Here is a 55,102-nt window from a genome sequence, read left to right as displayed (position 1 = left end):
GCAGGTCACGCCGACACGCTCGATGATCTCCACCAGCTCGAGCTGCATCTGCGAGCGCAGTTTCTTGTCCAGCGCACCCATGGGCTCGTCGAGTAGCAGCAGCTTGGGCCGCTTGGCCAGCGAGCGGGCCAGGGCCACGCGCTGACGCTGACCGCCGGAGAGCTGGTGCGGCTTGCGCTTGGCGTACTGGGTCATGTGCACCAGCTTGAGCATCTCGGCCACGCGCTCGTCGATCTCGGCCTTGGGCAGACCGTCCTGCTTGAGGCCGAAGGCGATGTTCTGCGCCACGGTCATGTGCGGGAACAGGGCGTAGGACTGGAACATCATGTTGATCGGCCGCTGGTAGGGCGGCATGTCAGTGATGTCCACACCATCGAGGATGATGCGCCCTTCGGTGGGCCGCTCGAAGCCGGCGAGCATGCGCAGCAAGGTGGACTTGCCCGAGCCCGAACCACCAAGCAGGGCGAAGATCTCCCCCTTGTGGATGGTCAGGGAGACATCGTCGACTGCCACTGTCTCGTCGAATTTCTTGGTTACCCGATCGATCTTGACCAGCACCTCTTTCGGTGTCTGGCTTCCCTCGAGGGCTTTTTTGTAGGCGCTGGAAGCGACAGCCATTATTGGAAAACTCCCGGAAGATTGTGCCCGGCCCCTGCGGCCAGGCAGGAACTGTTACTGACCCGACTTGACCTTGGTCCAGGTGCGAGTCATCAAACGCTGCACACGCGGCGGCAACTCGGCCGACACGTAGAGTTTGTCCAGTACCGCTTGTGGCGGGTATACAGACGGGTCGTTGCGCACGTCCTGATCCATCAGCTCGGCTGCCTTGGTATTGGGGTTGGCATAACCGACGTAGTCGCTGACCTGGGCGATCACCTCGGGATCGAGGAGGTAATTGATGAAAGCGTGAGCCGGCTCGACGTTCGGTGCGTCGGCCGGGATGGCCAGCATGTCGAACCAGAGGTTGGCGCCTTCCTTGGGAATGGCGTAGGCGATATCGATGCCCTTGCCGGCCTCTTCGGCACGGTCGGCGGCCTGCAGCACGTCGCCGGAGAAACCCGCCGCAACGCAGATATTGCCGTTGGCCAGATCGCTGATGTACTTGGAGCTGTTGAAGTAGGTGACGTAGGGACGCACGGCCATGAGCTTGGCTTCGGCCTTGGCGTAATCTTCCGGCTTGGTGCTGTTGGGATCCAGGCCGAGGTAATTGAGCATGGCCGGGATCATCTCGTCGCCTGAATCAAGGAAGGCGACGCCACACTGGCTGAGCTTCTCGATGTTCTCCGGCTCGAACAGCACGGCCCAGGAATCGATCTTGTCGACACCCAGCACGGCCTTGACCTTCTCGACGTTGTAGCCGATGCCGTTGGTGCCCCAAAGGTAAGGCACGGCGTACTGGTTGCCGGGATCGTTCTTCTCCAGTTGCTTGAGCAGCGCCGGGTCGAGGTTGTTCCAGTTCGGCAGCTTGCTACGGTCGAGCTTCTGGAAGGCCCCAGCCTTGATCTGCTTGCCGAGGAAATGGTTGGAAGGCACCACCACGTCATAGCCGGTGTTGCCGGCCAGCAGCTTGCCTTCGAGGGTTTCATTGGAGTCGAACACGTCGTAGACCGGCTTGATGCCTGTCTTGGCCTCGAAATCGGCCAAGGTCTGCTCGCCGATGTAGTCGCTCCAGTTGTAGATATGCACCGTCTGTTGGGCCAGCGCGGCGCCACTCAGGCTGGCAGCAGCCAAGGCGATCAGGGTCTTGGGCAGAGTCACTCGCACAGTTTCATCCTCGCGTTGCTGCGCCGCCAAAAAAGCGCGGCACTTTATAGGAAATCGCGTCGTGAAGCAGCGACTACCTGGCGGCGCTTGCCGCCAGGTGTCGCGAGGTCCGATCAGCGACCGGATTTGATCTTGGTCCAGCTACGGGTCATGTTGCGCTGCACCGCAGGCGCCAGATCCGGGAAGGTGTAGATCTTCTTCAGTACTTCCGGGCTCGGGTACACGCCCGGGTCGGTACGCAGGGCTTCATCCACCAGCGGCGTGGCAGCAGCGTTACCGTTGGGGAACTGCACGTAGTTGGTGATGCTGGCCATCACTTCCGGCTTCATCAGGTAGTTGAGGAAGACGTGAGCGGCCTCGACGTTCTTGGCATCGGCCGGCACGGCGAGCATGTCGAAGAAGGCACCAGCGCCCTCTTTCGGGATGTTGTATTTGACCTGAACGCCGTTCTTGGCCTCTTCGGCACGCGCCTTGGCCTGGTAGATGTCGCCGGAGTAGCCGATGGCGACGCAGATGTTGCCGTTGGCCAGGTCGGAGATGTACTTGGAGCTGTGGAAGTAGGTCACCGACGGACGAATCTTCATGAACAGCTCTTCGGCCTTCTTCAGCTCACCCTTGTCGCTGCTGTCCGGGGCATAGCCCAGGTAGTGCAGCGCGGCCGGCAGAATCTCGGTCGGCGAATCGAGGAAGGACACGCCGCAGGACTTCAGCTTCTCCATGTTTTCCGGCTTGAACACCAGATCCCAGGAGTCCACCGGGGCGTTGTCACCCAGCGCAGCCTTGACCTTCTCGACGTTGTAGCCGATGCCAATGGTGCCCCACATGTAGGGGATCGAGTACTGGTTGCCCGGATCGCTCGGCTCCAGCGCCTTGAGCAGATCCTTGTCGAGGTTCGACCAGTTGGGCAGCTTGGACTTGTCCAGCTTCTGGAACACGCCGGCCTTGATCTGCTTGGCCAGGAAGGGGTTGGACGGCACCACGATGTCGTAGCCGGAGCTGCCGGCAAGCAGCTTGGCTTCCAGCACTTCGTTGCTGTCGAAAACGTCGTAGACGACCTTGATGCCGGTTTCCTTCTCGAAGTTGGCCAGGGTGTCTTCGGCGATGTAGTCGCTCCAGTTGTAGACATGCAGCACTTTGTCTTCAGCCTGGGCAACGCCTGCCAGGGTCGCGCTCAGGGACAACGCGAGAAGGGTCTTGCCGATTGTTTTCATGCGTACAGCTCCTGTTGTTGTGTCGGTAATCCAGAGGTCGCGCAAGCCGATCAAATCAGGCCGGCCCGCACACTCTGGCGCAGTCTGGCAAGGTCATGGCACCGCTGACAACTTTCCGTGACTGCGGACGTTCAGACCGACAGGTCACCCAAGGTCAGGTCCAGACACTTGCGTGCTTTTTCCACCAGCTCGTCAATCTCGGCAAAGCTGATCACCAGCGGCGGGGCGATGATCATGGTGTCGCCCACGGCGCGCATGATCAGACCGTTGTCGAAGCAATGGCCACGGCACACCATGCCGGCAGCCATTTCATCCGGATAACGCTTGCGCGCGGCCTTGTCCTGCACCAGTTCGATGGCACCGAGCATGCCCAGGCCGCGCACTTCACCCACCAGCGGGTGATCGGCCAGCTCACGCAGACGACGCTGCAAATAGGGTGCCGTTTCTGCCTTGACCCGTTCGACGATGCCCTCTTCCTTGAGGATGCGCAGGTTTTCCAGGCCCACCGCCGCCGCCACCGGGTGGCCGGAATAGGTGAAGCCGTGGTTGAAGTCGCCGTGCGCCTCGACCACCTCGAACACCTTGTCGCTGACGATCAGCCCACCCATGGGCACGTAGCCACTGGTCAGGCCCTTGGCAATGGTCATCAGGTCGGGTTTCAGCTCGTAGTACTGGCTGCCGAACCACTCGCCGGTACGGCCGAAACCGCAGATCACCTCGTCGGCGACGAACAGGATGTCGTACTTGGCGAGGATTTCCTTGATGCGCGGCCAGTAGCTCTCCGGCGGGATGATCACGCCGCCGGCACCCTGCACCGGCTCGGCGATAAAAGCCGCCACATTGTCCACGCCCAGTTCGAGAATCTTCTGCTCCAACTGGTCAGCCGCCCAGATGCCGAACTCTTCCGGCGACTTGTCGCCACCTTCACCGAACCAGTACGGCTGCGGGATATGGGCGATGCCCGGGATCGGCAGGTCGCCCTGCTCGTGCATGAACTTCATGCCGCCGAGGCTGGCACCGGCCACGGTGGAGCCGTGGTAGCCGTTGTCACGGCCGATGATGATCTTCTTGCTCGGCTGGCCCTTGCATGCCCAGTAGTGGCGCACCAGGCGCAGCATGGTGTCGTTGCCTTCCGAGCCCGAACCGGTGAAGAACACATGGTTCATGCCCGCCGGTGCCAGTTGCGAGATGGCATGGGCTAGCTCCAGCACCGGCGGGTGGGCGGTCTGGAAGAAGGTGTTGTAGAAGGGCAATTGGAGCATCTGCTTCGCAGCAGCTTCGACCAGTTCCTCGCGGCCATAGCCGACGGCCACGCACCACAGCCCGGCCATGCCATCGAGGATCTTGTGACCCTCGCTGTCCCACAGGTGCACGCCCTTGGCCTCAGTGATGATGCGCGGGCCCTTCTCGGCCAGTTGCTTGTAATCACTGAACGGCGCCAGGTGGTGGGCCTGGCTCAGGGCCTGCCAATGGGCGGTCTTGGGGTTGTTCGCTTGCTTGTTCATTAGCAACACCTTGCTGACACGCAGCGCCATCGGCGCCACGCAGAAATTCGTGGTAGCGGCCGCGCTGGGCGCGGCCGGTAGCCGTTACACCGACAGCAACAGGAACTCACGCTCCCAGGAGCTGATCACGCGCTTGAAGTTCTCGTGCTCGGCGCGCTTGACCGCGACGTAGCCCCGCATGAACTTCTCGCCGAGGTACTTCTCGGCGGTCTTGCACGCCTCCATGCGCTCCAGCGCCGCTTCGATGGTCAGCGGCAGGCGCAGATTGCGGCGTTCGTAGCCACGGCCCTTGACCGGAGCGCTGGGATTGATGCCCTCGACCATGCCGATGTAGCCACACAGCAGCGACGCCGCCAGCACCAGATAGGGGTTGGCGTCGGCGCCCGCCAGGCGGTTTTCCACGCGGCGGTTCTGCGGGCTGGCCTCCGGCACGCGCAGGCCCACGGTACGATTCTCTTCGCCCCATTCGACGTTCACCGGCGCCGAGGTATCGGGCAGGAAACGGCGGAACGAGTTGACGTTGGGCGCGAACAGCGGCAGCAGCTCGGGGATGTACTTCTGCAGGCCACCGATGTGGTGCAGGAACAGTTCGCTCATGGTGCCGTCCTCGTTGGAGAACAGGCTCTTGCCGGTCTTGATGTCCACCACGCTCTGGTGAATGTGCATGGCACTGCCCGGCTCGTCGGTGATCGGCTTGGCCATGAAGGTGGCCGCCACGTCATGCTTGAGCGCCGCCTCACGCATGGTGCGCTTGAACACGGTGATCTGGTCGGCCAGGTGCAGCGCCTCGCCATGGCGGAAGTTGATCTCCATCTGCGCTGGGCCGTCTTCGTGGATCAGCGTGTCGAGATCCAGGTGCTGCAGTTCGCACCAGTCGTAAACGTCCTCGAACAGCGGGTCGAATTCGTTGGCGGCATCGATGGAGAATGACTGCCGACCTACTTCCGGGCGACCAGAGCGGCCCATGGGCGCCACCAGGGGGAAGTCCGGGTCGCTGTTGCGCTTGGTCAGGTAGAACTCCATCTCCGGCGCGACGATGGGCTTCCAGCCCTTGTCGGCGTACATCTGCAGCACGCGCTTGAGGATGTTGCGCGGCGACAGTTCGATGGGGTTGCCCTGCTTGTCGAAGGTGTCGTGGATCACCATGGCGGTGGGCTCGATAGCCCAGGGCACGAGGAATACGGCATCGGAGTCGGGGCGGCAGAACATGTCGATGTCCGCCTCGTCCAGCAACTCGTAATAGATGTCGTCTTCGACATAGTCGCCGGTCACGGTCTGCAGCAGCACACTTTCGGGCAGGCGCATGCCCTTTTCATCGAGGAACTTGTTGGTCGGCGATATCTTGCCGCGGGCAATGCCGGTCATGTCACTGATCAGGCATTCGACTTCGGTGATTTTGCGTTCTTTCAGCCAGCTGGTGAGCTGGTCTAACTTGGTACTCATAGAGACCTCGGGGTTGTAGAACCGGCTGGAGTTATAGCCGTTTCAGCGTTGCTCCGTCCTCCCCCTGCAAGCCTCACCAAAGGCCTGGAAGAGCACGGCAAACTCAAGATGCTAACTGCTAGCGATGAAAGATAGTGCACTCCGAGCACGACGCTTTTGCTGCAATCACTCCCACATGCGGCACGGCGACGCGGGCCTGGAGCACTGCACAAGATGCGCCAGCAGCGGAGGCCGACAGAGGCGAACTCGACGCACTATCTTGAACATCCAGGCAGAAACGGGTGACGCCAGCAGGAGAAAGGGTTAAGCAGAAGCCGGATGGCGCATCGACAGGCCATTGGCACAAGATCGCAGCGCGCTCGACTGGTATTCCCCTGGAGACCGAAGCCAAGCCCCTGGAACGAGCGCTGAAGCCGATGATCGGCAAGCGAGACATGAGACACCCGTGTTATTGCTGTTAGTGGGTTTGACCGGAGCTTAGCCTTGTTCATTTTTTTACACAATAGGTCTGTAAAAAATCGAACACACCCCATTGAGCACCGCGAACGGCTAAGGCTGGAGCCCACCTGCAACGCCCTGAAACGCCCCAAAAATGGCCGCAATGCCCCACTTGAGGGCACTATGGCGCCTGCTTGACAGCAATGTGCGTTTCGGATTGACTCACACCCATGCAGTCGCATGATTGATATATTTAACAAAAAGGTGTTGCATCATGTCGGTACCCCCGCGTGCCGTTCAGCTTAACGAAGCGAACGCGTTCCTCAAGGAACATCCCGAGGTCCAGTTCGTCGACCTTCTTATTGCAGATATGAACGGTGTGGTGCGCGGCAAGCGCATCGACCGTAATGCCCTGCACAAGGTGTACGAGAAAGGCATCAACCTGCCCGCCTCGCTCTTTGCTCTGGACATCAACGGTTCCACCGTCGAAAGCACCGGCCTCGGCCTGGACATCGGCGACGCCGACCGTATCTGCTTCCCCATCCCCAATACCCTGTGCAACGAGCCCTGGCAGAAGCGCCCCACCGCACAACTGCTGATGACCATGCACGAGCTGGACGGCACGCCTTTCTTCGCCGACCCGCGCGAGGTATTGCGCCAGGTGGTGCAGAAGTTCGACGAACTGGGCCTGCGTATCTGTGCAGCCTTCGAGCTGGAGTTCTACCTGATCGACCAGGAGAACGTGAACGGCCGTCCGCAGCCGCCACGCTCGCCCATTTCCGGCAAGCGCCCGCAATCCACTCAGGTGTACCTGATCGACGATCTCGACGAATACGTCGACTGCCTGCAGGACATGCTCGAAGCCGCCAAGGAACAGGATCTACCAGCCGACGCCATCGTCAAGGAAAGTGCCCCGGCGCAGTTCGAGGTCAACCTTCATCACGTCGAGGATGCCATCAAGGCCTGCGACTACGCCCTGCTGCTCAAGCGCCTGATCAAGAACATCGCCTACGACCATGAGATGGATTCCACCTTCATGGCCAAGCCCTACCCAGGGCAGGCAGGCAATGGCCTGCACGTGCACATCTCGCTGCTGGACAAGAAGACCGGGCAGAACATCTTCGCCTCCGAAGACCCGCTGCAGAACAGCTCGCTGCGCCATGCCGTCGGCGGCATCCTTGACACCCTGGCCTCGTCGATGGCCTTCCTCTGCCCCAACGTCAACTCCTACCGCCGCTTCGGTGCCAACTTCTACGTGCCCAACGCACCGAGCTGGGCACTGGACAATCGCACCGTGGCCGTTCGCGTGCCCACCGGCAGCCCCGATGCCGTGCGCATCGAGCACCGCGTGGCGGGCGCCGATGCCAACCCCTACCTGATGCTGGCCTCAATCCTCGCCGGCATTCACCACGGCCTGACCAATCAGATCGAGCCCGGTGAGCCGGTGGAAGGCAACGCCTACGAACAGCTCGAACCCAGCCTGCCGAACAACCTGCGCGATGCCCTGCGCCAGTTGGACGACAGTGAAGTGCTGAACAAATACATCGATCCGAAGTACATCGACATCTTCGTCGCGTGCAAGGAAGCCGAGTTGCAGGAGTTCGAGACCACCATCTCCGACCTCGAGTACAACTGGTACCTGCACACGGTGTAATCCCCCGAGAAAGCCGGCCACAGCGCCGGCTTCTTCTTGCCTGAATGCGCCAGCACCTGGTCGCAGCGCTGACGTGAATCAACCTCCGCCAGCCCTGGCTGCGGATACTGTTGCCTTCATCCTTCAGGGAGCTTCATATGCATCGTACGCTTGCCGCCATCCTGCTTGGCCTGACGCCATGGCTGGCCGAGGCCGCCGACAGCATCAGGGTCTACAACTGGAACGACTATATCGCCCCGCAGGTACTGGAAGATTTCACCCGCGACACCGGCATCACAGTCGAGTACCACACCTTCACCAGTGCCGAGGAGCTGAACAAGACGCTCGACAGCGGCGAGGCCATCGACATCGCCGTGCCTTCGCACAATCAGTTGCCCGCGCTGATCGCCTCCGCTCGCATTCGCCCGCTGGACTACAGCCAACTGCCCAATGCCAGCCATCTGGACAAACAGTTGCTGAGCAAGCTGGCCGCCGTCGACCCGCAGAACCGCCATGCCGTGCCCTACCTCTGGGGCGCCGTGGGCCTGGCGATCAACACGCCCAAGGCCGAGGCGGCCTATGGCGGCCCGCTGCCGGATAGCTGGAGCCTGCTGTTCAATGCACAGCAGAGCGCGCGCCTGGCCAGTTGTGGCATCAGTGTGCTGGATGCACCCGACGAGGCGTTGTCGATACTGCTCAATTACCAGGGACGCAGCCTTGCACGCAGCTCGCCGAGCCGCATCCAGCGTGCCGGCAAGGTGCTCGACGGCCTGCGCCCCAACCTGCGCTACGTCGACAGCGAGCGCTACATCGACGACCTGGCCCAGGGCAAGCTGTGCCTGGCCATGGCCTGGATCGGCGATGCCCTGGCCGCGGCCCAGGCCGGTCAGCCGGTGCGTTTCGTGGTGCCTGAAGAAGGTTCGGTGCTGTTCATCGACAACCTGGTGATTCCCGCCACTGCCAGCCAACCGGAGCTGGCCCACCGCTTCATCGACTACCTGATGCAACCCCAGGTGATCGCCCGGATCACTGCCGAAACCCTCTACCCCAATGGCAATGCCGACTCGGCGCAGTTCCTCGATAGCACCCTGCAGAAACAGCCAGGCCTGTATCCGGATCAGGACACCAAACGCCGCCTGTTCCCGCTGGATGTGCTGCCGCAGAAGCAAGCCGAGGTGCGCGAGCAGGTCTGGCAGTACTTCCGTGACGGAGCCTGAGCGGCAGGCGAGGCTTGCCTCGCCGCCAGCGCCTGACGTCCAATAGCGCCTCACACCCAGAGGAGCTTCGCCATGTCGCGTACTGCCAGCCCGCGCAAGCCACGCGCCAGCAGCCAGGCGAGGATCGCCCAGATCCTCGCCGCCGCGCGTGAACTGCTGGCCGAACAGGGCATGGCCAACCTGTCGATCTACTCGGTGGCCGAACGCGCCGGCATCCCCCCCTCCTCGATCTACCATTTCTTTGCCAGCGTACCGGCCCTGCTCGAAGGCCTGACCAGTGACGTACACGCGGCCTTTCGCGCCAGCCTGCAGGAGCCGGTCGAGCATGCCGCCCTGCGCACCTGGCACGACCTCTCACGCCTGGTGGAACAGCGCATGCTGGCCATCTACGGCGCTGACGCCGCTGCCCGGCAACTGATCCTGGCGCAACATGGTCTGGCCGAAGTGACCCAGGCCGATCACCAGTACGACCAGGAGCTGGGCCGGCTGATGCGCGCGCTGTTCGACCGCCACTTTCCCCTGCCGCAATTGCCGGAGGATATCGACGTCTTCAACCTGGCCATGTCCCTGGGCGATCGCGTCTATGCCCGCTCCGTGCAACTGCACGGCAGCATCACCCCACGCCTGGCCGAAGAGGGCATGCGCGTGTTCGATGCCTACCTCGGCCTGTATCTGCCCGCCGCCCTGCCCAAGCGCCCCGCTCCGCTGGACTGAGCCAGCCGTTTGACCGGCGAAGGCATTTGCCAGGTCCACAGGCTCGGTGCCAGCCCCGTTCGCGGATGAATCCGCCTGCAGGCAACTTGGTCGCAAACGCATTCGTTCGCGACCCTAAGCGCTCTCGCTTCGCCCCTGAAACCCGTATGCCGGGTACGTGAACCAGATATTTATTCGACAAAAATCGGAAATATTTTTATATATGACGCTAAAAACCCTTTATTAATCGATTTTTATCGAATATAAATCGAGCATTCCGCCATGCTCGAAGCTGTCATGGCCCCCATGCATGCCTCGCCGCAGGCCTGCACACGAACCAAGAGGTGCCTTATGTCCCGTATCGTCACCGTTGCCGCAACCCAGATGGCCTGCTCCTGGGATAGCGCCGCCAATATCGCCAACGCCGAGAAGCTGGTGCGCCAGGCGGCCGCTCAGGGCGCGCAGATCATCCTGATTCAGGAACTGTTCGAGACCCCTTACTTCTGCCAGAAGCCCAATGCCGACTACACCCAGTTGGCGACCACTGTGGACGAGAACCCGGCCATCGCGCACTTCAGCAAGGTGGCGGCGGAGTTGAAGGTGGTATTGCCGATCAGCTTCTTCGAGCGCGCCGGCCGTGCCCGCTTCAACAGCATCGCCATCATCGATGCCGACGGCAGCAACCTCGGGATTTATCGGAAAAGCCATATCCCGGACGGCCCTGGCTACCACGAGAAGTACTACTTCAACCCCGGTGATACCGGCTTCAAGGTCTGGGACACTGCCTACGCCCGTATCGGCGTGGGTATCTGCTGGGATCAGTGGTTCCCCGAATGCGCGCGCAGCATGGCGCTGATGGGCGCGGAAATCCTCTTCTACCCCACCGCCATCGGCAGCGAACCGCACGATGCCGGCATCGACTCGCGCGAGCACTGGCAGCGCGTGCAACAGGGCCATGCCGGCGCCAACCTGATGCCGCTGGTGGCCAGCAACCGCATCGGCCGCGAGGAACAGGATGGCTACGACATCACCTTCTACGGCAGCTCGTTCATCGCCGACCAGTACGGTGCCAAGGTCAAGGAACTGAACCAGAGCGAGGAAGGCATCCTGGTGCACAGCTTCGACCTCACTGCCCTGGAGAAGACCCGCACCGCCTGGGGTGTATTCCGCGACCGCCGGCCGAACCTATACTGGCCACTTTCCACGCTCGACGGCGAAAGCCTCTCCGAGTGAACCCGTTTTTCTCACGACTCCCCGGTATGCATCCGGGCCACAGGTGAACCATGACCACCCTGAGCACCACCCCTCGCGCCGATGCTTTCCACATGCCCGCCGAGTGGGCACCGCACAGCCAGACCTGGATGGTCTGGCCCGAACGCCCGGACAACTGGCGCAATGGCGGCAAGCCGGCGCAGGCTGCCTACGCCGCCGTCGCCCGGGCCATCGCCCAGTTCGAGCCGGTGACCCTGTGCGTCAGCGCTGCGCAGTACGAGAATGCCCGTGCGCGCCTGGACATGAGCAATATCCGCGTGGTGGAAATCACCACCGACGACGCCTGGGTGCGCGACACCGGCCCCACCTTCGTGATCAATGACAGCGGCGAAGTGCGTGGCGTGGACTGGGCGTTCAATGCCTGGGGCGGCTTCGACGGCGGCCTCTACTGGCCCTGGCAGCGCGACGATCAGGTGGCCCGCAAGATCCTCGAGATCGAAGGCTGCAAGCGCTACCGTACCGAGGGTTTCGTGCTCGAGGGCGGCTCGATCCATGTCGATGGTGAAGGCACCCTGATCACCACCGAAGAGTGCCTGCTGAACCAGAACCGCAACCCGCACCTGTCACGCGAAGAGATCGAGCAGGTGCTGCGCGAGCATCTGGCCATCGATACGGTGATCTGGCTGCCGCACGGCCTGTTCAACGACGAGACCGATGGCCACGTCGATAACTTCTGCTGCTACGTGCGCCCGGGTGAGGTGCTGCTGGCCTGGACGGACGACGAGAACGACCCCAACTACCCGCGCTGCCAGGCCGCCATGGGCGTGCTGGAAAACACCCGTGATGCCAAGGGCCGCCAATTGATCGTGCACAAGATGCCGATTCCCGGCCCGCTGCATGCCACCGCCGAGGAATGCGCCGGCGTCGACATGGCCGACGGCAGCCAGGAGCGCAGCCCGGACGTTCGCCTGGCCGGCTCCTACGTCAACTTCCTCATCGTCAACGGCGGCATCGTCGCGCCCAGCTTCGACGACCCCAAGGATGAAGAAGCCCGCGCCATCCTCGAACGCATCTTCCCCGAGCACCGCGTGGTGATGGTACCGGGCCGCGAGATCCTCCTCGGCGGCGGCAATATCCACTGCATCACCCAGCAGCAACCGGCGCCGCAAAAGGCCTGAGCCCTGCGAAAGCACGTCGCTGAAGCGCCTCCCTCAGGCGCAGGCAAGCCCTGACAACGCCCGGCACCCGCCGGGCATTGTCGCTTAGCAGGCGGGTGTCATTTCATCTTGCAGGTATTGATACCCAGCAGCGGGTAAATCGGGCAGTAGCGCAGGATGCCGGTGGCCAGCGGCACCACACCGATCCAGCCCCACAGGCCGATGACGCCGGCCAGACTCAGCGCAATCAGTATCAGGCCCACGGCGATGCGCAGGCTGCGATCCAGGGTTCCCACATTGGCATTCATCAAGTCTCTCCAGCAGGCTATTGAAAAACTACCTACGTTGCCATTGCTGCGTTAAAAACAGGCTCGTGCGCGAGTCCGATCAAAATGCTCATTTACAACTCGTAAACTGCGCTTTTTCGCCTGTTTTTGCCTTGCACTGGCTGCCTCGCCTACGTTTTTCAACGGCCTGCGAGGTCAACGCCCGCGCCGGCCCTCCAGCGCGGTAAAGATCAGCATGCCGGCCAGCATCGCCGCGACGAACAGCAGCGCTTGCCAGTGCCCGGTCAGCAGGATGGCCACGGCCGGCCCCGGGCAGATACCGGCGATACCCCAGCCGACGCCGAACAACAGGCTGCCGCCGATCAGGCGGGCATCCAGATCACGTCGCGTCGGCAATTGCATGGCGCCGCCCAGCAGTGCCTGGCTCCGGCGCCGGGCCAGGTTCAGCGGCAATGCCGCCATGCCTATGGCGCCCGCCATCACCAATGCCAGGGACGGATCCCAGGCGCCGCCCAGATCGAGAAAGGCCAGTACCTTGCGCGGATCGGCCATGCCCGCCAGCAACAGGCCCAAGCCGAACAGCAGACCGCAAACGAATGCACTGAGTCTGACCACGTTCAGGCCCCCAGAAGATGACGCAGGACAAAGACCGTGGCGAAGCCCGTGCCCATGAAGCACAGAGTGGCCACCAGCGAGCGCGGCGACAGACGGGAAATACCGCAGACGCCATGACCACTGGTGCAGCCCGAGCCATAACGAGTGCCGATGCCCACCAGCAGGCCGGCGCCGATCAGCCCCAGACTGCCGCTGTCGAAATGAATCTCCGGCAAGGCCGCGAACAGCCCCCAGAGCACGGGTGCCAGCAGCAGGCCGAGAAGAAAGGCCGCCTTCTCGCCGCGCCCCTCGCCACCACGCTGCAACAGGCTGCCGAGCAGGCCGCTGATACCGGCGATACGACCATTGGCCAGAGCGAACACTGCAGCCGCCAGGCCGATCAGGGCTCCGCCAGCCAGTGCGCTCCAGGGCGTGAAGCTGGCCCAATCGATATTCATGATTGCCCCTCGCAGAACAGGCGGTAGAGCGTTTCGATCACCGCCAGTGCCGCCGGGCTGCTGATGCGATAGAAGATCTGCTTGCCATCGCGACGGGTCGCCACCAGCCCCTCACGTCGCAGCACCGCCAGTTGCTGGGACAAGGTGGGCTGCTGGATACCCAGCAGCGCTTCCAGCTCGCTGACGTTGCGCTCGCCCTGGGAGAGCTGGCAGAGCAGCAACAGGCGATCCTGATTGGCCAGTGCCTTGAGCAACTGCCCGGCGGCATCGGCATTGGCGCGCAGTTGCTGGATATCGATCGGATCGGCCATAAGTTACCTTCAGTCAAAACAATATGTATTTATATATATTGTATTCATGAAAAGTGATAGCCCAGGCGACCAGCGGTCAGCCGTAGCCCGTATGCAAGCCTGCCCGGATTGCATTCGGCTACTCGACTGGAGAGGGCTCCAGGCGCAAAGGCTTCATCTTCATGTAGGAGCGAGCTCTGCTCGCGAACCATGGCAAACGGCAAGAGCTTCGCGAGCAGAGCTCGCTCCTACCGCCACTGAACGCTCGTTCCCTGCATCTGGCGCTGCGCAACCTCGGCCTGGGTCGCCTGATCAACCCAGGCACCCGGGATGCAAGGCATCTCCCTGCAGGAGTGCCGAAAACGAAAAAACCCGCCGTAGCGGGTTTCTCGTCGGGCCACGCCAATCAGGCGTCGGCGTCAGCGGCGGCCTGATAGGCGGCGGCATCGAGCAGCTTGTCCAGCTCGCTGGCATCGCTCGGCTTGAGCTTGAAGAACCAGCTCCCGTAAGGATCGCTGTTGACGCTTTCCGGGCTGTCGGCCAGGGTTTCGTTGATGGCGATGACTTCGCCACCGACCGGCGCATAGATGTCGGATGCAGCCTTGACCGACTCCACCACGCCGGCCTCCTGGCCAGCGGCCAGTTGCTTGCCGACTTCCGGCAGCTCGATGAATACCACGTCGCCTAGCGCTTCCTGGGCGTGGTCGGAGATGCCCACGGTCACGCTGCCATCGGCCTCCAGGCGGGCCCACTCATGGCTGGCGGCATAACGCAGATCGGCGGGGATATTGCTCATGTGTCATTCCTCTAAGCGATGACGGCATGCAGGCCGTCAGGACAATTTAGCAGGCCGTGACGCAGGCGAAAGCCCGGATCACGGCCCAGGGATCAAATCAGCGTCTTGCCGTTACGCACGAAACTCGGTTGCACCACCCGCACGGGGTACCACTTGCCACGGATTTCCACCTCGGCACGCTCGCCGGTGCCCACTGGCACGCGGGCCAGGGCGATGGACTTGTTCAAGGTCGGCGAGAAGCTGCCGCTGGTGATCTCGCCATCGCCCACCTCGGGCACCCGCACCACCTGATGGGCACGCAGCACACCGCGCTCCTCCAGCACCAGGCCGACCAGCTTGCTCGGGCAACTGGCAGCACGTTGCGCTTCGAGCGTAGTGCGGCCGATGAAGTCACGCTCGGCAGGCTCCCAGGCGATGGTCCAGGCCATGTTGGCCGCCAAGGGCGAGACGTTCTCGTCCATGTCCTGGCCATAGAGATTCAACCCGGCCTCCAGGCGCAGGGTGTCACGCGCACCGAGGCCGATGGGCGAGATACCGGCGCCCACCAGTTCGTTGAGAAAGGCCACCACCTCGGCATTGGGCAGGATGATCTCCAGACCATCCTCGCCGGTGTAGCCGGTGCGGGCAATGAACCAATCGCCCTCGGGCAGCCCCTGGAACGGCTTGAGTTCGTGGATCAGCGCGGCGCGAGCCTGGGTCACCAGCTCGGCGACACGAGCACGCGCCTTGGGGCCTTGAATGGCCAGTATCGAAAGGTCGCGGCGCTCACGCAGCTCCACGGCGAAGTCGCCGGCCTGAGCGTGCATCCAGGCAAGATCCTTGTCGCGGGTGCCGGCGTTGATCACCAGGCGGTAGCTCTGCTCCTGGGCAGAAGCACTGGTGAGGTAGACGATCAGATCGTCGATCACCCCGCCACGCTCGTTGAGCATGGCACTGTACAGCGCTTTGCCGGGGCTCTGCAGACGCGCCACGTCATTGGCCAGCAGGCGCTGCAGATAGGCCTGCGCCTGGCTGCCGGTGACATCCACCACGCACATGTGGGAAACGTCGAATACGCCGCACTCGCGGCGTACCTGATGATGCTCCTCTACCTGCGAACCGTAGTGCAGTGGCATGTCCCAGCCACCGAAATCCACCATCTTGGCGCCCAGCGCCAGGTGCAGGTCATAGAGGGGTGTACGCTGTCCCATGGGTTATCTCCTTCCGGGCTTGGCGAAGCGATTCAGACCCTCTAGAAGCTACCTGCGTTGCCACTGCTGCGTTACAGCCAGGCTGAAAATGCTCATGTGCAAAAGCACACTGCGCTTTTTCGCCTGGCTGCGCCTTGCACTGGCGACCTCGGCTCGAGCATCCTGCTTCGCTCTACCTCCTGCATCCATGCAGTCGTCGGATACGCTTCTAGATGAATCATGCCGGGTGGGCCGGCTCGCGAATGGCGCGCATTGTAGCCGCAAGGTTGGCAGGGGTCACCCGACCAAAGGTCGTCCCCGCAGTCTTGGCCCGGATGTAATCCGGGGATGCTTCATCGAGCCTGCCGCTGGCTTCGCCGCCCTCAGCCGAAACGCCGTGCCGAGCGGCGGATCAGCAGGATCACCGGCAAAAGGCCGACCGCCACCAGAGTCAGCGCCGGCAGCGAGGCACGCGCCCATTCGCCTTCGCTGGTCATCTCGAACACCCGCACGGCCAGGGTGTCCCAACCGAACGGGCGCATCAGCAGGGTGGCCGGCATTTCCTTGAGCACGTCGACGAACACCAGCAACGCCGCCGACAAGGTGCCAGGCAGCAGCAACGGCAGATAGACCCGCAGGAACAAGCCAAGGCCACCGACGCCCAGGCTGCGCGAGGCCTCCGGTAGCGATGGACGGATTCGCGCCAGGCTGGTTTCCAGCGGCCCGTAGGCCACGGCCAGGAAGCGGATCAGGTAGGCCAGCAGCAGCGCCGCCAGGCTGCCCAGCAGCAACGGCCTGCCGACGCCTCCGAGCGCGCCGGTCAGCGGGATCACCAGTTCGCGGTCGAGGAAGCTGAACGCCAGCATGATCGCCACCGCCAGCACCGATCCGGGCAAGGCGTAACCGAGATTGGCGAAGGCCACGCCAGCGCGCACCACGCGCGTCGGCGCCTGGCGCCGGGCGAAGGCCAGCAGCAGCGCCACGCTCACCGTGATCAGCGCCGCCATGCCGCCCAGGTAGAGCGTATGCAGGATCAGCCCGGCGTAACGCTCATCGAGGTCGAAGCGACCACGCTGCCAGAACCAGACCAGCAACTGCAGCATGGGGATGACGAAGCCACAGGCGAACACCAGGCCGCACCAGGCGCTGGCCGCCACGGCCTTCCAGCCTCGCAGGTGATACAGCGCCTGGCCACGCGCACGCTCGTTGGCTGGGCGCGCAGCGCCACGGGCACGCCGCTCGCCATAGAGCACCAGGGCCACGGCCAGCAGCAACAAACTGGCGAGCTGGGTGGCGCTGGTCAGGCTGTAGAAGCTGTACCAGGTCTTGTAGATGGCGGTGGTGAAGGTATCGAAGTTGAAGATCGACACCGCGCCGAAGTCAGCCAGCGTCTCCATCAGCGCCAGTGCCAGGCCGGCGCCGATGGCCGGCCGTGCCATCGGCAAGGCAACGCGCCAGAAGGCTTGCCAGGGGGTCTGCCCGAGCACCCGCGCCGCCTCCATCAAGCCCTTGCCCTGAGCCAGAAAGGCAGTGCGTGCGAGCAGGTAGACGTAGGGGTAGAACACCAGCACCAGGACGATGATCACCCCGCCGGTGGAACGCACCCTGGGTAGGCGCACACCGCTGCCGAACCATTCACGCAGCAATGTCTGCACCGGGCCGGCAAAATCCAGCAGGCCAACGAAGACGAAGGCCAACACATAGGCGGGGATGGCGAAGGGCAGCATCAACGCCCAGTCCAGCCAGCGTCGACCGGGAAACTCGCAGAGGCTGGTGAGCCAGGCCAGGCTGACACCAAGCAGGGTCACCCCAACGCCGACACCCAGTACCAGGGTCAGGGTATTGCCGATCAGCCGCGTCATCTGCGTCTGCCACAGGTGCGCCCAGATCTGCGTGTCCACGTCTTGCCAACTGAGCAGCAGCACGGACAACGGCATCAACAGCAGGGCAACGGCGGCAAGGACGACGGGATACCAGCGACGCTGAACAGGATGCGGCACGCGGACTCCTAGAACACAGAAAAGACAACGCCCCGACCAGGCGGGGCGTCGAAGTAAAACAGCCGAAGGCTGCAAGCTGCAAGCTGCAAGACGGATGGCCGCCCCCTACAAGCTGCAAGCTAAGTCAGTGTGCAGACGGGCTACCGAAGCTGATCAACTGCTACACAGCGCTTTTGCTCTTACTTGAAGCTTGTCGCTTGCAGCTTGTAGCTGCCTCACTGCCATCCAGCACGATCCATCAGCATGGTCGCCTCGGCCTGGCGCTTGCCGGCCACTTCGGTGGCCACGGTGTCGGCCTTGAAGGTGCCCCAGGAAGCGACCTCAGCGGACGGCTCGACCGCCGGGTTGGCCGGGTATTCCTGGTTGACGCCGGCGAAGATGGTCTGCGCTTCCGGAGTGGTCATCCACTCCAACAGCTTCTTCGCCTGCTCGGCATGCGGCGCATGCTTGGTCACCCCGGCCCCCGCCAGGTTGACGTGCACGCCACGGCCATCCTGGTTCGGCCAGAACGGCTTCACTTTCAGATCCGGGTTCTGCTTGTGCAGACGACCGTAGTAATAGGTGTTGGTGATGCCCACGTCGCACTGGCCGGCATCGATGGCCTGCAGCAGGGCGGTGTCATCGGCGAACACGTCGGTGGCCAGGTTGTTGACCCAGCCCTTGATGATTTCCTCGGTCTGCTTGGCCCCGTGGGCCTCGATTAGGGTAGCGGTCAGCGACTGGTTGTAGACCTTCTTGCTGGTGCGCAGGCACAGGCGGCCTTCCCAGTTCTTGTCGGCCAGCGCTTCGTAGGTGGACAGCTCCTCCGGTTTGACCCGCTCGGTGGAGTAGAAGATGGTGCGCGCACGCAGCGACAGGCCCGTCCAGCTATCGGTGCTGGAGCGGTACTGGGCTGGGATGTTGGCGTCGATCACTGCGGATTTGGTCGGCTGCAACACACCGGCCTGCTCGGCCTGCCAGAGGTTGCCGGCATCGACGGTGATCAGCAGGTCAGCCGGGGTGTTGGCGCCCTCGGCCTTGAGACGGGCGATCAGCGGGGCTTCCTTGTCGGTAATGAACTTCACCTCGACCCCGGTCTTCTCGGTATAGGCATCGAATACCGGCTTGATCAGCTCATCGATACGGGCGGAGTAGACCACCACCTCATCGGCGGCCTGCACGGCAGTCGCCAGGGTGCTGAGGGTGAATGCGGCAAAGAGCGCGTTGCGAGCCTTCATGGAACCAGCCTCTATCGTCGTGAAAGTGGCTGAATACTAGTGAATGGCATTTAGCTTCTCAATGAAACACAGCGTGCAATGATGGCCAGTTGTTACAAGGCATTTACAAGGTTCTTCGTATTTTCAGGGGGAATGCTGGGTTGATACTGGACTGGCGGGTTTGTGTTGTTTTGTTGGTTGTTCTCGTGCCCGTTCCGAATTGCCGCGTTTTGGCTGATGTTTTGGTTTCGCCCTCTCGGGCGAGTCACTTTGCGGGCAAAGTAACCAAAACCTCCGCCCTGTCATCCGGCCCTCGCTGCGCGAGGGTTCGCTCACTCCATCGCCGCTCCAGAGGCCCGCCACGATGGGCCATCCATGGCCCATCGTGGCTCTCGCGACATCCATGTCGCTCAACCTCTTCCACGACGATTCCATTCGCCCTCCTGGGCGGGCTCTGCACGCGCCTGAACCCGAGGTAACCCAGAAGTAGCGCAGAGTGCTTGAACATCGGTCAGCCGTAGGGCGGATCGGGGCGCCGACCGCTCGTAGCGCCAGCGAACAGTCCGCCGGGCCATGCCGAGTTCGGCACCACAACCCACGTCCCGTACTCCCAACGGCGTATTGCTTCCGAGCGGCCGGCGTCCCGGTACGCGCGAATGAAACTATTGGTTTAACCCGACGGCCACGTCGTGGTTCCACTGTTATCAGAACACGCCGAGCATACTTTGGAATACCGGTTCGTTCAGGCGCGCGAATGGCCCCTTCAGGAGGGTGAGTGGAATCGTTGCGTAGAGGGTTGAGCGGCATGGATGCCGCGAGAGCCGCGACTGGCCAGGGATGGCCCTTCGCGGCGGGCCCTCGGAGCAGCGATGGAGCGAACGAACCCCGGCGCAGCCGGGGCCGGATGGCGGGGCCAAGCCTTTTTGCCTTCTTTTGTGGCGTTTGACAAAAGAAGGTCGCCGGGGGGCGAAACAAGGGCTAACAGATAAACACCGATAAGCAGCTTGAACACCGAAACAACCGAAAACCAACATACAAACTTGCCAGGTATCAAGAAGGACTTTCTCGAAACTCCACCAGAAACCATTTACCAGGCCAGCTCAGGCCCGCGCCAACTCCGGCAGATCACCCGACAGCCCCAGCGCCTGACGCACGAACAGCGCCTTGGCCTCGGCCTGGCCATCGACCAGATCCAGGCCGATATTACGCAGCAGACGCAATGGCAATGGATCGGCCTGGAACAGCCGCTCGAAGCCTTCCATCGCCGCCATCATTGCCAGGTTGTGCGGCATGCGCCGGCGTTCGTAGCGGCTCAGCACGCGCTCGTCGGCCAGGTTCTCGCCACGCACAGCAGCGTGCAGCAATACCTCGGCCAGCACGGCGGCGTCGAGAAAGCCCAGGTTGACCCCCTGCCCCGCCAGCGGGTGGATGGTGTGCGCGGCATCGCCGATCAGCGCCAGGCCTGGCTCGACGTAACGCTTGGCATGACGCTGACGCAGCGGGATGCACAGACGCGGATCGGCCTGCAGCACACGCCCCAGACGCGCCTCGAAGGCGCGGGTCAGTTCCCGGCAGAAATCCTCTTCGCCCAACGCCATCAGGCGCTCGGCCTCGGCAGGAATGGTCGACCAGACGATCGAGCACCAGTGCTCACCAGCCGGCCCGGCCAGCGGCAGGAAGGCCAGCGGGCCGTCGTCGGTGAAACGCTGCCAGGCGGTGGCCTGGTGCGGGCGCTCGCAGCGCACGCTGGTGACGATGGCGTGGTGCAGATAATCCCACTCGCGGGTGGCGCAACCGGCCAGACGGCGTACCGCCGAGTTGGCGCCATCGGCAGCCACCAGCAAGGGCGTGCGCAACTGGCGACCGTCGGTAAGGGTCAGCAGCCAATCGTCGCCACTGTGGCGCAACTGCTCCAGGCGGGCACCGGGCAACAGGCCGATCTGGCTGTCATGCAGGCGTTCGAGCAGGGCATCCTGCACCACGCGGTTCTCGACGATATGGCCAAGCGTCTCGGCATGCACACTGGCGGCGGCGAAGTGGATGCTGCCAGTGCCAGAGCCATCCCAGACGCGCATTTCGCCGTAGGGGCAGGCGCGCCGGCTGGCGATACCCTGCCAGGCGCCAAGGCGCTCGATGATGCGCTGGCTGGCCACCGACAGGGCGCTGACCCGTGGCTCGAAGGGTGCCTCGGCGGCGAACGGCGCCACGCTCAGCGGGCTGCCATCGACGATGAGGATGTCCAGGCCGCTGTGTTCCAGCGCCAGGGCCAGGGTACTGCCGACCATTCCGGCACCGACGATGATCAGATCCGCGCGCATATCACTCCTTAAACCCTAGGGTGCGCCGTGCGCACCATGGCTTCCGACTGGTGCGCACAGCCCAGGCAGCCCCGCGACACTCTACGGAATTGCTCACAGACTGCGGGTTCCCATGCCCATGGCCTGGCGGGCGAACCAGCGCTTGGCCGGTGGCAGCAGATCCAGCCCCAGCAGGCCGAGGTTACGCCCGGCAGCCAGCAGCGGTTGGTTGGTACTGAACAGGCGCGTCACCCGGTCGGAGAAGCCAACCGTGAGCTGCTGATCCATCTGCTGGCGCTGCAGGTAGCGCTGCAGGGTGGCGAAATCCCCCAGGGGCGCGTCGCCGTCCTGCAGCACCTCGGCCAGCGCCAGGGTGTCGCGCAGCGACAGGTTGTAACCTTGCCCCGCGATGGGGTGCAGACTGTGCGCCGCATTGCCCAGCACCACCAGGTTTGGCCGCACCTGTTCGCGGGCTTCCACCAGTGACAAGGGATAAAGATGGCGCTGGCCAACCTGGCGCAGCGCGCCGAGGCGATAGCCGAAGGCCTGTTGCAGCTCGTCGAGGAAAGCGCGCTCGCTCAGGGCCATCAGTCGCTCGGCATCGCTGCTGGCGCGTGTCCAGACCAGGGCGCAACGGTTGCCGTCCAGCGGCAACATGGCCATCGGCCCGTCGTCGGTGAAACGCTCGAAGGCCTGGCCGCGATGAGCCTCCAGCGGGCTGACGTTGGCAATGATCGCGCTCTGCCCATAAGGCGTCTGACTTACAGCAATACCAAGCTGTTCGCGCAAGCCGGAGCGACCGCCATCGGCCAGCACCGCCAGTTGGCAATCCAGCGTGCTGCCATCGTTCAGGCGCAGGCGGTAACCGGCTTCGATCTGCTGCAAGGCGCTGACCTCGGCCGGGCAGTGCCACTGGACGATTTCCGGATCGAGGGCCTGCCACAAGCAATGACCGATCCAGGCGTTCTCCACCACGTAACCCAGGGCCGGCACGCCTTCTTCGATGGCCTGCAGGCGGGTGGCGCCGAAACGGCCACGGTCGGAAACATGGATCTGCCGGATCGGCTCGGCACGCTGGGCGATGGCCTGCCACAGCTCGAGGCGTTCGTAGATCAGCCGGCTGCCGTAGGAGAGCGCGGTGGAGCGGGCGTCATAGCTGGGCTGATAGGCATCGCCGGGGGCGAAGGGCTCGATCAGAGCGATGCGCCAGCCACGCTGGCGCGCCGTTTCCTGCAGGGCCAGGGCCAGACTGGCGCCTACCAGGCCGCCACCGATAATCGCCAGGTTCACCTGGGTCATGGCCTCAGGCCGCCTCGCTGCGCGCGGCAGCCATCAGTGCCTCGATCTCGGCGACCGACTTGGGCACACCAGTGGTGAGAATCTCGCAGCCGGTCTTGGTCACCACCACGTCGTCCTCGATGCGCACGCCGATACCGCGCCACTTCTTCGCCACCTTGTCGTTGTCCGGGGCGATATAGATGCCCGGCTCGACGGTCATGGCCATGCCCGGCTCGAGCACGCGCCACTGCCCGCCGACCTTGTAGTCGCCGACATCGTGCACGTCCATGCCCAGCCAGTGGCCGGCGCGGTGCATGTAGAAGGGTTTGTAAGCTTCGTTGGCGATCAGTTGCTCGACATCGCCGCTGAGCAGGCCCAGCTCCACCAGGCCAGCGGTAATCACCCGCACGGTGGCCTCGTGGGCTTCGTTCCAGTGCTTGCCGGGAGCGATGTGCTTGAAGGCCTCTTCGTTGGCTTTCAGCACCAGCTCGTAGATGGCCTTCTGCTCGGGCGAGAAGGTGCCGCTGACCGGGAAGGTGCGGGTGATATCGCTGGCATAGCAGTCGATCTCGCAGCCGGCGTCGATCAGCACCAGGTCGCCGTCCTTGAGCGGCGCGTCGTTCTCACGGTAGTGCAGAATGCAGGCATTCTTGCCCGCCGCGACGATGCTGCCGTAGGCCGGCATCTTCGCCCCGCCCTTGCGGAACTCGTAATCCAGCTCGGCTTCCAGGTGGTATTCGTAAAGCCCGGCGCGGCTGGCCTGCATGGCGCGGATATGGGCACGCGCGCTGATCTCGGCGGCCTCGCGCATCACCTTGACCTCGGCAGCCGACTTGTACAGGCGCATGTCGTGCAGCAGGTGGTCGAGGGCGACGAATTCGTTTGGCGGCGTAGCACCCTGACGTGCCTTGGCGCGGATGTGGTTGATCCACTCCATCAGCCGGTGATCGAACTCCTGATTGAAGCCGATGGCGTAGTAGACGCGCTCGCGGCCCTCGATCAGCCCCGGCAGGATGTCGTCGATATCGCCGATGGGGAAAGCATCGTCGGCGCCGAAGCGGCTCACCGCACCGTCCTGACCGGCGCGCAGGCCGTCCCAAAGCTCGCGCTCGGGATCACGCTCGCGGCAGAACAGCACGTATTCGCCATGTTCGCGACCGGGGATCAGCGCCATCACCGCTTCCGGCTCGGGGAAGCCGGTGAGGTACTGGAAGTCGCTGTCCTGGCGGTAGGTGTGCTCGACATCGCGGTTGCGGATGTACACCGGCGCAGCCGGCAGGATGGCGATGCTGTTGGGTTCCATCTGCGCCATCAGCGCCTTGCGCCGACGGGCATATTCGGACTTGGGAATGCTGATCACGGCAGGCTCCAACCAGTGGCTGTCAGTGCAGGGAAGGTTTCGGTGCGGCGGCGGCGGGCTTGGTGCACTCGGCGAACAGCAGCAGCGGCGCCACGCGCAGGTATTCCATCACTTCCATGTAATCGCTCTCGCCGTCCTCGGATTCGTCCAGCGCGCTCTGTACCTGGGCGATGGCGGAAAGATCCTGCAGCACCTCCATGGCCTCGGCGCTCAGCGCACCATCACGGGCGGTCAGGCCAAAGCCACCGAGAAAGCCCTGGCACCACTGGCCGAGGGCGCTAGCACGCTGGGCCAGCGGGGCTTCGTCGTCCGGCAGCAACAGCACCAGGGTGATGTCTTCGCTGCACAGCTCGCCCTTGACCATCTCCTGCAGGCCGATCAAGGCCTGGCGCACGGCATCCTGCGGCTCGCCACCGAGCAGCTCGGCGGCATCCACCAACCAGGGGCCGGGCTCGAAGCCAGCACCAGCGCAACTGCGCCCGAGCAGCAGGCCATGCAGCTCGGCGGGAGAAACGGTATGACCTGCGTTGCTCAGCAGAGCGGCGAAGGCAGCGTAGGGAGAAGAGGAAGTCGACATGGGCAGCTAGGCGCCAGAGGGCGCAATCTCTAGAATGACGGCCTCGTATCCTAGCATCGGCAGGTGAACCAAGGCCATCGGAGGCCCGTTTGCCAGGCGTTTGACCTGCCTGCTGGACATGCCTATAAAGAGCCTTTGCAAAAGTACTGGTCACTTTTGGCGGAGCTCTGAAGTCCAGCCATTCCCTCCCACAGCGAGAGCCCATGGAAGACGCCGATCTGCAAATCCTGACCAGCAAGCTGGAGCTGCTGATCCAGCGTGTCGAACAGCTCAAGGCTCACAACCGGCTCCTGCTGGCGAATGAACAGGCATGGCGCGAGGAACGTGCCCATCTGATCGAAAAGAACGAATTGGCCCGGCACAAGGTCGAATCGATGATTTCGCGCCTCAAAGCCCTGGAGCAGGACACATGACCCAATCGAAAACCGTGACCGTCCACATCCTGGATAAAGAATATTGCATCGCCTGCCCGCCAGAAGAACATGCCAATCTGGAAAGCGCCGCACGCTATCTGGACGGCAAGATGCGAGAAATCCGCACCACCGGCAAGGTGATCGGCGCCGACCGCGTGGCGGTGATGGCCGCGCTGAACATCACCCATGACCTGCTGCACAAGCAGCAGCGCCTGGACATGAATGCCAATTCCACCCGGCAGCAGGTGCGCGACCTGCTCGACCGCGTCGACCAGGCCCTGAGCGACGACGGCAACACCGCCTGAACCCCCACCTGCAAGCTGACTCGCCGAGTGGTGCCCGCAAGGCGGTCGTATCAGGTATACTGGCCTCCGTTCCCTGGGGTGTGCGCCAGTCGGGGATGTCCCTGAGCCGATACGCACAACCACGGGGGTTGCCAGTTGGGGCCGGTGTGCATGTCCGCCTGACGGAAAGCCTTAACGCCTCCTGCAACCTCCACCTTGAACTTTCGGGTTCAAGGGCTAAACCGACAGCGGCATGCCGGGGAGCCACGCCTTCTTCTGCTCACGCCATTCGGCGCCACTCTGCATGATCGAAGCCACCACCCTCAGCCGCCCGCAGTTGCGCCGCCTGCTGCGCCAGAAGCGCCGCAGCCTGTCCCCCAGCCAGCAACGCCAGGCCGCACGAGGCCTGTATCGGCAATTGATTCAACACCCCCTGTTTCGCCGGGCCCGGCACATAGCCCTGTACCTGCCCAACGATGGCGAGATCGATCCACGCCCGCTGCTGCGCGCCGCCCAGCGACGCGGCAAGCACACCTACCTGCCGGTGCTCAGCGCCTGGCCGCGCACCAAAATGGTGTTCCAACGAGTCAGCCGCGACGAGAAGCTCGCCGGCAATCGCTTCCGCATTCTCGAACCGCGCCCGCAACCCAAGCGCCAACGCCAGCCCTGGACGCTGGATCTGCTGCTGCTGCCGCTGGTGGGCTTCGACGATCGCGGCGGGCGTCTGGGCATGGGCGGTGGCTTCTATGACCGCAGCCTGGCTTACCTGCGCATGCGCAAAAATTGGCACAAGCCGACGCTATTGGGCCTTGCCCATGAATGCCAGCGCGTGGATGAACTGGCATTGGCCAGTTGGGACGTGCCCTTGCAGGCAACGGTGAGCGATGAGAGATGGTACCGCGGTAAGTGAAGCGCGCCGCAATCCTTGCGGCCCATGCAGCCCCGTCAGGGCTGCTGCGTGATGCTGACCGGAGCGTCGCTCTGGCGCTCCCAGAGGCTCTGGGTGTAACCCGTGGTAACCACGCCCAGGCCGAACAGGATAACGATAACCCACAGAAGATCTGGCTTGCGTTTCATTGATTGCCTCCCCCTTTCAGGCAATTTCAGGCGTGGACTGCTGCATTATGGATTCGTGCAATCCGACGCTACCAAGCAACTAGCCGCGCATTTTCCGCCAGCGCGAAGCGCTGCGCAATTTCCGCCTCCCACCGATCGTCGGAGACCTCGACTCAATTGCGTCCGCTCAGGGACAAACAACAAGGAGCAAAGTTCATGCCTTATTGGTTGATGAAATCGGAACCCGATGAATTGTCCATCCGCGACCTCGAACGCCTCGGCACGGCACGCTGGGATGGCGTGCGCAATTACCAGGCGCGCAACTTCCTGCGCGCGATGCAACCGGGCGACCTGTTCTTCTTCTACCACTCCAGTTGCCCACAGCCGGGCATCGCCGGCATCGGCCGGATCACCAGCGCGGTCTACCCCGACCCCACCGCCCTCGATCCGCAGAGCCATTACCACGACGCCAAGGCCAGTGCCGAGAAGAATCCCTGGAGCGCGCTGGACGTCGAGTTCGTCGAAGCCTTCAGCGAAGTGCTGCGCTTGCCGGCCCTGAAGAACAACTCGGCGCTGCATGAACTGCCCCTGGTGCAACGGGCCAGCCGGCTATCGGTGATGCCGGTGAGCGAAGCACAGTGGCAGGCCATTCTCGCCATGCGCTGAGGCCTGCGAACAAACAGGGGGCGCGACGACTTGACCCATATCAGCAGCGCCTTCGCGTATAGCGGCCATACTGGTGGAGATTTCACAGGGAGGTCGTCACGTCATGAGACTCCATCAACATGTCGCCATCCGCAGCGCGATCCTGCTCGCGCTCATCGCCCTCGCCGCCCTGCTCTGGTTCGAGCTGCGCCCCAGCGGCCTGGGGAATGGCTTCGTCAGCGGCAACGGGCGCATCGAAGCCACCGAAGTGGACGTGGCCACCAAGCTGGCCGGGCGCGTCGCCAGCATCGAGGTGGATGAAGGCGCCTTCGTCGAGCCTGGTCAGATCGTCGCGCGCATGGACACCCAGGTGCTCGAGGCCCAGTTGCAGCAGGCCCAGGCCCAGGTGCGCCAGGCCGAGAACGCCGAGCGCACCGCCGTGGCCCAGGTGGCCCTGCGCGAGAGTGAAAAGCTCAGCGCCGAAGCCGTGGTGCGCCAGCGCCAGGCCGAGCTGGATGCCGCGCAGAAGCGCCATGCGCGCAGCGCCACCCTGGTCAAACGCAACGCCCTGCCCCAACAAACCCTGGACGACGACCTGGCGCGCCTGCAGAGCAGCCAGGCCGCTCTGGCCGCGGCCAACGCCCAGGTAGCATCGGCTGGCGCCGGCATAACCGCCGCACAGGCGCAGGTCGAGGAAGCCCGCTCGGCAGTGGAGGCAGCCCGCGCCAGCGTCGAGCGCCTGCAGGCCGATATCGACGACAGCCAGTTGCGCGCGCCGCGTGCCGGCCGTGTGCAGTACCGCGTGGCACAACCGGGCGAAGTACTCGGCGCAGGCGGCAAGGTACTCAATCTGGTGGATCTCACCGACGTCTACATGACCTTCTTCCTCCCCGAGCGCATGGCCGGTCGTGTCGCCCTTGGCAGCGAAGCACGGCTGGTGATCGACGCCGCGCCGCAATACGTGATTCCGGCGGAGATCAGCTTCGTCGCCAGCGTCGCCCAGTTCACCCCCAAGACGGTGGAAACCGCCAACGAGCGCGAGAAGCTGATGTTTCGCGTCAAGGCACGCATCGATCCCGAGCTGCTGCGCAAGCACCTGGCTCAGGTGAAGACCGGCGTGCCGGGCATGGCCTACCTGCGCCTCGACCCCGAGCAGGCCTGGCCTGAACATCTGGCGATCAAGGTTCCGCAATGAACGCTGCGGCCGAGCCCGTCGCCCGCCTGCAGGGGGTGTCGCTGCGCTATGGCGCCACCCGCGCGGTGGATGCCGTCGACCTGGCCATCCCGGCGCGGCGCATGGTGGGCCTGATCGGCCCGGACGGCGTCGGCAAGTCCAGCCTGCTGGCGCTGATCGCTGGAGCACGCAAGATCCAGGATGGCCAGGTCGAAGTACTGGGTGGCGACATGGCCAGCCCTGCCCATCGCCGCTCCGTCTGCCCGCAGATCGCCTATATGCCGCAGGGCCTGGGCAAGAATCTCTACCCGACGCTGTCGGTGGTAGAGAACCTCGATTTCTTCGGCCGCCTGTTCGGCCAGGGCGCCGCCGAGCGCGCCGCACGCATCGACGACCTGCTGCGCAGCACCGGCCTGGCGCCCTTCCGTGAGCGCCCGGCGGGCAAGCTCTCCGGCGGCATGAAGCAGAAGCTCGGGCTGTGCTGCGCGCTGATCCACGACCCGGATCTGCTGATCCTCGACGAGCCCACCACCGGCGTCGACCCGCTGTCGCGCAACCAGTTCTGGGAGCTGATCGGCCGCATCCGCCAGCAGCGCCCGCAAATGAGCGTGCTGGTGGCCACCGCCTACATGGAGGAAGCGGCGCGTTTCGATCATCTGGTGGCGATGGACGCCGGCCACGTGCTGGCCGAGGGCAGCCCGGCCGAACTGCTGCAGCGCACCGCCTGCAGCGATCTGGAAGCGGCCTTTATCGCCCTGCTGCCGGAAGACAAGCGCAAAGGCCACCAGCAGTTGCAGATTCCACCCCGCGCCAATGCCGGCAACGGCGAGATCGCCATCGAGGCGCGCGGGCTGACCTGTCGCTTCGGCGATTTCGTCGCAGTGGATCGGGTCAACTTCCGCATCGAGCGCGGGGAGATCTTCGGCTTCCTCGGCTCCAACGGCTGCGGCAAGAGCACCACCATGAAGATGCTCACCGGCCTGCTGCCGGCCAGCGAGGGCGAGGCGCTGCTGTTCGGCCAGGCCATCGACCCCAGCGACATGGCCACGCGCCAGCGCGTCGGCTACATGTCCCAGGCCTTCTCACTGTACAGCGAGCTGACGGTGCGGCAGAACCTGGTGCTGCATGCGCAACTGTTCCACGTCCCGCGCGAACGCATCGGCGAGCGGGTCGAGGCCATGGCTCGGCGTTTCGACCTCGGCGCGGTCATGGACATGCTGCCCGAGCGCCTGCCGCTGGGCATCCGCCAGCGCCTGTCGCTGGCCGTGGCGGTGATTCACGAGCCGGAAATCCTCATCCTCGACGAGCCCACTTCGGGCGTCGACCCGATCGCGCGCGACGGTTTCTGGCAATTGATGCTCGACTTGTCGCGTAACGACGGCGTGACCATCTTCATCTCCACCCATTTCATGAACGAGGCGCAGCGCTGCGACCGCATCTCGCTGATGCATGCCGGCAAGGTGCTCGACAGCGATACGCCACAGGGCCTGATGAAAAAGCGCGGCCTGCCGAGCCTGGAAGCGACCTTCATCGCCTACCTGCAGGAGGCCGCGGGCAGCGCGAACGAAACAGTCGAAACGGCGCCGGCCAGCCCCACGACCGTCGAGAGCGGTGCCGCACTGCGTCGCCGCTTCAGCCTGCGCCGGCTGCTCAGCTATGCCCGCCGCGAATCGCTGGAGCTACGCCGCGACCCGATTCGCGGCAGCATGGCGCTGCTCGGCAGCGTTCTGCTACTGTTCATCATCGGCTACGGCATCAGCCTGGATGTCGAAGACCTGACCTTCGCCGTACTCGACCGCGACCAGACCACCACCAGCCAGGACTATGTGCTCAACCTGTCCGGCTCGCGTTACTTCATCGAGAAGCCACCGCTGAGCGATTACGCCGACCTCGAACGGCGCCTGCGCAGCGGCGAGATCAGCCTGGCGGTGGAGCTGCCGCCGAACTTCGGCCGTGACCTCAAGCGCGGTGCCGTACCGCAAGTGGGCATCTGGATAGACGGCGCCATGCCCACACGTGCGGAAACCATCAAGGGCTACGTACAGGGCATTCACGCCGCCTACCTGGAAGAGCTGGCGCGGCGCTCACCGCAAACGGCTGCCGCCAACCCGGCCAGGCTGGAGTTGCGCTACCGCTACAACCCGGACGTGGAAAGCCTCAAGGCCATGGTGCCGGCGGTGATCCCCATGCTGCTGATGCTGATTCCGGCCATGCTCACCGCCCTCGGCGTGGTGCGCGAGAAGGAGCTGGGCTCGATCATCAACCTCTACGTCACCCCGGTGACCCGCCTGGAGTTTCTGATCGGCAAGCAGTTGCCCTACATCGGCCTGGGCCTGCTCAACTTCATCCTGTTGGTGCTGCTGGCCGTCACGGTGTTCCACGTACCGCTCAAGGGCAGCCCGCTGACCCTGCTGCTCGGCGGCGCGCTGTACATCGGCTGCGCCACCGCGCTGGGGCTGCTGATGTCCACCTTCACCCGCAGCCAGATCGCCGCCGTGTTCGGCACCGCCATCGTCACCCTGCTGCCGGCCATCCAGTTCTCCGGGCTGATCTATCCGGTGTCCTCGCTGGAAGGCGCCGGCGCAGTGATCGGCCAGCTCTACCCCACCTCGCACTTTCTGGTGATCAGCCGTGGCGTATTCTCCAAGGCCCTTGGCCTGGGCGAGCTGTACGGCTACTTCATCCCGCTGGCGCTGACCATTCCGCTGCTGCTGGCGCTGTGCGTCAGCCTGCTGAAGAAGCAGGAGGTTTGAGATGCGCCGACTGGCCAATATCCTTCATTTGGGCTTCAAGGAGTTTCGCAGCCTGCAGCATGACTATGCACTGCTGATCCTGATCGTCTGGGCCTTCAGCCTGGGCGTCTATTCCTCGGCCACCAGCATGCCGGAAAGCCTGCACAATGCTTCGATCGCAGTGGTGGACGAAGACCGTTCGCCGCTCTCCGGGCGCCTGGTACAGGCCTTCCAGCCGCCCTTCTTCCGCCCGCCTGCCCTTATCGATCTGAGCGAGATGGATCGCGGCATGGACGCCGGGCGCTACACCTTCACCCTGAACATCCCGCCGAACTTCCAGCGTGACCTGCTGGCTGGGCGTTCGCCGGCCGTGCAACTGAACGTCGATGCCACCCAGGTGAGCATGGCCTTCACCGGCGCCGGCTACATCCAGAACATCGCCAGCGAGGAGATCGCCGAATTCGTCCGCCACTACCGCGCCAGCCTGCCGCAGCAGGCAGAACTGGTCATGCGCGTGGCCTTCAACCCCAACCTGACGCGCGCCTGGTTCGGCTCGGTGATGGAGGTGATCAACCAGATCACCATGCTGTCGATCATCCTCACCGGCGCGGCGCTGATACGCGAGCGCGAGCACGGCACGGTCGAGCACCTGCTGGTGATGCCGGTAACGCCGCTGGAAATCATGCTGGCCAAGGTCTGGTCGATGGGCCTGGTGGTGCTGACGGCAGCGGCGCTGTCGCTGCTGCTGGTGGTACAGGGCTGGTTGCAGGTGCCGATCGAGGGTTCCATCGCCCTGTTCCTGCTGGGGGCGGCGCTGCACCTGTTCGCCACCACGTCCATGGGCATCTTCTTCGGCACCGTGGCGCGCTCGATGCCACAACTGGGATTGTTGATCATCCTGGTGCTGCTGCCGCTGCAGATCCTCTCCGGCGGCACCACGCCGCGTGAGAGCATGCCCGAGCTGGTGCAGCAGATCATGCTCGCTGCACCGACCACCCACTTCGTCGACCTGGCCCAGGCCATTCTCTATCGCGGTGCGGGGCTGGCCATCGTCTGGCCGCAACTGCTGGCCATCGCGGTGATCGGCACGCTGTTCTTCCTCGCCGCGCTCACGCGCTTTCGCAAGACCCTGGCGCAGATGGCTTAGAAGCAGCGGCGAGCTTCAAGCGGCAAGCCATAAGTAGAAGCGGGCACCCTCTTGCAGCTTGTGGCTTGTGGCTTGTGGCTTGTGGCTTGTGGCTTGTGGCTATTGAATGATGAGATTGTTGAACAGCAGGTCTTCGACGATGGGCTTGCCTTCTTCAGCGTTGAGCGCGTCCTGCACCTTCTTCAGTGCCTCCTGGCGCAGGGTTTCGCGGCCATCTGGGGCGTTGATCGCCTCGCTGGTCTGGGCCGAGAACAACAGCACCAGTTGATGGCGGATCAGCGGCTCGTGATGCTTGATCTTCTCCTCGGCCTCGGTGCCGGTGACGCGCAGGGACACATCGGCCTTGAAGAACTTCAAGCGCGCGCCCGGATCAGCCAGATTGCCGATCAGCGCCGGGAACAGGTTGTAGTAGAGCGTCGTCGGCGCCTCTTCCTTCTTCTCCGAAGACGCCAGGGCAGGCAGGCAGATCGACAGGCTCAGCAACAGGGCGGTCAACAGTTTCACGGCAGGCACTCCATCGGGGATGTGCCTAGCATAGCCATCCCACGGCGCGTTCCCAAGCCCGATGCTTATGCCGGGTCATCAGGCAGCGGCATGCTCGTTGACCCGTGGCGCTCGTTTTCTACACTGCAAGGCAATCACGAACGCGAGGAAAGCGCGATGAAAGCCCTGCTGTGCAAAGCCTTCGGCCCCGCCGACACCCTGGTTCTGGAAGAGGTCGCCAGCCCCGAACCCAAGAAGAACGAGGTGCTGATCGAGGTGCAGGCTGCCGGGGTCAATTTTCCCGATACGCTGATCATCGAAGGCAAGTACCAGTTCAAGCCCCCCTTCCCCTTCGCCCCGGGTGGCGAGGTGGCCGGCGTGGTCAAGGCCGTCGGTGAAAAAGTCAGCCATCTGCGTACCGGTGACCGGGTGATGGCCCTGACCGGCTGGGGCGGTTTCGCCGAGGAAGTGGCCGTGCCGTCCTACAACGTGCTGCCAGTGCCCAAGAGCATGGAGCTGAATACGGCAGCGGCCTTCGGCATGACCTATGGCACGTCCATGCATGCGCTCAGGCAGCGCGCCAATCTGCAGGCCGGCGAAACCCTGCTGGTGCTCGGTGCCTCCGGTGGCGTCGGCCTGGCCGCGGTGGAGATCGGCAAGGCCATGGGCGCCAAGGTGATCGCCGCTGCGAGCACGGCGGAGAAACTGGAAGTGGCACGCCAGGCCGGCGCCGACGAGTTGATCAACTACAGCGAGCAAAGCCTCAAGGACGAAGTGAAACGGCTGACTAGCGGCCAGGGCGTGGACGTGATCTACGACCCGGTGGGCGGCCCGCTGTTCGAGGAAGCCTTCCGCTGCATCGGCTGGAATGGCCGCTTCCTGGTGGTGGGCTTCGCCGCCGGCGGAGGCATCCCGGCGCTACCGGCCAACCTGCCCTTGCTCAAGGGCGCCGCTCTGGTCGGCGTGTTCTGGGGCTCCTTCGCCCAGCGCCAGCCACAGGACAATGCCGCGAATTTCCAGCAACTGTTTGCCTGGCATGCCGAAGGCAAGCTCAAGCCGCTGGTCTCGCAGACCTTCCCCCTGGCTCGCGCAGGTGAAGCCATCGACGCCCTCGGCCAGCGCAAGGCAGTGGGCAAGGTGCTGGTGCAGGTGCGCTGACTCAGGCCCTCTCGCCCGTTACCTCACCGGCGGCACTGTCGCGGGTGAGGTAGCTGAGCAACTGTCGTGCATGGGACGACAGCCCCTCCCAACTGCGCACGCACAGGCGCAGCTCACGGGTGGCCCAGACATCCTCCAGCATCACCACCGCCACCGGTAACTCCTGCGCCAGACGAATCGCCGCCGCTTCCGGAAGCATGGACACGCCAACGCCCTGCGCCACCAGTTGGGCGATAGCATCGAAGCTCGGCGCGCGCACCCGCACCTTGAGCGGCAGGGCGTTGCGTACCGCCATGTATTCGATGAAGCGCTGCATGGCGCGCTCGGCTGGCAGGCAGACGAAGGGGAAATTCAGCGCGCTGCGCAGCAACGCCGGACGCTGTTCGATCAGCGCGTGGCCACGGGGCACCAGCAGCACCAGACGGTCGTTGCGAAACGGCAGCGACAACAGGTCATCGGTGGGCAGGTTGCCGTCGTACACGCCGATGTCGATGCTGCCTTCCCTGACCGACCTCAGCACGGCCTTGCTGCCCTGCTCAGCCAGTTGCAGATCCACCTCCGGATAATCGGCCAGAAAGGGGCCGAGCGCCGCCGGCAGGAAGGTGCTGTTGGCCACGGTGGAGGCGGCCAGGCGCAGGGTGATGCGCCGTTCACCCTTGAGTTCCTGCAAGGTGTCGTTGAGCAGACGGGCTTCCTTCAGCACGCCCTGGCAGGCATCCAGCACCAGCCGACCGGCCGGCGTCAGGCTCATGCCATCGCTGCTGCGCACGAACAGGGTCAGGCCGCAGCGCTCCTCGAACGCCCTCAGCCGTGTGCTCGCTGCCGATACCGCGACGGGAAAGGTGGCCGCCGCCTTGCTCAGGCTGCCGCTGGCGGCAATGGCGACGATCAGGCGCAGATCGGGCAGGTCGAAGTGCATCGAGCATTCTCCAAAACAGAAAGCCATATTCGTGAAATTGCGATTCTAGCCGCCTTGCATTCCATTCAGAATAACGTCTCGTTCTCCTGCCGCAGCCTTGCCATGAATGCTCTGACCGCCTCGTACCGCCGCAGCCTCGACAACGGCGTGCTGTTCGCCGTGCTCTCGGCCACCGGCTTCAGCCTGAAAGCCATCTTCGTCAAACTTAGCTATGCCGCCGCGCCGGTGGATGCCGTCACCGTGCTGAGCCTGCGCATGGCCCTGGCCTTGCCGCTGTTTCTCTGGCTGCTGTGGCTGAGCCGGGGCACCGGGCAAGCCCGGCTCACGCCGAAAGACTGGGCGCACGTCCTGCTGCTGGGGATGTTCGGTTACTACCTGTCGAGCCTGTTCGACTTCCAGGGCCTGCAGTACATCAGCGCCGGGCTGGAACGGCTGATCCTGTTCACCTACCCGACCCTGGTGCTGCTGTTGCAGATGCTGACGCAGGGCGAGCGGCCGGGCCCGCGCACTTTCCTGGCCATGGGCTTGTGCTACCTGGGCCTGGGCATCGCCCTGATGCATGACATCCGCGTCGAGGGCGACAGCGGCCAGATCCTGCTGGGTGCCGCCTGGGTGTTCGCCAGTGCGGTGACCTATGCCCTGTATTACCTGGGCACCGGCGTGGTGATCCGCCGGGTCGGCTCGATGCGCCTGGCCGGGCTGGCCGGCGGGGCCTCGGCGCTCATGGTGCTGATCCACTACGGCGCCACCCGCGACCCAGGGCAACTGGCGAGCCTGCCAACTGAAGTGTGGCTATACGGCGCGCTGATGGCGCTGTTGTCGACGGTATTGCCGATCTACTGGCTGGCCCTGGCGGTGCAGCGCATGGGCACCAGCCATGCCGCCCTGTTCGGCAACCTGGGCCCGGTGCTGACCCTGTTCGCCGCCTGGGTGCTGCTCGGCGAGGCCATCACCCTGTACCAGATCGTCGGCCTGGCGCTGGTGCTGCTGGGCGTCTCGCGCCTGTCCGCCGGCAAGCGCAAGGCCAACTGAGCGGAGCTGGCCAGATGTAGCCCGGATGAAATCCGGGGACTCGGTATCGCCTGTGCCCGGATTTCATCCGGGCTACGCATCACGCTCCGGTCACCAGTTGGCGCAGGCGCTGGCCATCGATGGCGCGGCAGATGCCTTCGGGCTTCTGCATCGGCGAATCCTCGGCGGCGAGCATGGCGTTGAGTACCGCCTCGTCGGTGGCCTGTACGGCGGCCAGGTAAAGCGCGTCGAAACACTCGTCGTTGAGGTAGTCGAGGTTCAGCCGCGTTTGCGACACCTGCGGCAAGGGCCGTGGGTTGGCCACGCTGAAGGCGAGGAAGATGTCGCCGGAGTTGTTGCCACCCGGCGTGCCGGCCTGAGCGATGCCGAGGCCCGCGCGCTGCGCCAGGCGTTTGAGCTGGTGCGGCAACAGCGGTGCGTCGGTGGCGAGGATGACGATGATCGAGCCGCGCTCACGCTCCAGCCCGGCCGGCAGTTCATCTTCCAGGCGCTCGCCGACCGGCACGCCACAAACCTTGAGCCAGGCGCGCTGGCCATGGTTGGCCTGCACCAGGACGCCGAGGGTGTAGGTCTGGCCGTCGATTTCGACAAGGCGCGAGGCGCTGCCGGTGCCGCCCTTGTAGCCGTAGCAGATCATGCCGTTGCCGCCGCCGACGTTGCCTTCGGCGATGGCGCCGCCTTTGGCATCGTCCAGCGCAGCGAGGGCGTCGGCCTCGCTGACGTGCTGGCCGTTGATGTCGTTGATCACCCCGTCATAGGTCTCGGCCACCACCGGCATGGCCCACAGGTGCTCGCGTTGCCAGGCGTCGGCGTACTGCTGGATGGTCCAGCGCGTGGCGGCATGGTGGACGATGCCGACGCTGTGCGAGTTGGTGATGCACAGCGGGCCGACGAAGTAGCCGCCGTGTTCGATCCAGTGCGTGCCGGTCATCTCGCCATTGCCGTTGAGTGCATGGAAGCCCGCCCACACCAGCTGCGGTTCGCTATCGCGGCCGCGCGGCAGGATGGCGGTGACGCCGGTCTGGATGCGCCGGCCGTTGGCGGCCACGCCATCGAGGGTGCGGTAGCCGACCAGCACGCCGGGCACGTCGGTGATGGCGTTGTACGGGCCGGGGGTGCCGGGCAGCGGCAGGCCGAGTTCGCGGGCGCGAGGTTTAGCCATGGGAGTCATCCTGGGAAGTGGCGGGCTTGCGGTTGCGCAGGTACAGGCCGAGGGCGGCGATCAGCAGCGAGGCGATCAGCAGCAGGGTGGCGATGGCGTTGATCTCCGGCTTGATGCCGCGGCGGATCATGCCGTAGATGAAGACCGGCAGCGTGGTGGAGTCGACACCAGCGATGAAGTAGGTGATCACCAGGTCGTCCATCGAGATGATGAACGCCAGCAGCGCGCCGCCGACCACGCCGGGCAGGATCTGCGGCAGGGTCACCCGGCGGAAGGTCGTCCAGGGCGAGGCGCCAAGATCGGCCGAAACCTCCTCCAGGCGCGTGTCCATGCCGGCCAGGCGCGCGCTGACGATCAGGAACACGTAGCTGATCAGGAAGGTGCAGTGGCCGATGATGATCGAGCCCTTGCCCAGCGGCATGCCGACACCGACGAAGAAAATCAACAGGGCGATGCCGAGCACGATGTCGGGCATCAACATCGGCATGAACAGCAGCACCCGGTAGAACTTCTGCAGACGGAAGCGATAGCGCGCAATCGCCAGCGCGGTGAGCGTGCCGATCACCGTGGAGATCGCCGTGGTGGTCAGCGCCACCACCAGGCTGGTGCGTAGCGCGGCCAGCAACTGATCGGTGGATTCGACGTACAGGGCGTTCTCGCTGAGGTTGGTAGTCAGGCCGAACAGCGAGCGATACCAGTCCAGGCTGAAGCCGTCCCAGATCATCATGTTGATCGGGTTGCTGTTGAACGAGTAGGCGACGATCAGACCGATCGGCAGGTACAGGAAGATGAAGAAGGCCAGGCTGTAGCCGCCCAGCAACCGGCGCCCGAGGTTGGCGAGCAAGGCGTTCATCGGCCGGCCTCCTGTGCGCTGTTGCGCCCTTGCGCCAGCACGTAGAGCACCAGGCACACCAGCACCGCAGCCATCAGCAGCATCGCCAGGGCGGCGCCGAACGGCCAGTTGCGCGCGGCGAGAAACTGCTGCTCCACCAGGCTGCCGATCATCAGCACGCGCGCACCGCCGAGCAGCGACGGCACGATGAAGTTACCCAGGCTGGGGATGAAGACGATGATCGAACCGGCGGCGATACCCGGCAGAGTGAGCGGGAAGATCACCTTCCAGAAGCTCTGCCAGCGGCTCGCGCCGAGATCCGCCGAGGCCTCCAGCAGGCGCTTGTCGAGCTTCTCGACGCTGGCGTAGACGGGCATGAACATGAACGGGATGAAGATGTAGGTCATGCCGATCAGCACCGCGGTCTCGGTGTAGATCAGCTCCACCGGGTTGTAGAAGCCCAGCGCCGCCAGCGCGGTGTTGATCACGCCGCTGGGACGCAGGATCAGCAGCCAGGCGTAGAGGCGCACGATCAGGCTGGTGAAGAACGGCAGGGTGATCAGGAACAGGCAGAAGTTGCGCATCCGCTCCGGCTGCCGCGCCACCCAGAAGGCCGCCGGGTAGCACAGCGCCAGGGTCGCCAGCACGGTCAGCGCGGCCAGCTTGAACGAGCGCAGGATGATTTCCAGATAGACCGGATCGAACTCCTCGTTGACGCCATCGGCCCAGCCCAGCACGCGGCCGAAGTTGTCCGGGTAGAAGCTCCACTCGACGCCGCCGTAGAGCCCCGGCTCGAGCAGGCTGTAGACGGCCATGATGGTCAGTGGGGCAAGGAAGAACACGCCGATGATCAGCGTCACCGGGGTCAACAGGCCGACCAGACGCAGGCGCTCACGCAATGGCATCAGACACCTCCGGGGATCAGGTGCGCGGCCTCCCGGCCGTACCAGAGCTGCATGCTGTCGCCGCTGCGCAGGCGCTGCAGGCCTTGCTGCGCGGCGTCACGCAGCACCGCTTTGACCAGGCGACCATGCGCGGTGCGCAGCAGCAGCTCGAAGTCCTTGCCAATGAACAGCAGTTGTTCCAGGCGCCCTTCCAGCGCGGCGAAGCCCTCGCCGGGGCACTGCAGGTGGAACTGTTCGGGGCGCAGCATGAGCTGGGCGTACTGGCCGACGCGCAGGTCGGGATGACGCGCCTGCAACAGGTCGCCCTGGCTGTCGAGCAGGTAGGCAATGCCGTCGTTGACCGAACCGACGTGCACCTCGAACAGGTTGCTCTCGCCGATGAAACCGGCGACGAAGGCGTTGGCCGGGCGATGGTAGATCTCCGCCGGGGCACCGATCTGCTGGATATGGCCGCCATTGAGCACGACGATGCGGTCGCTCATGGTCAGCGCTTCTTCCTGATCATGGGTGACGAAGACGAAGGCGATGCCCAGCTCGTGCTGCAGGCTCTTCAGTTCGCGCTGCATGGCTTGGCGCAATTGCCGGTCGAGCGCCGACAGCGGCTCGTCGAGCAACAGCAGCGCCGGGCGGTCGACGATGGCGCGGGCCAACGCCACACGCTGCTGCTGGCCACCGGAGAGCTGGCCGGGCTTGCGCTGCTGCATGCCGGCCAGGCCGACCATCTCCAGTGCCTCGCCGACACGCTGGATTTTCTCGGCCTTGCCGACACCGCGCACATCCAGCGCATAGCCAACGTTGTCGCCGATGCTCATGTGCGGGAACAGCGCGTAGCTCTGGAATACCGTGTGCACCGGACGACGGTGTGGCGGCACACTGTTCATCGACTGGCCCTGGATCAGCAGCTCGCCGCCATCGAGTTGCTCGAAGCCGCTGATGGTGCGCAGCAGCGTGGTCTTGCCGCAGCCGGACGGCCCCAGCAGGGTGACGAATTCATTGCTGCCGACGGCCAGATCAAGGCCGTCGAGGGCACGCACCAGATGCCCTTCCGGCGCACGGTAGTGCTTCACCGCGCCACGGATTTCGACCACCGGCGCGGTTTGGGTGAAAGCGGTCATGGAGGACTCCAGCCCAGGCCCGACCGCCGACTGGCGAGGCGGGCACCGTAGGGTGCGCTGCGCGCACCGTTGGCAACATCGGCTACGCAGGGCCCGAACAGCCCTGCGTAACCCACCTTCAGTTGGCGGTACGCACGCGCGTCCACACCCGGTCGTACTGTTTCAGGCCCTTGCCGAGATCCTCGAAGATCTGCAGCTTGGCCATGACATCGGCCGGCGGGTTGACCTGCGGGTTGTCACGCAGCTCGGCCGGCAGCAGTTTCAGCGCTTCCTTGTTCGGCGTGCCGTTCATCTGCTGCGCGGTGTTCAGCGCGGCGATCTCCGGCTGCAGGAAGAAGCTCATGAAGCGCTTGGCGTTGGCCTTGTTCGGCGCGCTCTTGAGCACGCACATGTCCTCCTGGTACAGGGTCGCGCCTTCCTTGGGGATGACGTAGGCGAGGTTCTGCGGGTCCTGCTTCACGTACATCATGGCGCCGACGAAGTAGTGCGCGGCGGCGGCGTCGCCGGACTGCACCATCGGCACGCTGTCGTAGGTGAAGGCGGAGATCAGCGGCTTGCGCTCGATCAGCCAGGCGGCGGCTTGCTTGAGGTCAGTGGCGTTGGTGGTGTTGACCGACTTGCCCTCCTTGATCAGGCCGACGCCGAGGGTCTCGCGCATGTCGTCGAGCATGATCACCTTCTTGCCGGCCTTGGCCTCGGCGAAGAAGTCATCCCAGCTCTCGATCGGCTTGGACACCTTGTTCTTGTTGTAGAAGATGCCTACCGTGCCCCAGGCGTAGGGCATGCAGTATTCACCCTTGGGGTCGGACTTGGCACGCAGGAAGGCGGGGTCGATGTTGGCGAAGGCCGGATCCTGGTTGATCTCGGTCTTCTCCAGCAGGCCGATGGCAGCCATGGTGTCGTGCATGTGCACCGAGGGGAAGACGATGTCGTAGCCTTGTGCGCCGGCCTGCAGCTTGGCCAGCATCTCTTCGTTGCTGCCGTAGGTGTCGAGCGACACCTTGATCCCGGTTTCGGCAGTGAAGCGGGTCAGCACCTCGGGGTTGATGTAGTCGCCCCAGTTGTACAGGTGCAGTTCCTCGGCAGCCTGAACGCTGACGGAGCCACTGCCGAGGGCGAGGCACAGGCCGATATGACGCAGCTTGAGCATGTTCCTGTTCTCCACTGTTGTGGTCGCGCGGGGCGCGACATTTGCTTGTTGCGGCAGGAATGCGCGAGCGTCGATGACGAGGCGGAAAGACTTCTGCTGGCTCTCTCGCCCAAACAGCGGCCAACCGACAGCTCTTTGCGTGACGGACTCAGAGTAGAATATATTTCTTCCAAAGATCAACACACTGACATTTAAATGTCAGAAGAATTTGGCATGACAAAGGAAACGGACATGCTCGATGGCAAGATGGAACATCTGGAAGGCAAGCTGACACCGGCCGAGCGCACCCTGTGGGCCTATATCCAGGCCAACCTGGAAACCCTGGCGTTCGAGAACGGCGCCAGCCTGGCAGCCAAGAGCGGGGTCAGCCCCAATACCGTCAGCCGCTTCCTGCGCCGGCTTGGCTACAAGGGCCTGAAGAGCCTGAAGGACGAGTTGCGCGACGAAGTGCGCGTGCAATCGCTGCTCAACCCGGCGCTGATCGAGCGGGTCGAGCAACCGGAAGACCTGGTGGCCCACCTCAACGAGGAAATCGAAGCCCTGCGCGCCTTCGCCGAACTGCTCGGCAGCCAGCACTGGCGCGATATCGTGGCGCGTGTGGGCGATGCCGAACGGGTGTTCGTCTGCGGCTTCCAGACCATTCGCGGGCTGGCCGAGGACTTCGCCAACCGCCTGGCCCTGGTGCGCTCCGGGGTGGAATTTCTCGACCTCTACAGCGGCGTGCTCGGCCAGTGGCTGGACAGCCACAACCAGCGCTGCTGCGTGATCCTGATCGACATCGCGCCCTACGCCGACGCCGGCATCGCCTTCGCCAACAACTGCCTGCAGCAGAACACCGATCTGGTGGTATTCACCGACGAGTACGGCATCGCCAAGCATATCGACACGCCGCACATCGTCACCATGAAGACCAAGACCGGGCTGATCCTCGAATCCACCGGCGGCCTGACCAGCGCGCTGAACGTGCTGCTGCACTGCGTGGCCAGCGCGCGCAAGGATCAACTCAAGGAACGTCTCGGCGCCTACCGGGAGCGGGTGGAGAGTCTCAAGCTGTATCGAACCTGAGCCTCCTGCTTCACCTTCCCGGCCGCCAGCGACCGGGGATGCCGCCCCTCAATACACCGCAATATGCGAGTCGGCGCGTGGCTCGGTGCCGCCGCAGAGCACGCCGGTCTGCGGGTCGCGCAGGATGATCTGGCCGCGTCCGTAGTCGGTACGGTCGCAGGCCACTTCGATCTGGTGGCCGCAGCGGGCCAGGGCGAAGGTCAGGTCGCGCGGGGTTTCCTGTTCGATGCCCACCTTCTGCCCGCCCAGCCACTGCCAGCGCGGGGCGTCCAGCGCGGCCTGCGGGTTGAGGCCGAAGTCCACCAGGTTCATCACCATCTGCACGTGCCCCTGCGGCTGCATGTAGCCGCCCATCACGCCGAACGGGCCGACCGCCACGCCGTCCTTGCTGAGGAAGCCCGGAATGATGGTGTGGAAGGTCTTCTTGCCCGGCATCAGGTAGTTGGAATGGCTCGGGTCGAGGCTGAACTCGGAGCCGCGGTTCTGCAGGGCGATGCCGCTGTCCGGCAGCACCACACCGGAGCCGAAGCCGTGGTAGGCGCTCTGGATGAAGGAGACCATGTTGCCTTCGCCATCGGCCGTGGCGATGTACACCGTGCCACTGGCCTGGGGGTCGCCGTGCAGCGGCTCGCGGGCTCGCTCACCGATCAGCGCGCGGCGCTTTGCGCAGTAGCCTTCGGCAAGTAGCTGTTCGGCAGCCACGCGCATGTGCTCGGGGTCGGTGATGTAGTGCAGACCGTCGGCATAGGCCAGCTTCATCGCCTCGATCTGGCGGTGCCAGGTCTGGCGGCTGTCGCGGTGGTCGAAGTCGAAGCCTTCGAGGATCTTCAGGGTCATCAGGACGATCAGGCCCTGCCCGGCCGGCGGAATTTCCCAGACGTCATAGCCGCGGTAGTTGACCTTGATCGGCTCGACCCAGCGCGGCAGGTAGCCGGCCAGATCGGCGGTGGTGAGCTTGCCGCCAGTGGCGGCAGCATGGCTGGCCAGGCGCTCGGCAATGGCGCCGCGGTAGAAGCTTTCGCACTGGGTTTCGGCGAGCTCGGTCAGGGTCTGTGCCTGCGCCGGATTGCGGAAAAGTTGCCCGGCGACCGGCGCCTGGCCGTCGATCAGGTAGGTGTCGAACCAGGCCTGCAGCTCGGGGAAGGCCTCGCGGCTGGCCTGGTACTCATCCAGGGCGATGCGCCACTGGTGGGCGACCACCGGCGACACCGGGAAGCCGTCGCGCGCCAGTTCGATGGCCGGCTGCAGCAACTCGGCGAAGGGCAACTTGCCGAAGCGCCGCGACAGCTCGGCCCAGGCCGAGGGGCAGCCAGGCACGGTGACCGGCAACCAGCCGTGTACCGGCATGCGCTCGTGGCCGGCAGCCTTGACCGCCTCGCTGGACAGCGCCGCCGGCGCGTGGCCGCTGGCATCCAGGCCGTACAGTTTGTCCTTGATCCAGACCAAAGCGAAGGCGTCGCCGCCGATGGCGCAGCCGGTGGGCTCGACCACCGTCAGCGCGGCGGCAGTGGCAATGGCGGCGTCCACCGCATTACCGCCACGGCGCAGCATGGCGATGCCGGCTTCGGCCGCCAGGGGCTGCGAGGCCGCAACCATGCCCTTGCGGGCGAACACGCTCTGGCGCTGGGACGCGTAGGGATACTCATGGGCAGAAAAATTGAGCATGACTGTAACTCGATACAGGGTTTGATTGCAGGACTGAGCGGCAGGTCGCTGCCGCTCGCCTTCACAGAACGCGACTGAGGAACTCCCGCGTGCGCGGGTGATGGGGATTGCCGAATACCTGGGCCGGCGGGCCTTCTTCGATCAGTTCGCCCTGATGCAACACCACCACACGGTCGGCCATCTCGCGGGCGAAACCCATCTCGTGGGTGACCACCACCATGGTCATGCCCTCCTCGGCCAGCTCCTTCATCACCTGCAGCACCTCGCCCACGGTTTCCGGGTCGAGGGCACTGGTGGGTTCGTCGAAGAGCATGGCTTGCGGCTTCATCGCCAGCGCGCGGGCGATGGCCACGCGCTGTTGCTGACCACCGGATAGCTGGCTGGGGTAGTGATCGGCCTTGTCCGACAGGCGCACACGGGCCAGCAGTTGCCGCGCCTGTTCCTCGGCTTCGCGCCGACTCACCCCCAACACCTGGGTCGGCGCCTCGATGATGTTCTCCAGCACGGTCATGTGCGGGAACAGGTTGAAGCGCTGGAACACCATGCCGATGTCGCGGCGCATGCGTGCGATGTTGCGCTCGGAGTCGCGCACGCGCTTGCCGTCGGCCCGCTCGATGTAGCCCATGGGCTTGCCGTTGATCAGGATGCTGCCGCCCTGGATGTCCTCCAGGTAGTTGAGGCAGCGGATGAAGGTGGTCTTGCCCGAGCCGGAGGCGCCGATCAGCACCACCACCTCGCCACGGCGCACGTTCAACGACACGCCCTTGAGGATTTCCAGCTCACCGAAGCGCTTGTGCACGCTACTGGCCTGGATCACCAGACTCTCGTCCAATGCGCCCATCTCAACGCCCCCTCAGAAATTTCATGGCACCCAGGCCGAACAGCCGGTTGCTCGCCGGTACATGGCCGTCGGTACGCCCGAAGCGCATCTCCAGCCAGCGCTGGAAGAAGCCCCACAGCGTGGTCAGCAGCAGGAAGTAGATGGCCACCACCAGGTACAGCTCGAACACGCGGAAAGTGGCCGAAGTGATCATCTGCGTGCTCAGCAGCAGCTCCTGCACACCGATCACGCTGACCAGGGTGGTGTTCTTCAGCATCACGTTGAACTCGTTGCCCAGCGGCGGCACGATCACGCGGAAGGCCTGCGGCAGGACGATGCGGCGCATCAACCGTGGGTAGGTCATGCCCAGCGAGCGTCCCGCCTCGTACTGCCCGCGATCCACTGCATTGATCCCGGAGCGGATGATCTCCGCCATGTAGGCACCTTCATTGAGGCCCAGGGCGAGGATCGCCGCCTGGATGTTGCCCGGCAGGATGAACAGGCCCAGATCCAGATCCTCGAAGCGGAAGATGCCGCCGGCCGCCAACGCGGTATAGAGGAAGACGATCTGCACCAGCAGGGGCGTGCCGCGCATCAGCCAGATGTAGAAGCGCACCGGGTAGTTGAGCAGCGGGTTGCTGGAGGCGCGCATCAGCGCCGCCAGCAGGCCGAGGACGCATCCCAGCAGCATCGCCATCACCGCGATCACGCAGGTCAGCCAGAGGCCGTAGAGGTATACGTCGCTGGGCTGCAGCAGGTATTGCCAGAATATGTCCCAGTTGAAGTTCATCGTCGCGCCTCAGTCGAGCTTGTTGCCTTCGATGTGCCACTTGCTCAGTAGCGCCATGTAACTGCCATCGGCTTTCATGTCGGCCAGGGCCTGACTGACCGCCTTGCTCAGCTCGGGGTCGTCCTTGCGAATGCCGAAACCGGTGAGGATCTTGTCGAACGCCGGCACGCCGACCTCGAACAGATCCGGCGCCATGCTCTGGTAGTAGCCAGCGGTTTCCATGGTGGTGCCGTAGGCATCGGCCTGGCCGACGCGCAGCGCCTGGAAGGCATCGGTGTCGGAGTTGAACACCACCAGGGTCATCGGCGCCTTGCCGGCCTTGCTCAGCACGTCGTTGTGCGCTTCGAGCAGGGTGCGGATGGTGGAGCCGTTGAGCACGGCGACGCGCTTGCCGGAGAGGTCGTCGAGGCTGTGGATGCCGGCCGGGTTGCCCTTGAGCACGGTGACCGCCTGGCTGGAGTACATGTAGTTGACGATGTCGATGACTTCGCGGCGCGCCGGCTTGTCGAACAACTGGTCGACGATCATGTCGCAATGACGCGCCATCAACGCCGGGATCAGGCCGGAGAAGGGGGTCACGCGCCACTCCACGCGCTTGCCGCCGAGGCGCTTGGCGATCTCGTCGCCTAGCTCGACGGTGATACCCACCGGTTTCTGCTTCTCGTCGAAGAAGCCCATGGGCGGCGAATCCATGGCGCCGCAATAGACGATCTTGTCCGTCGTCTTCAGGCGCTCGGGAACCGTGACCTCGGCCTGGGCCAGGCCAGCCATCAGCGAGAGGGTCATCAGGGATGCTGCGAAGGTACGTTTTGACATGTTCGTCTCCGGTGTAATTGTTGGTATGGCAGTACGAAATGAAGGAGAGGACGGGTCTCAGGCGCCCGACTTTTCCAGGAATTCGAGCAGGTCGGGGACGGTGCCCTCGATGTGCTCGCAGAGGATTCGCTCGGCATGCCGGGCATCGCCGGTGCGCAGAGCGTCGAGGATCACCTGATGTTCTTCGCGGGCGCTCAAGGGCTTGTCGACGTGCTTGAGCCAGAGGCGCATGTACGGCTCGATCAGCGCGTAGAGGGCACTGATCTGGCGCATCAACCGGGGTCGCTCGCTGAGGCTGCACAGGTACTCGTGGAAGATGCGGTGGCGCACCACCCACTCCGAGCTGTCCTCACGGCACTCGTCCATTTCATCGAGCAGACGCTCCAGGCGCGCCAGGTGACGCTCGTTGACCTTGGCCGTGGCCACGCGAATCGCCAGCCCCTCCAGGGCGCTGCGCATCTCGAAGACTTCGCGCATCTGCTCGAGGTTGAGGCCACTGACGATCGCGCCGCGATTGGGCCGTAGCGTCACCAGGCCTTCCGCTGCCAAGCGCTTGAAGGCGCCACGGATGGGCATGCGGCTCATCTGCAGCTCGCTGGCGATGTCCTCGGCGATCAGGCGGTCGCCGGTACGGTAACGGCCCTGACAGATGGCATCGAGCAGATGCAGGTAAGCCTCGTCCTCGGCCGAGAGGGCCGGCTGGGCATTGAAGGTGGTCACGGCGAAAGGCATTGTGAGGATTCCTGAATTTTTGGATCCAAAAACACAATCATCCAAATGCAGGTGCCGTGCCTAAAATCACAACTTGCTGTTTTTCAAGGAAAATAGCTTTTCGAGCGGCTAACAGCGCCTCAACGCGCGCACCAAAAGCGTTACCTGATGCCCCATGACGAGGCAAAAAATGAGTCCGAAGGCCACAATGAAACGATGGCGCCTCTCGCGATCAGGCACCCGCAATCTGCTGACTCAGGCCTGATCGCTGGCGCCGAACACTTCGATAAACCACCTGGGCTGCATGGCCTGGAAATCGGTGCGCCGATTCGTCGGCAGATAACTGGCGGAATCCAGCACGACGGCGGCACCGGCCTCACGCCGGAACACCACCCAGTGCCAAAAGTCGCGCTCATCCTCGCGATGGAACTTGATGGCCAGCAGGGCCAGGTCGGGCAATGCCTCCCAGGACTGGAACGGGGTTTCCCCGTCGGCGCAGGCCACGCCCTCGCTGTCCAGCAGGCGGCGCACGTAACGGGTGTCCGACCACAACGCCTCGTCCTCGGCATGGATGCCCATGGCGTTGGCGATGGCCTTCATCTGTGCGTAGGTCTTGCCGAGGATATTAGCGGCGCTGGCGATGCCACAGCCGGAGACTTCTTCCTGGATCACAGGCTCGCGCATGACACTTTCCTCGATAGGTGCATTCAGTGAATTTCGATGGGTGTGCCGTTGGCGACCCGCAGCCAGATGTCGCGCATTTCGTCGTTGCTCACGGCGATGCAGCCATCGGTCCAGTCCCAGAGGTGATGCAGCGGCCCGAGCCAGCCCCAGCCATTGGGCAGGCCGTGGATCATGATATTGCCGCCAGGGCTCTCGCCACGCGCAGCAGCGGCGGCCTTATCCTGCGCGTTCGGGTAGGAAATGTGCAGGCTGAGGTAGGCCATGGATTTGGCATTGCGCCAATCGATCAGGTAGCGCCCCTCTGGCGTGCGCTGGTCACCTTCGCGCTGTTTATGCCCCTCGTCTCCCGCCGCGCCAAGAACGATGCGGTACTCGCTCAACACCTTGCCTGCATGCCAGAGCTGCATGCGTCGCTGGGCCTTGTCGACGGTGATCAGCTCGGCCTGTTCCAGGCGTTCAGCCACTGGTGCCGGGCCACCGGCCAGGCGCCCCATGACCTTGGTGTAGCCCACCAGCAGCACGAGCAGGCACAGGCTCGCCAGTAACCAACGCTTCATTGCAGGATTCCTTTCATTGCTTCTCCCTCGGGCCAGGCGGCAGGCGCGACGCGCACCTTAGCAGATCGCCCGATTGCCCGAGCGAGCATCGAACGCAAATCCACGGCGTCGAAGGCGCAGCGCTCACTACCGCTATATACAAAATTACACAACGCTGTAGGATTGCCGCATCTGGCCTGCCCCAAGGCCGCGTGATCGCCCAGGAACAACAAGGAATTTCCATGCTCAAGCCTCTCCAGCACGGTTTGCTCGCCCTCGGTCTGGCCTTCGCCAGCGGCGCCATCGCCGATGAAGTGAAGGTCGCGGTCGCCGCCAACTTCACCGCACCGATGCAGGCCATCGCCCCGGCGTTCGAGAAAGCCACCGGGCACAGGCTGGTGGCCTCCTTCGGCGCCACCGGGCAGTTCTATGCGCAAATCCAGAACGGCGCGCCCTTCGAGGTGTTCCTAGCTGCCGATGACAGCACCCCGGCCAAGCTGGAGCGCGACGGGGCGACGGTGCCCGGCTCACGCTTCACCTATGCCATCGGCAGCCTGGTGCTGTGGTCGGCCGATGCCAACTACCTCGACGGCACGGACGCGGCATTGAAGGCCGGGCAGTTCAAGCACCTGGCCATCGCCAACCCGAAAGCCGCGCCCTACGGCCTGGCGGCGACCCAGGTGCTGGCCAAGCTGGGGCTGAGCGAGGCGATCAAGAGCAAGCTGGTGGAGGGGCAGAACATCACCCAGGCGCACCAGTTCGTCTCCACCGGCAACGCCGAGCTGGGCTTCGTCGCGCTGTCGCAGGTGTACAAGGACGGCAAGGTCAGCAGCGGCTCGGCCTGGATCGTGCCGGAGGCGATGTACGAACCGATCAAGCAGGACGCAGTGATCCTCAAACCGGGCGCGAACAACCCGGCAGCCGCCGCGCTGGTGCACTACCTGAAAAGCCCGGAAGCGGCGAAGGTGATCGAGTCATTCGGCTATAAACTGCCGTAGCCCGGATGCAATCCGGGGAGCATCAGCCTGAAAACGTCCCGGATTGCATCCGGGCTACCTTTACCACCGAGCCCCATCCATGCCGCTGTCCAAGAACGATCTCGATGCCATCCTCCTGACCCTGGAGCTGGCCTCGCTGACCACCGTGCTGCTGCTGATAATCGGCACGCCCATCGCGCTGTGGCTGACACGCAGCAACTCCTGGCTCAAGCGCCCGGTCGGTGCGCTGGTAGCGTTGCCGCTGGTGCTGCCGCCGACGGTGATCGGCTTCTACCTGCTGGTGAGCATGGGCCCCAACGGCTTCTTCGGCCAACTGACGCAGAACCTCGGCCTGGGCACTTTCACGTTCAGCTTCACCGGCCTGGTGATCGGCTCGATCTTCTACTCCCTGCCCTTCGTCGTGCAGCCACTGCAGAATGCCTTCGAGGCCATCGGACGCGCCCCACTGGAGGCCGCCGCGACGCTGCGCGCCGGCACCTGGGATAGTTTTTTCAGCGTGGTGCTGCCACTGGCCCGGCCCGGTTTCGTCACCGCCGCGATCCTCGCCTTCGCCCATACGGTCGGCGAGTTCGGCGTGGTGCTGATGATCGGCGGCAACATCCCCGGCAAGACCCAGGTGGTGTCGGTGCAGATCTACAACCATGTCGAAACCATGGAATACGCCCAGGCGCACTGGCTGGCGGGCGGCATGGTGGCGTTCTCCTTCCTCGTCCTGCTGGCGCTGTACAGTGGCCGTAGCAGCAGAGTGAGGGCCTGGTGATGTTCGCTTTCGGCAAGACCTCGCCCCTGCCCGTGGCGGACGATGGACGTATCCGCGCGCATTTTCTGGTGCAGCATCCTGGCTTTCGCCTGGACGTGAACCTCGACCTGCCCGCCCGTGGCGTCAGCGCCCTGTTCGGCCATTCCGGCTCGGGCAAGACCAGTTGCCTGCGTTGCTTCGCCGGGCTGGATCGCCCGCAGCAGGGCTACCTGCAGGTGGCCGGCGAATGCTGGCAGGACAGCGAACGCGGCTTCTTTCTGCCCGCGCACCAGCGCGCCATCGGCTACGTGTTTCAGGATGCCAACCTGTTCCCGCATCTGAACGTGCGGCGCAATCTGCAGTATGGACAGCGGCGCGTCCCCGCCGCACAACACAAGGTGGCACTGGATCAGGCCCTGGAACTGCTGGGCATCGGCCACCTGCTCGAACGCATGCCCTCGGCGCTGTCCGGTGGCGAGCGCCAGCGCGTCGGCATCGCCCGCGCCCTGGTCACCAGCCCACGCCTGCTGCTGATGGACGAGCCACTGGCCTCGCTGGATCTCAAGCGCAAGCAGGAGGTGTTGCCCTATCTACAGCGCCTGCACGAGGAGCTGGATATCCCCGTGCTCTACGTAAGCCATGCGCCGGACGAAGTGGCGCGCCTGGCCGACCATCTGGTGCTGCTCGACGAAGGCCAGGTACGCGCCAGCGGCCCACTCAAGGAGCTGCTGCTGCGCGCCGACCTGCCTTTCGCCAGCGAAGACGATGCCGAAGCGGTGATCGACGGCCAGGTCTGCGCCCACGACGCCCGCTACGGTCTGCTGCACCTGCGCCTGCCGGGCAGCGAGGCGACACTGCTCCAGCCCCACTCGGCAGTGCCGGAGGGCCGAGCAGTAAGGGTGAAGATCAAGGCACGCGACGTCAGTCTGGCGCTCGACCGCGCCGAGGGCAGCAGCCTGCTCAATCTGCTGCCGGCCCAGGTGGAAAGTTGGCAGCCACTCGACGCGCAAATGCTGCTGACCCTGCGCCTTGGTGAGCAACGCCTGCTGGCGCGGATCACTCGCTACTCCTTCGATCAGTTGGGCATTCACGCCGGCCAGGCGCTCTGGGCGCAGGTCAAATCGGTGTCGCTGCTGGCACCCTAACCCATGCATCGCCAAGCGCCGGAATATGCAGCCGCTCGAGCGCGAGATTCGCGGTGCGCATGGCGCACCCTACACAACGGTCGGCGCAGTCCGTAGGGTGCGCCGCGCGCACCAACCACACGCAGATGTAGGCCCGTAGCCCGGATGCGATCCGGGCGATTATACGAGCCCTGGCCATTGCAGATGCTCCGGCCCGATCTCGGCATGCCCGGCCAGCAGCAGGGCGAAGTGGATGACATTCTCCAGCTCGCGGGTATTGCCGGGCCAGTGGTGCGCCTCCAGCATCGTCTGGGCCTGCGGGCTTATCCCCACGATTTTCAACCCCAACCGCTGGGCATGAATACCCAGGAAATACTCGGCCAACGGCAGGATATCGCCGACCCGCTCGCGCAACGCCGGGAACAACAACTGGCCATCGCACAGGTAGGCGTACAGGCGCTCGTCGAAGGTGCCGGCGGCCACCGCGCGGGCCAGGTCGACGCTGCTCGCCGCCAGCAGACGCACATCCACCGGCAAGGCCTGGCTGGCGCCGACGCGATAAACCTCGCGGGTTTCCAGCGCCGCCAGCAGCTTGCTCTGCAATAGGCGTGGCAGGTCGGCGATCTCGTCCAGATAGAGGGTGCCGCCATTGGCCGAGCCGAACCAGCCGGCGCGACTGCTGGCGGCACCGACATGGGCACCGCCGACATGACCGAACAGCTCGGCCTCGCCCCATTGCGGGCTGATGGCCGCACAGTTCACCGCCACGAACAGGCCAACGCGCTCGCTGTGGCGATGGATATAGCGCGCCAGCAACTCCTTGCCGGTGCCGGTCTCACCGAGAATCAGCAGCGGCTGAGCGTTGCCTGCCAGCGCTTCGGCGCGCTCGCGCAAGTGGCGCGAGCGTTCGTCGACGAACACCAGCGCCTTGGCGCGGATGCTCAGCGGGCTGCCGTCGGATTCGGCGAAGGTCAGGGGGAGGTTCGCTGCAAACGTCATGGCGGAGCGCTCCATGCTCACCCCTCATGGGGCGACGCATACAGAAGAAAAGGAAGCGGGAGGCTGCCTGGCCCTCTCCGCCTCGAACGATCACGCCTGCAGACGCTGCTGCTGCTCGATGCGGTGCTGCAGGCGGTACAGATAGGCGAAGCCCTGCTCCCAATGGCGATGCCCGGACTTCACGTTGATATGCCCGGCGCCACCCAGAATCACCGCCTCGCTGCCCCACTGACGTGCCAGCTCGATGGCCCGCGTGGCGCTGGCGGCAGCGTCGTTGTCGGAGCCGACCAGCAGGCTGGGAAAGGGCAGCAACGCGCGCGGGATCGGCGCGAAGTTGTGCAGCGGCTCGGGGCATCCCGGCCGCTCGACATCGGCCGGCGCCACCAACAGCGCACCGCGTACTCGGCGCAACAGTTCACGCGGTGCCTGCTGCGCCCAATGAGCGACCGTCACGCAGCCCAGGCTGTGGGCAACAAGAACCGCCGGACGCGGGTCGGCGGCAATCGCCTGGTCAAGCGCAGCGACCCAGTCGCCCTGTTGCGGGTTGAGCCAGTCCCGCTGCTCGACTCGCACGCTACCCGGCAGGCTGCGCTGCCAGTGGCTTTGCCAATGCTCCTCGGGTGAGCCCTGCCAGCCCGGCAGGATCAGATAACGGATTGCTTCGCTGCGCATGGTCGGCGCCTCCTTGAATCGAATGGCGTCAGTCTAGGCAGCGCTGAACCAATACAAAAAGAATAAGAATTCATTTACTTATTCCATGTATTGCAATCCACGTATATCCCATAAAGGAATATAAATGTTCTGAAATAGTATTTTTAAGAATATTCAGGCCTTTCTACTATCCGCTCCACGCCAGTGCCGGAGGCTTGCTGACCCGCGCGGCGCCATTCACAAGGAGCCTGAAAATGACCGCGACACTGAGAAACCTCGAAGGCCAGGATGAAACCAGCATCCTGCGCGAGATCCAGAACGCCCTGCATGGCCTGAAATTCGGTTCGGTGGAGATCACCGTGCACAACGGCCAGGTGGTGCAGATCGAGCGCAAGGAAAAGATCCGCCTGCAACAACCGAACACCAAGCACAGCTGACCATGATGCAGCCCGACCGGACCACCGGAGGGCTAGAAGTCAAACGCCTCCGCCTACACAAGAATTCATCCAGTCCAGGAGCTGCACCATGTCCATTCGCCGTTTCGCCCTGGCCGCGCTGGCCAGCACCCTGATCGCCGGCCCGGTCGCCGCCGAAACCCTGCTCAACGTGTCCTACGACCCGACCCGCGAGCTGTACGTCGAGTACAACGCCGCCTTCAACAAATTCTGGCAAGCGCAAGGCAACCCGGCCGTCGCCATCCAGCAGTCCCACGGTGGCTCGGGCAAGCAGGCCCGCGCAGTGATCGATGGCCTACGCGCCGACGTGGTGACCCTGGCGCTGTCCGGCGACATCGACGCGCTGAACCTCAACCTGCAATTGATCGACCCGAACTGGCAAGCGCGCCTGCCAGACAACAGCACGCCGTACACCTCGACCATCGTGTTCCTGGTACGCAAGGGCAACCCGAAAGGCATCAAGGACTGGGATGACCTGGTCAAAGACGGCGTGGAAGTCATCACCCCGAACCCGAAAACCTCCGGCGGCGCCCGCTGGAACTTCCTCGCCGCCTGGGCCTACGCCCGCGAGAAGTTCGGCAGCGAAGACAAGGCCCTGGAATTCGTCACCGAGCTGTACCGTCACGCGCCGGTTCTCGACACTGGTGCGCGCGGCTCGACCATCAGCTTCGTCCAGCGTGGCCTGGGTGACGTACTGCTGGCCTGGGAGAACGAGGCCTACCTGTCGCTGGCCGAAGAAGGCGGCGACCAGTTGGAGATCGTCACCCCGTCGCTGTCGATACTCGCCGAGCCGCCAGTGGCGGTGGTCGATGCCAACGTCGACCGCAAGGGCACCCGCAAAGTGGCCGAAGCCTATCTGCAGCACCTGTACAGCGAAGAAGGCCAGCGCATCGCCGCGAAGAACTTCTACCGCCCACGCAACGAGAAAGTCGCCGCCGAGTTCAAGGGCCAGTTCCAGGACCTCAAGCTGGTGACCATCGACAAGGACTTCGGCGGCTGGAAACAGGCCCAGCCCAAGTACTTCGACGACGGCGGCGTGTTCGACCAGATCTTCACCAAGATCAACCAGTAGCCTGGGTAGAGCGCAGCGAAACCCGGGAAAACCCGGGCTTCGCACCTGATCGTTGCCAACGGAAAAAGTCTCCATGTCTCGTCGAACTTCCCCGGTCATACCCGGCTTCGGGCTGACCCTGGGCTACACCATCACCTACCTGGCGTTGATCGTGCTGATTCCGCTGGGGGCGATGCTGCTCTTCTCGCTGCAACTGAGCGGCGAACAGTGGTGGGCATTGCTGAACAATCGCCAACTGCAGTTCTCGCTGAAACTCTCGTTCGGTACCGCGCTGGCCGCCGCCCTGCTCAATGGCATTCTCGGCACCATCATCGCCTGGGTGCTGGTGCGCTACACCTTCCCCGGCCGACGCATCATCGATGCCATGGTCGACATGCCGTTCGCCCTGCCCACCGCCGTGGCCGGCATTGCCCTCACCGCGTTGTACGCCCCCAACGGCCTGATCGGCTCGCTTTTCCCCTTCAAGATTGCCTACACGCCGCTGGGCATCACCCTGGCGCTGGTGTTCGTCACCCTGCCGTTCGTGGTGCGCACCTTGCAGCCGGTACTGGCCGACATTCCCAAGGAGGTCGAGGAAGCCGCTGCCTGCCTGGGCGCCAAGCCGCTGCAGGTGTTTCGCCACATCCTGCTGCCGAGCCTGCTGCCGGCCTGGCTGACCGGCTTCGCCCTGGCTTTCGCCCGCGGCGTCGGTGAGTACGGTTCGGTGGTGTTCATCGCCGGCAACATCCCGCTGAAGACCGAGATCCTGCCGCTGCTGATCGTGTCCAAACTCGACCAGTACGACTACCCCGGCGCCACGGCCATCGGCGTGATCATGCTGGCGGTGTCATTCCTCCTGCTGCTGTTGATCAACCTGCTGCAGCGGCGCATCCAACCCAGCACCTGAGGAGCCCGTCATGAGCCTTGCAACCCTTGGCCAAAGCGCCACCGCGCGCCCGGCCAGCCGCTCCGTCGGCGCCATCGTCCTGATCGTCATCGCCTGGGCGGTATTCGCCGTGATTCTCGTGTTGCCGCTGTATATGGTGGTGACTCAGGGCCTGAGCCGTGGCCTGGAGGTATTCTGGCGGGCGATCAGCGAGCCGGATGCCATTTCCGCCTTCAAGCTGACCCTGCTGGCCACTGCCATATCCGTACCGCTTAACCTGATCTTCGGTCTCGCCGCCGCCTGGGCGGTGACCAAATTCGAGTTCCGCGG

At 64.2% G+C, this 55,102-nt stretch carries 56 protein-coding genes and 1 other RNA gene (2 of these 57 running past the window's edge); 23 read left to right on the top strand and 34 right to left on the bottom strand.

The genetic code is table 11. The features are described from left to right. The 5 genes from potA to ACSVIK_RS13090 form a co-directional block, all read right to left on the bottom strand. Positions 1-618, bottom strand: partial view of a polyamine ABC transporter ATP-binding protein gene (gene potA, locus ACSVIK_RS13110; protein WP_442444744.1) — the 5' portion only. The gene continues 537 nt to the left of window position 1, outside the view; the window shows 618 of its 1,155 coding nt (coding positions 1-618); the start codon lies at positions 616-618; its stop codon lies off the left edge, out of view. Between the two features lie 54 nt (positions 619-672). Beyond that, positions 673-1,764, bottom strand: a complete 1,092-nt coding sequence (locus tag ACSVIK_RS13105) for a polyamine ABC transporter substrate-binding protein (RefSeq protein ID WP_442444743.1) — start codon at positions 1,762-1,764, stop codon at positions 673-675. 113 nt (positions 1,765-1,877) lie between these two features. Then, entirely contained in the window at positions 1,878-2,975 is a 1,098-nt protein-coding gene (locus ACSVIK_RS13100; protein ID WP_442444742.1) for a polyamine ABC transporter substrate-binding protein, read from the bottom strand. Positions 2,976-3,106: 131 nt separating this feature from the next. Continuing rightward, positions 3,107-4,480 carry an aspartate aminotransferase family protein gene (locus ACSVIK_RS13095; protein ID WP_442444741.1) on the bottom strand — a complete coding sequence of 458 codons (1,374 nt, stop codon included), beginning with the start codon at positions 4,478-4,480 and terminating at the stop codon, positions 3,107-3,109. An 84-nt stretch (positions 4,481-4,564) separates the two neighbouring features. Next, positions 4,565-5,923, bottom strand: a complete 1,359-nt coding sequence (locus ACSVIK_RS13090; RefSeq protein WP_442444740.1) for a glutamine synthetase family protein — start codon at positions 5,921-5,923, stop codon at positions 4,565-4,567. Between the two features lie 712 nt (positions 5,924-6,635). On the opposite strand from ACSVIK_RS13090, the gene ACSVIK_RS13085 reads away from it, so the two are divergent. From ACSVIK_RS13085 to aguA, 5 genes are all read left to right on the top strand, one after another. After that, positions 6,636-8,015 carry a glutamine synthetase family protein gene (locus ACSVIK_RS13085; protein WP_442444739.1) on the top strand — a complete coding sequence of 460 codons (1,380 nt, stop codon included), beginning with the start codon at positions 6,636-6,638 and terminating at the stop codon, positions 8,013-8,015. 137 nt (positions 8,016-8,152) lie between these two features. Further along, complete coding sequence (locus ACSVIK_RS13080; RefSeq protein WP_442444738.1) at positions 8,153-9,211, top strand: polyamine ABC transporter substrate-binding protein; 1,059 nt, start codon at positions 8,153-8,155, stop codon at positions 9,209-9,211. 72 nt (positions 9,212-9,283) lie between these two features. After that, a complete protein-coding gene (locus ACSVIK_RS13075; protein WP_268179587.1) occupies positions 9,284-9,925 on the top strand; it encodes a TetR/AcrR family transcriptional regulator in 642 nt (213 codons plus the stop codon). Positions 9,926-10,255: 330 nt separating this feature from the next. Then, a complete protein-coding gene (aguB, locus tag ACSVIK_RS13070; RefSeq protein ID WP_442444737.1) occupies positions 10,256-11,137 on the top strand; it encodes an N-carbamoylputrescine amidase in 882 nt (293 codons plus the stop codon). 50 nt (positions 11,138-11,187) lie between these two features. Then, positions 11,188-12,294: an agmatine deiminase gene (aguA, locus tag ACSVIK_RS13065; protein WP_442444736.1), complete on the top strand. Its 1,107-nt coding sequence runs from the start codon at positions 11,188-11,190 to the stop codon at positions 12,292-12,294. A gap of 98 nt (positions 12,295-12,392) precedes the next feature. On the opposite strand, the gene ACSVIK_RS13060 is transcribed toward aguA, so the two are convergent. From ACSVIK_RS13060 to ACSVIK_RS13005, 12 genes are all read right to left on the bottom strand, one after another. After that, positions 12,393-12,581, bottom strand: a complete 189-nt coding sequence (locus ACSVIK_RS13060) for a YgaP family membrane protein (protein WP_268179593.1) — start codon at positions 12,579-12,581, stop codon at positions 12,393-12,395. 174 nt (positions 12,582-12,755) lie between these two features. Further along, positions 12,756-13,175, bottom strand: coding sequence for a DUF6691 family protein (locus ACSVIK_RS13055; RefSeq protein ID WP_442444735.1), 420 nt, complete (start codon positions 13,173-13,175; stop codon positions 12,756-12,758). A 2-nt stretch (positions 13,176-13,177) separates the two neighbouring features. Next, entirely contained in the window at positions 13,178-13,612 is a 435-nt protein-coding gene (locus ACSVIK_RS13050; RefSeq protein ID WP_442444734.1) for a YeeE/YedE family protein, read from the bottom strand. Beyond that, positions 13,609-13,923, bottom strand: a complete 315-nt coding sequence (locus ACSVIK_RS13045) for an ArsR/SmtB family transcription factor (protein ID WP_268179599.1) — start codon at positions 13,921-13,923, stop codon at positions 13,609-13,611. The genes ACSVIK_RS13050 and ACSVIK_RS13045 overlap by 4 nt, the downstream gene beginning before the upstream one ends. Positions 13,924-14,308: 385 nt before the next feature. Then, positions 14,309-14,698, bottom strand: coding sequence for a glycine cleavage system protein GcvH (gene gcvH / locus ACSVIK_RS13040; protein WP_442444733.1), 390 nt, complete (start codon positions 14,696-14,698; stop codon positions 14,309-14,311). A 92-nt stretch (positions 14,699-14,790) separates the two neighbouring features. Further along, positions 14,791-15,888: a glycine cleavage system aminomethyltransferase GcvT gene (gcvT, locus tag ACSVIK_RS13035; protein ID WP_442444732.1), complete on the bottom strand. Its 1,098-nt coding sequence runs from the start codon at positions 15,886-15,888 to the stop codon at positions 14,791-14,793. 362 nt (positions 15,889-16,250) lie between these two features. Further along, positions 16,251-17,867: an ABC transporter permease gene (locus ACSVIK_RS13030; protein WP_442444731.1), complete on the bottom strand. Its 1,617-nt coding sequence runs from the start codon at positions 17,865-17,867 to the stop codon at positions 16,251-16,253. 215 nt (positions 17,868-18,082) lie between these two features. Beyond that, positions 18,083-19,084, bottom strand: coding sequence for an extracellular solute-binding protein (locus ACSVIK_RS13025; protein WP_442444730.1), 1,002 nt, complete (start codon positions 19,082-19,084; stop codon positions 18,083-18,085). A gap of 1,079 nt (positions 19,085-20,163) precedes the next feature. Then, a complete protein-coding gene (locus ACSVIK_RS13020) occupies positions 20,164-21,381 on the bottom strand; it encodes a 2-octaprenyl-3-methyl-6-methoxy-1,4-benzoquinol hydroxylase (protein ID WP_442444729.1) in 1,218 nt (405 codons plus the stop codon). A gap of 93 nt (positions 21,382-21,474) precedes the next feature. Continuing rightward, positions 21,475-22,659 (bottom strand): 2-octaprenyl-6-methoxyphenyl hydroxylase, encoded by a 1,185-nt coding sequence (ubiH, locus tag ACSVIK_RS13015; protein ID WP_442444728.1) that lies wholly within the window; start codon positions 22,657-22,659, stop codon positions 21,475-21,477. 4 nt (positions 22,660-22,663) lie between these two features. After that, the gene (gene pepP / locus ACSVIK_RS13010) at positions 22,664-23,998 is read right to left on the bottom strand and encodes a Xaa-Pro aminopeptidase (protein ID WP_442444727.1); all 1,335 of its coding nucleotides are present in this window, start codon (positions 23,996-23,998) and stop codon (positions 22,664-22,666) included. 22 nt (positions 23,999-24,020) lie between these two features. Beyond that, on the bottom strand, positions 24,021-24,575 hold the full coding sequence (locus ACSVIK_RS13005; protein ID WP_442444726.1) for a YecA/YgfB family protein: 555 nt from the start codon (positions 24,573-24,575) through the stop codon (positions 24,021-24,023). A gap of 203 nt (positions 24,576-24,778) precedes the next feature. Between ACSVIK_RS13005 and ACSVIK_RS13000 the strand changes: the two genes are divergently transcribed. The 4 genes from ACSVIK_RS13000 to ACSVIK_RS12985 all read left to right on the top strand — a co-directional run bounded on the left by ACSVIK_RS13000 (position 24,779) and on the right by ACSVIK_RS12985 (position 26,182). After that, entirely contained in the window at positions 24,779-24,988 is a 210-nt protein-coding gene (locus tag ACSVIK_RS13000; protein WP_268180757.1) for a TIGR02449 family protein, read from the top strand. After that, positions 24,985-25,293: a cell division protein ZapA gene (locus tag ACSVIK_RS12995; RefSeq protein ID WP_442444725.1), complete on the top strand. Its 309-nt coding sequence runs from the start codon at positions 24,985-24,987 to the stop codon at positions 25,291-25,293. Before ACSVIK_RS13000 ends, ACSVIK_RS12995 begins: the two co-directional genes overlap by 4 nt. A gap of 67 nt (positions 25,294-25,360) precedes the next feature. After that, positions 25,361-25,539: non-coding RNA, 6S RNA (gene ssrS, locus ACSVIK_RS12990), on the top strand. A 37-nt stretch (positions 25,540-25,576) separates the two neighbouring features. Further along, positions 25,577-26,182: a 5-formyltetrahydrofolate cyclo-ligase gene (locus ACSVIK_RS12985; RefSeq protein WP_442444724.1), complete on the top strand. Its 606-nt coding sequence runs from the start codon at positions 25,577-25,579 to the stop codon at positions 26,180-26,182. A 35-nt stretch (positions 26,183-26,217) separates the two neighbouring features. On the opposite strand, the gene ACSVIK_RS12980 is transcribed toward ACSVIK_RS12985, so the two are convergent. Continuing rightward, entirely contained in the window at positions 26,218-26,349 is a 132-nt protein-coding gene (locus ACSVIK_RS12980; protein WP_442444723.1) for a hypothetical protein, read from the bottom strand. Between the two features lie 195 nt (positions 26,350-26,544). Between ACSVIK_RS12980 and ACSVIK_RS12975 the strand changes: the two genes are divergently transcribed. The 4 genes from ACSVIK_RS12975 to ACSVIK_RS12960 all read left to right on the top strand — a co-directional run bounded on the left by ACSVIK_RS12975 (position 26,545) and on the right by ACSVIK_RS12960 (position 32,026). Next, positions 26,545-26,994 (top strand): EVE domain-containing protein, encoded by a 450-nt coding sequence (locus ACSVIK_RS12975; RefSeq protein ID WP_442444722.1) that lies wholly within the window; start codon positions 26,545-26,547, stop codon positions 26,992-26,994. A gap of 103 nt (positions 26,995-27,097) precedes the next feature. Continuing rightward, positions 27,098-28,168, top strand: a complete 1,071-nt coding sequence (locus tag ACSVIK_RS12970) for an HlyD family secretion protein (RefSeq protein WP_442444721.1) — start codon at positions 27,098-27,100, stop codon at positions 28,166-28,168. Beyond that, positions 28,165-30,900: a ribosome-associated ATPase/putative transporter RbbA gene (gene rbbA, locus ACSVIK_RS12965; protein ID WP_442444720.1), complete on the top strand. Its 2,736-nt coding sequence runs from the start codon at positions 28,165-28,167 to the stop codon at positions 30,898-30,900. Before ACSVIK_RS12970 ends, rbbA begins: the two co-directional genes overlap by 4 nt. Before the next feature lies 1 nt (position 30,901). Next, complete coding sequence (locus tag ACSVIK_RS12960; protein ID WP_442444719.1) at positions 30,902-32,026, top strand: ABC transporter permease; 1,125 nt, start codon at positions 30,902-30,904, stop codon at positions 32,024-32,026. A 99-nt stretch (positions 32,027-32,125) separates the two neighbouring features. Here the strand turns inward: ACSVIK_RS12960 and ACSVIK_RS12955 are convergent, their stop codons facing one another. Further along, a complete protein-coding gene (locus ACSVIK_RS12955; RefSeq protein WP_442444718.1) occupies positions 32,126-32,530 on the bottom strand; it encodes a flagellar basal body-associated protein FliL in 405 nt (134 codons plus the stop codon). A gap of 156 nt (positions 32,531-32,686) precedes the next feature. Between ACSVIK_RS12955 and ACSVIK_RS12950 the strand changes: the two genes are divergently transcribed. Beyond that, positions 32,687-33,667 (top strand): NADPH:quinone oxidoreductase family protein, encoded by a 981-nt coding sequence (locus tag ACSVIK_RS12950; RefSeq protein WP_442444717.1) that lies wholly within the window; start codon positions 32,687-32,689, stop codon positions 33,665-33,667. Between the two features lies 1 nt (position 33,668). On the opposite strand, the gene ACSVIK_RS12945 is transcribed toward ACSVIK_RS12950, so the two are convergent. Then, entirely contained in the window at positions 33,669-34,586 is a 918-nt protein-coding gene (locus tag ACSVIK_RS12945; RefSeq protein WP_442444716.1) for a LysR family transcriptional regulator, read from the bottom strand. A 102-nt stretch (positions 34,587-34,688) separates the two neighbouring features. On the opposite strand from ACSVIK_RS12945, the gene ACSVIK_RS12940 reads away from it, so the two are divergent. Beyond that, complete coding sequence (locus ACSVIK_RS12940) at positions 34,689-35,618, top strand: DMT family transporter (RefSeq protein ID WP_442444715.1); 930 nt, start codon at positions 34,689-34,691, stop codon at positions 35,616-35,618. 79 nt (positions 35,619-35,697) lie between these two features. Here ACSVIK_RS12940 and ACSVIK_RS12935 read toward each other — a convergent pair whose 3' ends face one another. The 5 genes from ACSVIK_RS12935 to ACSVIK_RS12915 form a co-directional block, all read right to left on the bottom strand. Beyond that, positions 35,698-36,780 carry a DmpA family aminopeptidase gene (locus ACSVIK_RS12935; RefSeq protein WP_442444714.1) on the bottom strand — a complete coding sequence of 361 codons (1,083 nt, stop codon included), beginning with the start codon at positions 36,778-36,780 and terminating at the stop codon, positions 35,698-35,700. Then, the gene (locus ACSVIK_RS12930; protein ID WP_442444713.1) at positions 36,773-37,633 is read right to left on the bottom strand and encodes an ABC transporter permease; all 861 of its coding nucleotides are present in this window, start codon (positions 37,631-37,633) and stop codon (positions 36,773-36,775) included. The genes ACSVIK_RS12935 and ACSVIK_RS12930 overlap by 8 nt, the downstream gene beginning before the upstream one ends. Then, positions 37,630-38,517: an ABC transporter permease gene (locus ACSVIK_RS12925; RefSeq protein WP_442444712.1), complete on the bottom strand. Its 888-nt coding sequence runs from the start codon at positions 38,515-38,517 to the stop codon at positions 37,630-37,632. The genes ACSVIK_RS12930 and ACSVIK_RS12925 overlap by 4 nt, the downstream gene beginning before the upstream one ends. Next, positions 38,517-39,632, bottom strand: coding sequence for an ABC transporter ATP-binding protein (locus ACSVIK_RS12920; RefSeq protein ID WP_442444711.1), 1,116 nt, complete (start codon positions 39,630-39,632; stop codon positions 38,517-38,519). Before ACSVIK_RS12920 ends, ACSVIK_RS12925 begins: the two co-directional genes overlap by 1 nt. 118 nt (positions 39,633-39,750) lie before the next feature. Further along, positions 39,751-40,782, bottom strand: a complete 1,032-nt coding sequence (locus tag ACSVIK_RS12915; RefSeq protein ID WP_442444710.1) for a polyamine ABC transporter substrate-binding protein — start codon at positions 40,780-40,782, stop codon at positions 39,751-39,753. A gap of 213 nt (positions 40,783-40,995) precedes the next feature. Here ACSVIK_RS12915 and ACSVIK_RS12910 point away from each other — a divergent pair, with 213 nt between their 5' ends. Continuing rightward, a complete protein-coding gene (locus ACSVIK_RS12910) occupies positions 40,996-41,847 on the top strand; it encodes a MurR/RpiR family transcriptional regulator (RefSeq protein WP_442444709.1) in 852 nt (283 codons plus the stop codon). Between the two features lie 48 nt (positions 41,848-41,895). Here ACSVIK_RS12910 and ACSVIK_RS12905 read toward each other — a convergent pair whose 3' ends face one another. From ACSVIK_RS12905 to ACSVIK_RS12875, 7 genes are all read right to left on the bottom strand, one after another. Continuing rightward, positions 41,896-43,512, bottom strand: a complete 1,617-nt coding sequence (locus ACSVIK_RS12905; protein ID WP_442444708.1) for a gamma-glutamyltransferase family protein — start codon at positions 43,510-43,512, stop codon at positions 41,896-41,898. Positions 43,513-43,573: 61 nt separating this feature from the next. Beyond that, complete coding sequence (locus tag ACSVIK_RS12900; RefSeq protein WP_442444707.1) at positions 43,574-44,353, bottom strand: amino acid ABC transporter ATP-binding protein; 780 nt, start codon at positions 44,351-44,353, stop codon at positions 43,574-43,576. 1 nt (position 44,354) lies between these two features. Beyond that, a complete protein-coding gene (locus tag ACSVIK_RS12895; protein ID WP_442444706.1) occupies positions 44,355-45,122 on the bottom strand; it encodes an amino acid ABC transporter permease in 768 nt (255 codons plus the stop codon). Between the two features lie 9 nt (positions 45,123-45,131). After that, on the bottom strand, positions 45,132-45,908 hold the full coding sequence (locus ACSVIK_RS12890; RefSeq protein WP_442444747.1) for an ABC transporter substrate-binding protein: 777 nt from the start codon (positions 45,906-45,908) through the stop codon (positions 45,132-45,134). Positions 45,909-45,995: 87 nt separating this feature from the next. Beyond that, positions 45,996-46,670, bottom strand: a complete 675-nt coding sequence (locus ACSVIK_RS12885) for a GntR family transcriptional regulator (RefSeq protein WP_442444705.1) — start codon at positions 46,668-46,670, stop codon at positions 45,996-45,998. Between the two features lie 234 nt (positions 46,671-46,904). Then, positions 46,905-47,333 carry a hypothetical protein gene (locus ACSVIK_RS12880; RefSeq protein WP_442444704.1) on the bottom strand — a complete coding sequence of 143 codons (429 nt, stop codon included), beginning with the start codon at positions 47,331-47,333 and terminating at the stop codon, positions 46,905-46,907. Positions 47,334-47,356: 23 nt separating this feature from the next. Then, the gene (locus ACSVIK_RS12875) at positions 47,357-47,890 is read right to left on the bottom strand and encodes a L,D-transpeptidase family protein (protein WP_442444703.1); all 534 of its coding nucleotides are present in this window, start codon (positions 47,888-47,890) and stop codon (positions 47,357-47,359) included. A 221-nt stretch (positions 47,891-48,111) separates the two neighbouring features. Between ACSVIK_RS12875 and modA the strand changes: the two genes are divergently transcribed. From modA to modC, 3 genes are all read left to right on the top strand, one after another. Then, positions 48,112-48,867 (top strand): molybdate ABC transporter substrate-binding protein, encoded by a 756-nt coding sequence (gene modA, locus ACSVIK_RS12870; protein ID WP_442444702.1) that lies wholly within the window; start codon positions 48,112-48,114, stop codon positions 48,865-48,867. 79 nt (positions 48,868-48,946) lie between these two features. Then, on the top strand, positions 48,947-49,627 hold the full coding sequence (gene modB, locus ACSVIK_RS12865; RefSeq protein ID WP_442444701.1) for a molybdate ABC transporter permease subunit: 681 nt from the start codon (positions 48,947-48,949) through the stop codon (positions 49,625-49,627). Continuing rightward, entirely contained in the window at positions 49,627-50,751 is a 1,125-nt protein-coding gene (modC, locus tag ACSVIK_RS12860; protein ID WP_442444746.1) for a molybdenum ABC transporter ATP-binding protein, read from the top strand. Before modB ends, modC begins: the two co-directional genes overlap by 1 nt. 159 nt (positions 50,752-50,910) lie before the next feature. Here modC and ACSVIK_RS12855 read toward each other — a convergent pair whose 3' ends face one another. Both ACSVIK_RS12855 and ACSVIK_RS12850 read right to left on the bottom strand, forming a co-directional pair. Continuing rightward, a complete protein-coding gene (locus ACSVIK_RS12855) occupies positions 50,911-51,729 on the bottom strand; it encodes a sigma 54-interacting transcriptional regulator (RefSeq protein ID WP_442444700.1) in 819 nt (272 codons plus the stop codon). A 90-nt stretch (positions 51,730-51,819) separates the two neighbouring features. Beyond that, the gene (locus tag ACSVIK_RS12850; protein ID WP_442444699.1) at positions 51,820-52,401 is read right to left on the bottom strand and encodes an RBBP9/YdeN family alpha/beta hydrolase; all 582 of its coding nucleotides are present in this window, start codon (positions 52,399-52,401) and stop codon (positions 51,820-51,822) included. A 233-nt stretch (positions 52,402-52,634) separates the two neighbouring features. On the opposite strand from ACSVIK_RS12850, the gene oscA reads away from it, so the two are divergent. The 4 genes from oscA to cysW all read left to right on the top strand — a co-directional run. Continuing rightward, the gene (oscA, locus tag ACSVIK_RS12845) at positions 52,635-52,817 is read left to right on the top strand and encodes a sulfur starvation response protein OscA (RefSeq protein WP_442444698.1); all 183 of its coding nucleotides are present in this window, start codon (positions 52,635-52,637) and stop codon (positions 52,815-52,817) included. 88 nt (positions 52,818-52,905) lie between these two features. Then, positions 52,906-53,907: a sulfate ABC transporter substrate-binding protein gene (locus ACSVIK_RS12840; protein WP_442444697.1), complete on the top strand. Its 1,002-nt coding sequence runs from the start codon at positions 52,906-52,908 to the stop codon at positions 53,905-53,907. 73 nt (positions 53,908-53,980) lie between these two features. Further along, positions 53,981-54,793: a sulfate ABC transporter permease subunit CysT gene (cysT, locus tag ACSVIK_RS12835; protein WP_442444696.1), complete on the top strand. Its 813-nt coding sequence runs from the start codon at positions 53,981-53,983 to the stop codon at positions 54,791-54,793. A 10-nt stretch (positions 54,794-54,803) separates the two neighbouring features. Then, positions 54,804-55,102 carry the start of a sulfate ABC transporter permease subunit CysW gene (gene cysW, locus ACSVIK_RS12830; protein WP_442444695.1) on the top strand. Its footprint extends 568 nt past the window's final position, so 299 of the gene's 867 nt are visible here — the first part of the coding sequence; the start codon lies at positions 54,804-54,806; the stop codon falls past the right edge of the window.

The sequence above is a fragment of the Pseudomonas sp. NCHU5216 genome (assembly GCF_052156495.1).
Classification (GTDB): Bacteria; Pseudomonadota; Gammaproteobacteria; order Pseudomonadales; family Pseudomonadaceae; genus Aquipseudomonas.
Note: the sequence above shows the minus strand (reverse complement) of the source record. Positions and strands in the feature narration are given on the sequence as shown.

Excerpts from the sequence above, each read along its gene's own strand:
- ACSVIK_RS13100 (WP_442444742.1), bottom strand. The coding sequence starts at position 2,975 with ATGAAAACAATCGGCAAGACCCTTCTCGCGTTGTCCCTGAGCGCGACC.
- ACSVIK_RS13095 (WP_442444741.1), bottom strand. The coding sequence starts at position 4,480 with ATGAACAAGCAAGCGAACAACCCCAAGACCGCCCATTGGCAGGCCCTG.
- ACSVIK_RS13090 (WP_442444740.1), bottom strand. The coding sequence starts at position 5,923 with ATGAGTACCAAGTTAGACCAGCTCACCAGCTGGCTGAAAGAACGCAAA.
- ACSVIK_RS13085 (WP_442444739.1), top strand. The coding sequence starts at position 6,636 with ATGTCGGTACCCCCGCGTGCCGTTCAGCTTAACGAAGCGAACGCGTTC.
- ACSVIK_RS13080 (WP_442444738.1), top strand. The coding sequence starts at position 8,153 with ATGCATCGTACGCTTGCCGCCATCCTGCTTGGCCTGACGCCATGGCTG.
- ACSVIK_RS13075 (WP_268179587.1), top strand. The coding sequence starts at position 9,284 with ATGTCGCGTACTGCCAGCCCGCGCAAGCCACGCGCCAGCAGCCAGGCG.
- aguB (WP_442444737.1), top strand. The coding sequence starts at position 10,256 with ATGTCCCGTATCGTCACCGTTGCCGCAACCCAGATGGCCTGCTCCTGG.
- aguA (WP_442444736.1), top strand. The coding sequence starts at position 11,188 with ATGACCACCCTGAGCACCACCCCTCGCGCCGATGCTTTCCACATGCCC.
- ACSVIK_RS13060 (WP_268179593.1), bottom strand. The coding sequence starts at position 12,581 with ATGAATGCCAATGTGGGAACCCTGGATCGCAGCCTGCGCATCGCCGTG.
- ACSVIK_RS13050 (WP_442444734.1), bottom strand. The coding sequence starts at position 13,612 with ATGAATATCGATTGGGCCAGCTTCACGCCCTGGAGCGCACTGGCTGGC.
- ACSVIK_RS13045 (WP_268179599.1), bottom strand. The coding sequence starts at position 13,923 with ATGGCCGATCCGATCGATATCCAGCAACTGCGCGCCAATGCCGATGCC.
- gcvH (WP_442444733.1), bottom strand. The coding sequence starts at position 14,698 with ATGAGCAATATCCCCGCCGATCTGCGTTATGCCGCCAGCCATGAGTGG.
- gcvT (WP_442444732.1), bottom strand. The coding sequence starts at position 15,888 with ATGGGACAGCGTACACCCCTCTATGACCTGCACCTGGCGCTGGGCGCC.
- ACSVIK_RS13025 (WP_442444730.1), bottom strand. The coding sequence starts at position 19,084 with ATGAAGGCTCGCAACGCGCTCTTTGCCGCATTCACCCTCAGCACCCTG.
- ACSVIK_RS13020 (WP_442444729.1), bottom strand. The coding sequence starts at position 21,381 with ATGCGCGCGGATCTGATCATCGTCGGTGCCGGAATGGTCGGCAGTACC.
- ubiH (WP_442444728.1), bottom strand. The coding sequence starts at position 22,659 with ATGACCCAGGTGAACCTGGCGATTATCGGTGGCGGCCTGGTAGGCGCC.
- ACSVIK_RS13005 (WP_442444726.1), bottom strand. The coding sequence starts at position 24,575 with ATGTCGACTTCCTCTTCTCCCTACGCTGCCTTCGCCGCTCTGCTGAGC.
- ACSVIK_RS13000 (WP_268180757.1), top strand. The coding sequence starts at position 24,779 with ATGGAAGACGCCGATCTGCAAATCCTGACCAGCAAGCTGGAGCTGCTG.
- ACSVIK_RS12995 (WP_442444725.1), top strand. The coding sequence starts at position 24,985 with ATGACCCAATCGAAAACCGTGACCGTCCACATCCTGGATAAAGAATAT.
- ACSVIK_RS12985 (WP_442444724.1), top strand. The coding sequence starts at position 25,577 with ATGATCGAAGCCACCACCCTCAGCCGCCCGCAGTTGCGCCGCCTGCTG.
- ACSVIK_RS12980 (WP_442444723.1), bottom strand. The coding sequence starts at position 26,349 with ATGAAACGCAAGCCAGATCTTCTGTGGGTTATCGTTATCCTGTTCGGC.
- ACSVIK_RS12975 (WP_442444722.1), top strand. The coding sequence starts at position 26,545 with ATGCCTTATTGGTTGATGAAATCGGAACCCGATGAATTGTCCATCCGC.
- ACSVIK_RS12970 (WP_442444721.1), top strand. The coding sequence starts at position 27,098 with ATGAGACTCCATCAACATGTCGCCATCCGCAGCGCGATCCTGCTCGCG.
- rbbA (WP_442444720.1), top strand. The coding sequence starts at position 28,165 with ATGAACGCTGCGGCCGAGCCCGTCGCCCGCCTGCAGGGGGTGTCGCTG.
- ACSVIK_RS12960 (WP_442444719.1), top strand. The coding sequence starts at position 30,902 with ATGCGCCGACTGGCCAATATCCTTCATTTGGGCTTCAAGGAGTTTCGC.
- ACSVIK_RS12950 (WP_442444717.1), top strand. The coding sequence starts at position 32,687 with ATGAAAGCCCTGCTGTGCAAAGCCTTCGGCCCCGCCGACACCCTGGTT.
- ACSVIK_RS12945 (WP_442444716.1), bottom strand. The coding sequence starts at position 34,586 with ATGCACTTCGACCTGCCCGATCTGCGCCTGATCGTCGCCATTGCCGCC.
- ACSVIK_RS12940 (WP_442444715.1), top strand. The coding sequence starts at position 34,689 with ATGAATGCTCTGACCGCCTCGTACCGCCGCAGCCTCGACAACGGCGTG.
- ACSVIK_RS12935 (WP_442444714.1), bottom strand. The coding sequence starts at position 36,780 with ATGGCTAAACCTCGCGCCCGCGAACTCGGCCTGCCGCTGCCCGGCACC.
- ACSVIK_RS12930 (WP_442444713.1), bottom strand. The coding sequence starts at position 37,633 with ATGAACGCCTTGCTCGCCAACCTCGGGCGCCGGTTGCTGGGCGGCTAC.
- ACSVIK_RS12925 (WP_442444712.1), bottom strand. The coding sequence starts at position 38,517 with ATGCCATTGCGTGAGCGCCTGCGTCTGGTCGGCCTGTTGACCCCGGTG.
- ACSVIK_RS12920 (WP_442444711.1), bottom strand. The coding sequence starts at position 39,632 with ATGACCGCTTTCACCCAAACCGCGCCGGTGGTCGAAATCCGTGGCGCG.
- ACSVIK_RS12915 (WP_442444710.1), bottom strand. The coding sequence starts at position 40,782 with ATGCTCAAGCTGCGTCATATCGGCCTGTGCCTCGCCCTCGGCAGTGGC.
- ACSVIK_RS12910 (WP_442444709.1), top strand. The coding sequence starts at position 40,996 with ATGACAAAGGAAACGGACATGCTCGATGGCAAGATGGAACATCTGGAA.
- ACSVIK_RS12905 (WP_442444708.1), bottom strand. The coding sequence starts at position 43,512 with ATGCTCAATTTTTCTGCCCATGAGTATCCCTACGCGTCCCAGCGCCAG.
- ACSVIK_RS12900 (WP_442444707.1), bottom strand. The coding sequence starts at position 44,353 with ATGGGCGCATTGGACGAGAGTCTGGTGATCCAGGCCAGTAGCGTGCAC.
- ACSVIK_RS12895 (WP_442444706.1), bottom strand. The coding sequence starts at position 45,122 with ATGAACTTCAACTGGGACATATTCTGGCAATACCTGCTGCAGCCCAGC.
- ACSVIK_RS12890 (WP_442444747.1), bottom strand. The coding sequence starts at position 45,908 with ATGACCCTCTCGCTGATGGCTGGCCTGGCCCAGGCCGAGGTCACGGTT.
- ACSVIK_RS12885 (WP_442444705.1), bottom strand. The coding sequence starts at position 46,670 with ATGCCTTTCGCCGTGACCACCTTCAATGCCCAGCCGGCCCTCTCGGCC.
- ACSVIK_RS12880 (WP_442444704.1), bottom strand. The coding sequence starts at position 47,333 with ATGCGCGAGCCTGTGATCCAGGAAGAAGTCTCCGGCTGTGGCATCGCC.
- ACSVIK_RS12875 (WP_442444703.1), bottom strand. The coding sequence starts at position 47,890 with ATGAAGCGTTGGTTACTGGCGAGCCTGTGCCTGCTCGTGCTGCTGGTG.
- modA (WP_442444702.1), top strand. The coding sequence starts at position 48,112 with ATGCTCAAGCCTCTCCAGCACGGTTTGCTCGCCCTCGGTCTGGCCTTC.
- modB (WP_442444701.1), top strand. The coding sequence starts at position 48,947 with ATGCCGCTGTCCAAGAACGATCTCGATGCCATCCTCCTGACCCTGGAG.
- modC (WP_442444746.1), top strand. The coding sequence starts at position 49,627 with ATGTTCGCTTTCGGCAAGACCTCGCCCCTGCCCGTGGCGGACGATGGA.
- ACSVIK_RS12855 (WP_442444700.1), bottom strand. The coding sequence starts at position 51,729 with ATGACGTTTGCAGCGAACCTCCCCCTGACCTTCGCCGAATCCGACGGC.
- ACSVIK_RS12850 (WP_442444699.1), bottom strand. The coding sequence starts at position 52,401 with ATGCGCAGCGAAGCAATCCGTTATCTGATCCTGCCGGGCTGGCAGGGC.
- oscA (WP_442444698.1), top strand. The coding sequence starts at position 52,635 with ATGACCGCGACACTGAGAAACCTCGAAGGCCAGGATGAAACCAGCATC.
- ACSVIK_RS12840 (WP_442444697.1), top strand. The coding sequence starts at position 52,906 with ATGTCCATTCGCCGTTTCGCCCTGGCCGCGCTGGCCAGCACCCTGATC.
- cysT (WP_442444696.1), top strand. The coding sequence starts at position 53,981 with ATGTCTCGTCGAACTTCCCCGGTCATACCCGGCTTCGGGCTGACCCTG.